Source organism: Noviherbaspirillum soli (assembly GCF_015352955.1).
GTDB lineage: Bacteria > Pseudomonadota > Gammaproteobacteria > Burkholderiales > Burkholderiaceae_D > Noviherbaspirillum_A > Noviherbaspirillum_A soli.
Genome location: NZ_JACYOX010000037.1, coordinates 1 through 51,774 on the forward strand (window position 1 = coordinate 1; position 51,774 = coordinate 51,774).

Here is a 51,774-nt window from a genome sequence, read left to right on the forward strand (position 1 = left end):
TGGCAGGTTCCGAAGAACCGTCGCTCACTCAAAATACTGACAGACCGATTCTTGCGAATCGTTCTACTTCTTTGTTGTGAGCACTTGCTTAATAGTTGAGCATCCGGCGTTGCCGCCGGCGCACTTCATCAAGTGCCCACACTTATCGGTTGTTGGTTGTTAAAGAACCGGGCAATTCAGTCTGCTGCCAGCCGTCCCGGAGGACTTGCCGGCTGCTGCGAAGCGTTGTGTTCGTCAGCAGCAGAGAGGCGAGATTATGTGGCTTTTGCTGTTTGGCGTCAACAGTTTTTTTTCGCTTCGCTTCAAAAAAACCGGACCAGCATGCTGCCTTTTTCCGCCCCCGCCGCGCTGTGCTGCAGCGGGAGGCGAACTATATCAAAGGTTGCGAAAATTCGGCAAGCGCTTTTCGACAAAAGCTTTCATGCCCTCTTTCTGGTCTTCCGTGGCGAATGTGCTGTGGAACAGGCGACGCTCGTATTGCACGCCTTCGGCAAGGGTGGACTCGTAGGCGCGGTTGATGGATTCCTTGATCATCATCACAACCGGGAGGGACATCGAGGCGATGGTGCTGGCGGCGGCCAGCGCTTCGTCGAGAAGCTTGTCAGCGGCGACCACGCGCGATACCAGTCCTGCGCGCTCGGCTTCGGCCGCATCCATCATGCGGGCAGTCAGGCACATGTCCATGGCCTTGGCTTTCGACACGGCGCGCGGCAGACGCTGGGTGCCTCCGGCGCCGGGGATGGTACCCAGCTTGACTTCCGGCTGGCCGAATTTGGCCGTGTCGGCGGCGATGATGAAGTCGCACATCATCGCCAGTTCACATCCGCCGCCCAGCGCATAACCAGCCACTGCAGCAATGACAGGCTTGCGCACCCGGCGCACGGTCTCCCAGTTTCTAGTGATGTACTCGCCCTTGAAGACATCCATATAGGTATAGCCTGCCATGGCACCGATGTCGGCGCCGGCGGCAAATGCCTTTTCGCTGCCGGTGATGACGATGCATCCGATATTGTCGTCGCCGTCGAATGACGTCAAGGCATGCCCAAGCTCATCCATCAACTGGTCGTTCAGCGCGTTGAGCGCCTTGGGTCGATTCAGGCGAATCAGCCCGACCTTGCCCTGCGTTTCCACAATGATATTTTCATATTGCATGGAGACCTCCACTGAAATGTGCCCGGATGGCCGGCGCATTGTATCTGCTTGCAGGATTCACAAGGATGCCAGCCTGCGCCTGAAGCCATGCGCACTGGCATCCCGGCATTCAAACGGTGCCTGGCTTGGGCAACAGCACCCACAGCATGCCGCGTTGCTTCATTTTCCCGGCCTTCTCGCCCGCTTCGGCTCCAAAGCCCCAGAAATAGTCCGCCCTGACTGCATTCTTGATCGCACCGCCTGTGTCCTGCGCCAGCATCATGCGCTGCAGCGGGGCATTGCTGCCGGGTTGCGTGGTCGACAGAAATACCGGCGCGCCCAGCGGGATGAAATTCGGATCGACCGCGACGGAACGTTGCGGCGTCAGCGGCACACCCAACGCACCCTTTGGACCCTTGCGCGGATCGGTCAGTTTTTCTTCCTTGAAGAAGACATAGCCGGGATTGGCATTGAGCAGTTCCTGCTGGCGCTTGGGGTTGGCTGCCAGCCAGGCCTTGATGCCTTGGGCAGATGCCTGGTCCATGGTCAACTCGCCCTTGTCGACCAGATAACGGCCAATCGAGCGGTAAGGATGGCCATTCTGGTCCGCATAGGCGACGCGCACCACTTCCTTGGTATCGGCAAACTGGACACGCCCAGAGCCCTGCACCTGAAGAAAGAAGGCATCGATCGGATTGTCCACCCACACCAGCTCATTGCCGGTCATTGCCGCCGACTGCGTCAATTCCGCGCGCGCCGGATAAGGAACAACCTTGTTGCCAACCAGCTTGCCGCGCAGGCGCATGTTCTTCAATTCCGGATAAACGCTGCCAAGGTCGATCGTCAGCAGGTCTTCCGGCGCGCGGTGCAGCGGGGTCTGGTACGGTCCGCCGCGCTTGCGGGCGCCGTTGAGCAGGGGCTCGTAGTAGCCGGTGACGAGGCCATTGTCCGTGCCGTCGGGGTTGAAGACCTGGTGCGGCACGAAGAAGGCCTCGAAGAACGTGCGGATCGCGCCGGCATTATTGGCGTCGACGGTGCGCGCCACGGTGCAGGGCTCCTTCCAGGCGGCACGCTTGACCAGCACGTCGCAGGACGTCAGGAAGGCGGGCCATGCCTCGCGCACGTCGTCACGGTCCCAGCCGGGCATGGCGTTGAAGGCGACGGGACGCAATACCGGGCCGGCCACCGGTGCCGGGCCTGTCGCCGGCGCCGGGGACGGCGTCCGCGCAGTCTCAACGGGCTTGGGCGGCGTGGTGCTGCAGGCGGAAAGAAGTGCTGTGATGACGATGGGGAGTGCGAGTAAACTGAAGCGCTTGGATAACATTGGAAGTCAATGGCATGTGGTTACTGATAATAGAAGCCTGCGTCGCATTTTTCCTGCTGGTATTCATCGTCTGGTGGACGATGTTTGCGGGCCGCAAACCGGACCAGCAAGTACGCCGGCCGCCACCTGACGATGACAAACCGGCGTGAACTGCGCGGCGTCAGTGTAGCGTGCGCGGCAAGGACAGCACAAACTCGGCAATCGGGGCCTCAAACCGGGTGCCGTCCTCGGCAACACAGAAATAGCTGCCCGACATGGTGCCGTGCGGCGTCTTCAGCGAGGTGCCGCTGGTGTACTCGAACTGCTGTCCGGGCTGCAGCAGCGGCTGGTGGCCGACCACGCCGAGCCCCTTCACCTCTTCCACCTTGTCATTGGCGTCCTTGATGACCCAGTGGCGGGAAATCAGCTGCGCCGCAACCTGTCCGGTATTGCGGATCGTGATGGAATAGGCGAACACGAAACTGCCGTGTTCGGGGTCGGACTGTTTCTCCAGGTACTGGGTTCTGACCGAGACGGTGAATTCATAAGCTGCCATTTGATTCCTTTGCCGGATTGATTTCTGCGCGACGATGACGGTGCCGCGATGCCATTTTGCCAGCCGGACCCGGCCGTGCGCGCCAAGGTAGAATAACGGATTGTTCCAACTGACGAATTCCATGGCTACTTATCGCATCGCTCCCAGCATACTCTCCGCCGATTTTGCCCGTCTTGGCGAAGAGGTCCGCAACGTGGTCGCCGCCGGCGCCGACATCATCCACTTCGACGTGATGGACAACCACTACGTCCCCAACCTGACGATAGGCCCGCTGGTATGCGAGGCGATCCGGCCGCATGTGCAGGTGCCGATCGATGTGCATCTGATGGTCAAGCCGGTGGACCGCATCATTCCGGATTTTGCCAAGGCCGGCGCCAACATCATCACCTTTCATCCGGAAGCGTCCGAGCATATCGACCGCACGCTGCAACTGATACGCGACAACGGCTGCAAGGCCGGCCTGGTGTTCAACCCCGCCACGCCGCTGCATTATCTCGACCACGTGGTGGACAAGCTCGACATCATTCTGCTGATGTCGGTCAATCCCGGCTTTGGCGGCCAATCCTTCATTCCCGAAGCGCTGAAGAAGATCGCGGACGTGCGCCAGCGCATCGATGCATCCGGGCGCGACATCATGCTGGAAGTCGATGGCGGCATCAAGGTCGACAACATCGCCGCCGCGGCGAAGGCCGGCGCCGACACCTTTGTTGCCGGTTCGGCCATCTTCGGCAAGCCCGATTACAAGGCCGTGATCGACGCGATGCGCGGCCAGCTGGCTGGCCTATGAACGCGCCTGACAGCCTGTTCGCCGGCATCCGCGCAGCCATCATCGACCTCGACGGCACGATGATGGATACGGCGCCGGACTTCCTGGTGGCGGTCAATGCGATGCGCGCCGAACTGCGGCTTGCGCCGGTCGGCATTGAGGTGATCACCCGCTTCGTCGGCAAGGGCACCGAGAACCTGGTGCGCAGCATCCTCGGCCTGGACTATGCGCCAGACCAGGCAGCCGCGCGCTACGAGCAGGCGCTGGATGCCTACATGCGCTCCTACAGCGCCATCAATGGCCGGCACGCGACGGTCTATCCGGGCGTAGCCGACGGCTTGCGCGACATGCAGCGGCAGGGGCTGCGCCTGGCCTGCGTGACCAACAAGCCGGTTGGCTTTGCGCTGCCGCTATTGGAAACCGCCGGCCTGCTGGATGCGTTCGAAGTGGTGTACGGCGGCGACTCGCTACCGCGCAAGAAGCCCGATCCGATGCCGCTCTTGCAGGTCTGCGCCGATTTCAGCCTGGCGCCGCGGCATGTAGTGGCCATCGGCGACTCGTCCAACGATGCCCAGGCGGCGCGCGCGGCCAGCTGCAGGGTGCTGACCGTGCCTTATGGCTACAATCATGGCCAGCCTATACAAGACGTTGATTCGGATGGTATAGTCGACACGCTTTTGGATGCAGCCCGACTGATCTCAGCAGCAAATCCCAACCAACATGTCTCTCAATAAAAAACGCAGCTTATCTGCGCCGGCCGTTCCTGAGGCCTGGCCCTGGCGACGCTGGCAATCCTGGACCTGGTAGTCCCCGATTGGCTGTCGAGTGCGCTCGCATGCGCGCTCGATCACGTTTTTAACTCAATGACCGCGCACCCATCCCTTACGCGGTCGGGAGAGAATCATGACCGAACTCGAATTCAAGTCGCTGGCCGCGCAAGGCTACAACCGTATCCCGCTGATCGCTGAAGCCTTCGCCGATCTCGAAACCCCGCTGTCCCTTTATCTGAAGCTGGCGCAGCAGCAGAACGGCGGCAAGAACACCTTTCTGCTCGAATCCGTCGTTGGCGGCGAGCGCTTCGGCCGCTATTCCTTCATCGGGCTGCCCGCTTCCACCCTGCTGCGCAGCTATGGCCGCCGGACCGAAGTTGTCACGAATGGCGCGGTGGTGGAAAGCGTGGACGGCAATCCGCTCGATTTCATCGCCGACTACCAGTCGCGCTTCAAGGTCGCGGTGCTGCCCGGCATGCCGCGCTTCTGCGGCGGCCTGGCGGGCTATTTCGGTTACGACACGGTGCGGCATATCGAGAAGCGCCTGGCCGAGACGGCGCCGAAGGACGATCTCGGCCTGCCCGACATCCAGCTGCTGCTGACCGAGGAACTGGCCGTCATCGACAACCTGTCGGGCAAGCTCTACCTGATCGTCTATGCCGATCCGACCCAGGCCGAAGCCTTCCCGCGCGCCCGGCGCCGCCTGCACGACCTGCGCGCGATGCTGCGCCGCGCGGTCGATGCGCCGGTGACGTCGGCCTCGGTGCGGACCGAGGCGGTGCGCGACTTCGACAAGGCGGCCTATCTGGATGCGGTTGCCAGGGCCAAGGAATACATCATGGCGGGCGACCTGATGCAGGTGCAGATCGGCCAGCGCATCAAGAAGCCCTATGTCGATTCGCCGCTGTCGCTATACCGGGCGCTGCGCTCGCTCAATCCCTCGCCCTACATGTACTTCTACAACTTCGGCGACATGCATATCGTCGGGGCATCGCCGGAAATCCTGGTGCGCAATGAAGGCACGCCGGATGGCGGCAAGAAGGTGACGATACGCCCGCTGGCCGGCACCCGGCCGCGCGGCAATACGCCGGAGCGGGATGCGGCGCTGGCAACCGAGCTGCTGGCCGACCCGAAGGAAATCGCCGAGCATGTGATGCTGATCGACCTGGCGCGCAATGATATCGGCCGCATCGCTCAGACCGGCAGCGTCAAGGTCACCGACAAGTTCGTGATCGAAAAGTATTCCCATGTGCAGCACATCGTCTCCAATGTGGAAGGCGCATTGAAGCCTGGCATGTCCAATCTCGACGTGCTGCGCGCCACCTTCCCGGCCGGCACCCTGTCCGGCGCGCCCAAGGTGCGGGCGATGGAGATCATCGACGAACTGGAGCCGACCAAGCGCGGCATCTACGGCGGCGCCTGCGGCTATCTGTCCTTTGGCGGCGAGATGGACCTGGCGATTGCGATCCGCACCGGCGTGATCAAGGATGGCATGCTGTATGTGCAGGCGGCGGCCGGCATCGTGGCCGACTCGGTGCCCGAGATGGAATGGCAGGAAACGGAAAACAAGGCGCGCGCGGTGCTGCGTGCCGCCGAGCAGGTGCAAGACGGCCTGGATGGAGGAATCTGACATGCTGCTGATGATCGACAACTACGATTCGTTCACCTACAACCTGGTGCAATACTTCGGCGAGCTGGGCGAGGACGTGCGCACCGTGCGCAATGATGAAGTCACCCTGGAAGAGATTATTGCGATGCAGCCGGAACGCATCTGCATCTCGCCCGGCCCCTGCACGCCGCATGAGGCCGGCGTCTCGGTGCCGGTGCTGCAGGAACTGGCTGGCAAGCTGCCCATTCTCGGCGTGTGCCTTGGCCACCAGGCCATCGGCGCGGCCTTCGGTGGCAAGGTGGTGCGGGCAAAGCAGGTCATGCATGGCAAGACCGACCTGCTGCACCACACCGGCGTGGGCGTGTTCAAGGGCCTGCCTGATCCGTACACCATCACCCGCTACCACTCGCTGGCCATCGAGCGCGCATCGCTGCCGGATTGCCTGGAAGTGACGGCCTGGACCTCGGACGGCGAGATCATGGGCGTGCGCCACAAGGCATTCGACATCGAGGGCGTGCAGTTCCATCCCGAGTCCATCCTGACCGAGCATGGCCATGAACTGCTGCAGAACTTCCTGAAACGTTAAGCGAGACCATCATGCCGATCACACCACAGGAAGCGCTGCTGCGCTGCATTGAACACCGCGAAATCTTCCACGACGAAATGCTGTCGCTGTTTCGCAGCATCATGTCGGGCGAGATGTCGCCAGTGATGATTGCCGCCCTGACCATGGGCTTGCGGGTGAAAAAGGAAACCATCGGCGAGATCACGGCGGCGGCGCAAGTGATGCGCGAATTCGCCACCAAGGTGCCGCTGCAAGACACCAGCGGCTTGCTCGACATCGTCGGCACCGGCGGCGACGGCGCCAATACCTTCAACATTTCCACCGCCTCGATGTTCGTGGCCGCCGCCGCCGGCGCCAGGGTTGCCAAGCATGGCGGACGCAGCGTGTCGTCCTCGTCGGGCAGCGCCGACGCATTGGAAGCGCTGGGCGCCAACATCAACCTGCAGCCGCAGCAGGTGGCCGACTGCATCGCCGAAACCGGCATCGGCTTCATGTACGCGCCCAACCACCATGCGGCAATGAAGCATGCGGCGCCGGTGCGGCGTGAATTGGGCGTGCGCACCATCTTCAACATCCTCGGGCCGCTGACCAACCCGGCCGGCGCGCCCAACATCCTGATGGGCGTGTTCCATTCCGACCTCGTCGGCATTCAGGTGCGGGTGCTGCAGCGCCTGGGCGCGCAGCGCGCAATGGTGGTCTGGGGCCGCGACAACATGGATGAAGTCTCCCTAGGCGCGGCCACCATGGTGGGCGAACTGGTGGACGGCCAGATCCGTGAATATGAAATCCATCCTGAAGACTTCGGCCTGCAGATGATCGCCAGCCGCAACCTGAAGGTCGGGAATGCGGCGGAGTCCAGGGAAAAGATCCTGGAAGCGCTCGACAACGTGCCGGGCGCGCCGCGCGACATCGTGGCGCTCAATGCAGGCACCGCGTTGTATGCCAACGGCATGGCGGCCGACATCAGTGCCGGCATGGAGTTGGCCATCGACACCATGGCATCAGGCGCGGCGCGCGCGAAGATGGAGCAGTTCGTCGCCGCCACCCGGAGAATCGGCGGCGCCTGACACGACGCATCGCCCAGCACAGAGAAAGCAGCAACATCATGTCCGACATACTCAACAAGATCCTGGCAGTGAAAGCCGATGAAGTGGCCGCGGCAATGCAGCAACAGAGCCTGGCCAGCCTGCGCAGTGAAGTCGAGAACGACCAGCAGCTGCGCGACGGCCTGCGCGGCTTCGAGGGCAGCCTGCGCGGCAAGATCGCCGCCGGCCGCGCCGGCGTGATCGCCGAGGTGAAGAAGGCCTCGCCGTCCAAGGGCGTGCTGCGCGCCGACTTCGATCCAGCCGCGATCGCCGCAAGCTATGAGGAACATGGCGCGGCCTGCCTGTCTGTGCTGACCGATGTGCAGTTCTTCCAGGGCGCGCCAGAGTACTTGCAGCAGGCCCGCGCCGCCTGCGAACTACCGGTGCTGCGCAAGGATTTCATGATCGACCCTTACCAGGTGTACCAGGCCCGTTCCTGGGGTGCGGATGCGATATTGCTGATCGTGGCCGCGCTGGACCATGGCCTGATGGCGGAGCTGGAATCCTGCGCCCATGAGCTCGGCATGGACGTGCTGGTGGAAGTGCACGATGGCGCCGAACTCGACGCTGCGCTGCGCCTCAAAACCCGGCTGCTGGGCATCAACAACCGCAACCTGCGCACCTTCGAGACTTCGTTGCAGAACACGCTGGACCTGCTGCCGCGCATCCCGAAGGACAAGCTGGTGGTTACCGAATCGGGCATCCTGAATCGGGATGACGTCAGCCGGATGCGCGCGGCCGACGTGCATGCCTTCCTGGTTGGCGAAGCGTTCATGCGGGCAGCCGATCCCGGCGAAGAGCTGGAACGCCTGTTTGGTTGAGGCTGGATAAGGCCGCGGGCGGTCTGGGCCTGACGCGCACGGCAAGCCGGCGCGCCAGGCCCAGACCGCCGTCTCCCTACTCCGCCAGCCAGGCCGCCCGCATGCGGGTTGCGGCCGCAGGTTTGGTTTCTGCCGTCAGTGTGAGCTGCGGCGCCTCATCGGCCATCAGCCTCACCGAAAACACCATCAGCTCGTCGCGCCGGAAGGCATGCACCGTCACCGTGTCGCCGACGCCATAACGTGACATCAGCGCATCGAGATTGCTCGCGTTGACCCGCAAGCCATCGATCGCCACCAGCAAATCGAGCGCAGACAGGCCGGCCCGATGCGCTGCGCCGCCTTCATATACATTGGCCAGCTTGCACTCATTGCCTTCCTTGACCGTGCGCGCGCCCAGCGACGGCTTGCCGCCATTGCGCTTGTCGGCAAGCGTGACGCCGAAAGGCGCCAGCAGCTTGTCCAGCGCGACGTCGTCGGTGCCATGGATATGGCGGTCGAAGAAGCGTTTCAGGCTCACGCCGCTGACTTCCTCGAACAGCGCCAGCGCATCGCCCTCCTCCAGGCCTCGGCCGCCGTTTTCGCCATCGCTGTAAAAGTCCCTGCCGTAGCGCTCCCACAGGGCGCGCATCACGCCGTCCAGCGATTTCTTGCCATTGGTGGCAGCGCGTATCGTGAGGTCCAGGCCCAGGCCGACCAGCGAGCCCTTGGTGTAGTAGCTGACGATGGCGTTCGGCGCGTTTTCATCCTGGCGGTAATACTTGACCCAGGCATCGAAGCTCGATTCGGCCACGCTCTGGCGCGTGCGCCCGCTGCCGCGCAATACGCCGCTGGCGGTCTTGGCCAGCAGCTTGAAATAGTCCGCCTCGCCGATCAGCCCGGCGCGCACCAGCATCAGGTCGTCGTAGTAGCTGGTGAAGCCTTCGAACAGCCATAGCAGCGAGGTATAGCCTTCGCTCTGCAGATCGTACGGCGCGAAGGCGGCCGGCTTGATGCGCTTGACGTTCCAGGTGTGGAAGTACTCGTGGCTGCACAGCCCCAGATAGGTGCGGTAGCCGTCGGTCATCTCCTTCTTGCCCTGCACCGGCAGGTCGGCGCGCGAGCAGATCAGGGCGGTCGATGCCCGATGCTCCAGGCCGCCGTAACCGTCGCCGACTGCCAGGGTCATGAAGACATAGCGCCGCATCGGCGCACGCCGGTTTCCGGGCTCGAACAGCCGGATCTGCGCTTCACAGACCTTCTTCAGGTCTGCGCACAGCCGGGTCAGGTCCAGGTTCGGCACCTGGCCGGTGATGACCACGTCATGCGGCACGCCATGCGCCCTGAAGGTCGCCAGCGCAAACGTGCCCAGCTCCACGGGATGGTCGATCAGCTCGTCATAATTGGCAGCCTGGTACAGGCCGAAACCATAGCGCTCGGCATCGAACTCCGGCAAGGCGGTGGCGACGCGCCAGTCGGCAAACGCCGCGCCCTCTGGACGACGGATGTCAACTTCATGCGGCGCCTGCTCCTGCCCGATCACCTGCAGGAAAACGCTGGTGCCGTTGAAGAAGGCATGGGTCTGGTCGAGGTGGGCGGTACGCACCGACAGGTCCCATGCATAGACTTCATAGGTCAGCACCAGCGGGCCGTCACAGCGGCCGGCCTGCCAGCTATGCTTGTCGGTCTTTTTCAGCGCGACCTTCCTGCCATTGGCCCTGGCTGCGATGCGCACGATATTGCGCGCGAATTCACGGATCATGTAGCTGCCCGGGATCCAGGCCGGCAGCATGAAGCGCTGGCCGGCCGGGTCGGGCGTGTCGACCGTGAGCACCACTTCGAACAGGTGAGCGGCCGGGTCCTTGGGAAGGATGCTGTAGCGTACGGGCTGGATCATGCGCGGCGGCCCTCAGGCATTGACGTTGACGACGAGACGGCCGCGCACCTTGCCGGCCAGGATCTCGGGCGCGCGGGCCAGCGCGTCGCCCAGCGTGATCTCGCTGGTGATGGCGTCGAGCTTGGCGGGATCGAGATCGCTTGCCAGTCGCTGCCAGGCAGCGATGCGCTTGGCGGCGGGGGCCATCACGCTGTCGATGCCGATCAGCCGCACGCCGCGCAGAATGAATGGCGCCACCGACGCCGGGAAGTCCAGTCCCTGGGCCAGGCCGCAGGCTGTGGCGACGCCGCCATAACGCACCTGCGCGATTGCATTGACCAGGGTATGCGAGCCAACCGAATCGACCACGCCGGCCCAGCGTTCCTTCTGCAGCGGCTTGCCGGGCGCGGACAGCGTGGCCCGGTCGATGACTTCCGCCGCGCCCAGCGCTTTCAGGTAATCGGCTTCATCGAGCTTGCCGGTGGACGCCACCACCTGGTAGCCCCAGCCCGACAGGATGGCAATGGCCACGCTGCCCACGCCGCCCGATGCGCCGGTCACCAGGATTTCGCCATCGCCTGGTTCCACGCCCTGCTCCCGCAGGGCCAGCGCCGACAGCATCGCAGTGTAGCCGGCGGTGCCGATCGCCATCGCGGTGCGCGACGACATGCCCTGCGGCCGGCGGATCAGCCAGTCGCCCTTCAGGCGGGCGCGCTGGGCCAGGCAGCCCATATGGGTTTCACCGACACCCCAGCCGTTGAGGATGAAGGCATCGCCCGGCTTCCAGTCCGGATGGCTCGATTCCAGCACCTGGCCGGCGCCGTCGATGCCGGGCACCATCGGCCACTTCCTGACTACCGGCGCCTTGCCGGTGATGGCCAGGCCATCCTTGTAATTGATGGTGGAATAATCGATGGCGACGGTGACGTCGCCGTCCGCCGGCAACTGGGCGTCATCGAGCTGAGTCAGTTGGGCGGCGGTGCTGCCGTCTTCTTTCCTGTTGAGCAGGATTGCATTGAACATGTCTTGTCTCCGTGTCGGGAGCAACGATTATAGTGCGCGGCCGCAGATGGCGTGCGGCATGGGAACGCTACAATCGCCCCATTTGAACCATGGAAGGAGGATGCGATGAGCTCCAATGCCAAGGCCGCTCAGGACATGATCTCGGCGCGCGAAGCGCTGCAGCGCCTGAAGGAAGGCAATCGCCGCTTTGTCGCCGACGAACGCGGCAACGACAGTTATTCGACCCAGGCCCACCGTGCCGATCTGGTGGCGGGCCAGGCGCCGTTCGCCGTGATACTCGGCTGTTCGGACTCAAGAGTGCCGGTGGAAATCATTTTCGATCAGGGACTCGGCGACCTGTTCGTGATACGGGTGGCGGGCAATATCGTTGCGCCATCGCAGGTCAGCAGCGTCGAATTCGCGGCCGAGCGTTTCGGCACGCGGCTGGTGGTCGTGCTGGGCCACAGCCGCTGCGGCGCGATCCAGGCCACGCTGGACACCTTGCGGCTGCCGCCGCAGCAGCGCTCGCGCGACCCGCATTCCATCGTCGACCGGGTGCGGCCCAGCATCGAAGGCCTGCTGGAGACCGAGCTGCGGTATGACCATGACGCACTGGTGCACCACGCCGTGCGCGCCAACATCCGCGCTTCCGCCAATCATCTGCGGCACGGCTCGCAGGTCATCGAGCAACTGGTGCAGAGCAACGGGCTGATGGTGGTGGGGGCCGAGTATTCGCTGGAAACCGGCATGGTCGACTTCTTCGATCATGCCGACCAGGACGATCAGGACGACCGGCAAAGCTGAAACCGCGCCGCCCTCGCCTTATTTGACGGAGGCCAGCTTGGCTTCCAGTCCCTTGGCGTCGATTGCGCCGGGAATGCGGGAGCCGTCGGTAAAGAAAATGGTGGGCGTGCCGGTCACGCGCAGCTTTTGTCCCAGCGCCTTGATCTTGTCATTCGGCGTGTTGCAGGATTCGGGCGCCGTGGCTGCCGCCTTGCCGTTGAGCATCCATTCATCCCAGGCCTTGTTGCGGTCGGCCGAGCACCAGACATTCTTGGACTTCACCGCCGAATCAGGCGACAGGATGTTGTAGAGGAAGGTATAGACCGTGACATTGTCGACGTCCTGCAGCGTCTGGCGGAAGCGCTTGCAGTAGCCGCAATTGGGATCTTCGAATACCGCGATCACCCGCTTGCCATTGCCCTTGACCGTCTTCAGCGCCGATTCCAGCGGCAGGTCGGAAAACTTGATCTTGCTGATCTCGTCGACCCTGGCCTTGGTGTAATCCTCGGTGGTATTGGCATCCAGGATACGGCCCACGAACAGGTACTTGGCCTGCGCATCGGTATAGAAGATGTCGCTGCCGACCCTGACTTCATACAGACCGCTGTAGGGTGTCTTGGTCACCGAATCGATGACGGCGCCCTCGCCCAGCTTGGGCTGGATCTGCTTCTTGATTGTCGCTTCCTGCGAGCTTTCCGCATGAGCGCAGGCGAAGGCCAGCATCAGGCCTGCAACCACGGACAACTTCAACGATTTCATCATTTCATCAACCTTTTTTTACGGAAGGCGCCAGCGGCTTGCCCATTGCATGGGACATCAGGCGTCGTTTTAGGACAGGGAGTTGGTCCAGCAGGTTCAACCCGACATTGCGCAGCACCCGTATCGGCTCGAAGTCGGTGGCAAACAGCCGCTCGAGGCCGTCGGTGGCGATCTGCATCAGCAGGATGTCCTCCTTGCGTTCGCGGGCGTAACGACGCAGCACGCGGCCATCACCACAATCGCGTTCGCCGCGCTCGGCCAGCACCTGCAGCAAAGTAGTCACGTCGGCAAAGCCCAGGTTCATGCCATGCCCAGCGAGGGGATGCACCACATGGGCCGCATCGCCCACCAGGGCCATGCGCTGGGCAATGATCTGATGCGGGCGCATCAGCGCAAGCGGGAATGCCCTGACGTTTTCGGGCTGCAGCGGCGCAAGCTTGCCAAAGGGCTGCCTGGGCAGGCCTGTCAGCCGGGCCGCCAGCTGGGACAAGGGTTCCTGCAACAGCGTGTCGGCCAGCGCGTCAGGCGCGGACCAGACCAGCGACACCTGGTTTCCCGGCAGTGGCAGGAGCGCAATGATGCCTTCCTCAGAGGTGAACCACTGATGCGCGGCGCCATGGTGCGGCAGCGCCGTGCTGAAATTGGCCACCACCGCGCGCTGGCCATACGGCCGGTAATCCAGGCCGATATCGCATTGCGCGCGCACCCACGACTGCGCGCCATCGGCGCCCACCACCAGCGCCGTGCGCAATGCCGTGCCATTGTCCAGATGGATGACGGCTTCCTCGGCCTGTTGCTCCAGTCGCAGTGCCCGCGCCGCCACCCGGTTCAGATTGGGCGCGAAGCGCAGCGCGGCGTCGAGCGCGGCATTGAGGTTGCTGTCCTCGACGATCCAGGCCAGCACGCCGGCCCGCGCGCCATAGGCATCGAACGAAAGCCGTCCGCCCGCCTGCGGACTGTCGCCATTGACCACCATCGCATCCACTGGCGCGATGCGCCCGGCATCCAGCGCATCCCATACCCGCAGCGAGGACAGCAGCGCATGCGCGACCTGGTTGAGCGCATAGACACGCACGTCCCAACTGCCGATTGGCGCAGCCGGCTGGCTTGCGGGCGGCGTCAGCAGGGTCACCGGAAACCCGGCCTGCGCCAGTCCCAGCGCGGCCACCTTGCCTATGATGCCGTTGCCAACAACGCAGATCGTGCTTGCGGTATTCATGGATGCGGATTTTCAAAGGAGTGGAAAAGAGTGCAGCCATTATAGCGGGTGCGATTGGCGAATATTGCCGGCAGCTCTTGCATATCGCGCGAAGTTTGTTATACTGCACCGCCTTGGCCTGGTAGCTCAGTCGGTAGAGCAGAGGATTGAAAATCCTTGTGTCGGTGGTTCGATTCCGCCCCGGGCCACCAAGAATGAAGGGCTCAGTTTCGACTGAGCCCTTTTGCGTTTCCGGATGCAGTCGTGCTCATTGAACCACTCAGGCTTTTCATGGCGGCTTCATCAGGTTTCTGCGCCGGTCCATCTTCAGGCTTACTCCCGCTTCACCTTAGCTGCCGAATTGGACGGATTGTTCAATTGGCCACCCGGAAGGAAATGAACGCCGTCCTTTCCTGGTCACTCTCAAGCAGTTGGGTATCGCTGCCAACCGCTTATTCTCGATGCATTACCAGGCCGGCACAGCGGCGGTAATAACGGCCACATTATTTTGGAAATCTCCCATGGAAATCAAAGTCAACTTTCTCGACAAGCTTCGTCTTGAAGCCAAGTTCGATGACTTCACGGTGGTGGCCGACCAGCCCATCCGCTACAAGGGCGACGGCTCCGCGCCCGGCCCCTTCGACTACTTCCTGGCCTCATCGGCCTTGTGCGCGGCCTACTTCGTCAAGCTGTACTGCAACACGCGCAACATCCCGACCGAGAATATCCGGCTGTCGCAGAATAATATTGTCGACCCGGAAAACCGTTACCAGCAAACTTTCAAGATCCAGGTCGAGCTTCCCGCCGATATCTCCGACTATGACCGCCAGGGCATCCTGCGTTCCATCGAGCGTTGCACGGTGAAGAAAGTGGTCCAGGCCGGACCCGAGTTCGTGATCGAAGAAGTGGAAAATCTGGATGCCGATGCCCAGTCCCTGCTGACGCTGAAGCCTGCCCCTGATGCCAGCACCTACATCACCGGCAAGGATCTGCCGCTGGAGCAGACCATTTCCAATATGTCGGGCGTCCTGGCGGACCTGGGCATCAAGATTGAAATCGCCTCGTGGCGCAATATCATCCCCAATGTATGGTCGCTGCATATCCGCGATGCGCATTCCCCGATGTGTTTCACCAATGGCAAGGGAGCGACCAAGGAAAGCGCACTGGCGTCGGCCTTGGGCGAATATATCGAGCGCCTGAATGCCAACCATTTCTACGCCGGCAGCTTCTGGGGCGAAGACATCGCCAATGCGCCGTTCGTCCATTATCCCAACGAGCGCTGGTTCAAGCCGGGGCCTGGCGATGCGCTGCCGGCTGACATTCTCGATCCATACTGCCTGTCCATTTACGACCCCGATGGCGAACTGCGCGGCTCTCACCTGTACGACACCAACTCGGGCAATGTCGAGCGCGGCATCTGCTCCTTGCCGTTTGCGCGCCAGTCAGACGGCGAAGTGGTGTATTTCCCGTCCAACCTGGTGGAAAACCTTTTCGTCAGCAATGGCATGAGCGCCGGCAATACGCTGGCTGAAGCGCAGGTGCAATGCCTGTCCGAGATTTTCGAGCGGGCAGTGAAGCGCGAAATCCTGGCGGGCGAAATGACGCTGCCGGATGTGCCCCAGGAAGTGCTGGCGAAATATCCCGGCATTCTGGCCGGCATCCAGGGACTGGAAGCGCAAGGCTTTCCGGTGCTGGTGAAGGATGCATCGCTGGGCGGCCTCTACCCCGTCATGTGCGTCACGTTGATGAACCCGCGCACCGGCGGCGTCTTTGCTTCCTTCGGCGCGCATCCAAGCTTCGAGGTGGCGCTGGAACGGAGCCTGACCGAACTGCTGCAGGGTCGCAGCTTCGAAGGCCTGAACGACCTGCCTCAGCCAAGCTTTGTCAGCAATGCCGTGACCGAGCCAAACAACTTCGTTGAACACTTCATTGATTCCAGCGGCGTGGTGTCCTGGCGCTTTTTCAGCGCCAAAGCCCATTTCGATTTTGTCGAATGGGATTTTTCGGGCCAGGGCAAGAACGCCAATGCCGAGGAAGCCGCCACCCTGCTCGGCATTCTTGAGGACATGGGCAAGGAAGTCTACATGGCTGTCTATGACCAGTTGGGCGCGATCGCCTGCCGGATTCTGGTGCCCGGCTACTCGGAAATCTATCCTGTCGAAGATCTGATCTGGGACAACACCAACAAGGCGCTGTCGTTCCGCGCGGACATCCTGAACTTGCATCGCCTGGATGATGCAAGCCTGGAAGCGCTGCTGGAGCGCCTGGATAACAGCGAACTCGATGAGTACTCCGATATCGCCACGTTAATCGGCGTCGAGTTTGACGAGAATACGGACTGGGGGCAGCTAACCGTGCTCGAACTCAAGCTGCTCATCCACCTCGCCCTGCAGGATTTCGAAGCGGCGCACGAACTGGTGGGCGCTTTCCTGCAGTACAACGACAACACAGTCGAGCGCGGATTGTTTTACCAGGCCTTGAACGTAGTGCTGGAGGTGGTACTCGATGAGGACATGGAACTCGACGATTACGTCGTCAATTTCCGCCGGATGTTCGGCAATCCACGGATGGACGCAGTGCTGGGTTCACTGGACGGCAGCGTGCGCTTCTTCGGCCTGACGCCAACCAGCATGCAACTGGAAGGCCTGGACAGGCATCATCGCCTGATCGACAGCTACAGGAAAATCCATGCGGCGCGAGGCCATGCAGTGGCTACGGCGCGCTAGCGTGAAACGCAGGGCGCTAGCCGACCATTGAAAACGGGCACCGCTGACTTCCAGTCAAGGTGCCCCGATGCTGGCTTACGCCGAGAAGGACGAACCGCAGCCGCAGGTCGTGGTGGCATTCGGATTCTTGATCACGAACTGGGCACCTTCCAGGTCGTCCTTGTAGTCGATCTCCGCGCCCACCAGATACTGATAGCTCATCGAGTCGATCAGCAACTGCACGCCGTTCTTGGACATGGTGGTGTCGTCTTCGTTGACGATTTCATCGAAGGTGAAACCGTACTGGAAACCGGAGCAGCCGCCACCCTGAACGAATACGCGCAGCTTCAGGTCGGGATTTCCTTCTTCTTCAATCAACTGGGCAACCTTGGAGGCTGCACTGTCGGTAAAAACAATCGGTGCTGGCATTTCTGCAATGGCGTTCATTTTGACTCCTGCTTATTAAAGCGAATAATGTTCGATTATAGAACTAATAGCGCACTCACACATTGGATGCCAGTTTTGGCGATGCCAGCTTGAGCACCTGCTCGCTGTCCTGCGGGTGACTGAGCTTGCCTGAAACCAACGCCCCGCCATGCATTTCCAGCGCCTTGTAATGTACATCCCCGGTTATGCGGGCCTTGGGCTGCAATTCAAGGAGCTCGGAACAAAAAACCGGGCCAGTGATCACCCCGTCCACAACGATATGTTCCGCCCTGACCTCGCCTTCCACGCTGGCCTGCTCTGAAATAACCAGCATGCTGCCATCGATCGGATCTGCAATCAGGCTGCCCTTTACATGCCCGTCCACCCGCAAGCCGCCACGGAAACGAATGTTTCCCTCAATTGTCGTCGACATGCCGATCAGGCTGTCTATCGTGTTCTTTGCCTTTTGCCCGAACATTAAGCCTCTCCTTCATCGTTCCAAATTGGCCGACTGCTGCGCACGCACCTTGCCATTTTCCAGCACGCGGGCCTGCACATTCCTGACCTGCATGCCTTCTGGCAGGGGAAGTATGCCTTCGATGCGCTGGTAGCGCTGGAATTCCAGCTGAAACGGCTCGGTTTTCTCATCTTTACCAGGAAAATTCAGCGTTGAAGCCTTGCCGGCCTGGGTAACAGTCAGCGACAGTGCAAGACTACCCTTGAAATCCTGCGGATTATTGCCGCGTCGCATCACAAGCAAGCGATACCGCAACTGGTTGGGCGGGACTAATTCCATCTTCAGTCGGCGGATCGAGATGCCTTCCGACACTGGCCCGGCTGGCACCAGGCTGTCAAAAAAAGCCAGATCTTCCTGCAGACGCGCATTTTCGGCAGTCAGTGACTGGACCTGTGAGGCAAGCTGCGTATGCGCCGCCCTTTCCATCGCAAGCTGATTTTCCAGCGTGCCAAGCGCACCGCTTGCCTGGTCCCGCTCGGCAAGCGCCCTGGCCGCCTGTGTCTTGAGCAACTGCGCCTGCTCGGCGCTGATGCCGGCACCGAGCACATTCATGCCACGGCCAAGCTCATAGGTCCACAGTGCCAGAGCGCCGATGATGAAAAACAGCAGCGCCATGCGCGACAGGCGCACCCGCCAGGAGACTTCCTTGCTGACGGTGAGCTTGGGCGCCGCCAGAGGCCGGCGACGCCGTGGCCAACGACCTATCCTCATTGCCAGAACAATCAGGGAAGAACAGGCACCTGCTTCAGGCCGGTGGTTTCATCAAGCCCGAACATGATGTTCATGCATTGCACACCCTGTCCGGCCGCGCCTTTGACCAGGTTGTCTTCCACTACCAGGATAACGAGCTGATCGCCGTTGTCCGGGCGGTGCACAGCAATCCTGAGCATGTTGGAAGCGCGTACGGACCGGGTTTCAGGATGGCTGCCGGCCGGCATCACGTCGATAAACGGCTCGTTCCGGTAATGATCTTCATAAAGCGCCTGGAAATCTACATCGCGTGCCTCGGGCAGGATGGTAGCGTACAGGGTGGAATGAATGCCCCGGATCATGGGCACAAGATGCGGCACGAAAGTGAGCCCTGCGGGGCGACCGGAGATCGCTTCCAGCCCCTGCCGGGTTTCCGGCAAATGCCGATGCCCTTTCACGCCGTATGCCTTGAAGTTGTCCGAAGCCTCCGCCAGCAGCGTTCCCACCTCGGCCTTGCGGCCGGCACCCGAAACGCCGGACTTGCAATCCGCGATCAACGCTGCTTCATTGACCAGAGGCTTGCCTTGCGACAGCAAGGGCGCAAAACCGAGCTGCATCGAGGTTGGATAGCAGCCCGCCAGGCCTACGACACGGGCTTTCCTGATCGCCTCACGGTTGACTTCAGCCAGGCCATAGACCGCCTCCTCCAGGATTTCGGGGCAGGAATGCGGCATGCCGTACCATTTTTCGAAAACCGCTGTGTCCTTCAGACGGAAATCTGCCGCCAGATCGATCACTTTCACACCAGCAGCCAGCAATTCAGGCGTCTGCGCCATGGCCACGCCATGCGGCGTGGCAAAGAAGACCACATCGCAGTCGGTCAGCCTGGCTTTTTCAGGAGCGGAAAAGGCGAGGGACACAAAGCCGCGCAGCGACGGAAACATGTCGGCAACCGGCATGCCGTCTTCCTTGCGCGAGGTAATGGCGGTCAGCTCCACCTGTGGATGCGTTGCCAACAAACGCAACAGCTCGACGCCGGTATAGCCGGTGCCGCCTACGATGCCTACTTTGATCATGATTTTTCCAAGCCGGATTGAAATAATGTCCTGAAATTCTAACAGCGTCGGCAAACGACCGTTTTGCTCGGGTCTGCCCATAATGACAAAAGCCGCCCGGCGAGCCGGGCGGCTTTTGCAGTGCCAAAAACGTGATTAACGCTTCGAGAACTGTTTTGCGCGACGTGCTTTACGCAGGCCGACTTTCTTACGCTCGACTTCACGTGCATCGCGGGTAACGAAGCCTGCCTTGGACAGTTCCGGCTTCAGCGTCGCATCGTAGTCGATCAGTGCACGGGTGATGCCGTGGCGCACTGCACCTGCCTGGCCGGACTCGCCGCCGCCGTTGACGTTGACCATGATGTCGAAACGCTCGACGTTGTTGGTCAGTTCCAGCGGCTGACGGATCACCATCAGGCCGGTTTCACGGGAAAAGTACTCGTTGGCCGGCTTGCCGTTGACCACGATCTGGCCTGAGCCGGATTTGATGAACACGCGAGCTACTGCGCTCTTGCGACGGCCGGTGCCGTAGTTGTAGTTACCGATCATGACTGTTCCTTACAGTTCGAGGGGCTGCGGCTGCTGCGCGGCGTGCGGGTGGCTGCCTTCCGCATAGACCTTCAGCTTCTTGATCATGGCGTAGCCGAGAGGACCCTTGGGCAGCATGCCCTTGACTGCCTTCTCCAGCGCGCGGCCCGGAAAACGCTGTTGCATTTTCAGGAAATTGGTTTCGTAGATGCCGCCCGGGTAACCGCTGTGGCGGTAGTACTTCTTCTCGGTGGACTTGGTGCCCGTCACGCGCAGCTTGTCTGCATTGACGACGATGATGAAATCGCCGGTATCAACGTGAGGGGTGAATTCTGGCTTGTGCTTGCCGCGCAACCGGAGTGCCACTTCGCTGGCAACACGTCCGAGGACTTTGTCCGTCGCGTCAATCACGAACCAGTCGCGCTGGACTTCGTGTCCTTTAGCGGAAAAGGTTTTCATGATGACTTCCTGATGAATTGAATCGCTCAAAATGGTGGTTCTGCGCCGCCCTGTTTCAGCACGTGCCGCAGACTCTGCCTTGTATCTTTCCCTTGAGCAAACAGGGAATCGGAAAGTATAGCCTTTTCAAGCACTTGCCGTCAAACAGAAAAGTGGATATTCAACAGTTACAATAGCGCACGTTCAATTTTTGCGAGGATGCGATGGAATGCACCGTACGCTGGACTGGTTTGTCCGGCATGACATTTACGGCCGAAACAGGCTCCGGCCATCTTGTAACGATGGATGGCGCGCCGGAAGGCGGCGGCCGCAACCTGGCGCCGCGCCCGATGGAAGTGGTACTTGCGGGCACCGGCGGCTGCACCGCCTATGACGTCGTGCTGATCCTGCGGAAAAGCGGCCAGGACATTCGCGGCTGCGACGTCACATTGAAATCAGAGCGGGCCGAGAAAGATCCAAAGGTCTTTACCAGCATCCACTTCCACTTCACGGTTCGCGGCCGCAATCTGAAGCCGAATCTGGTTGAACGCGCCATCAAGTTGTCGCATGAAAAATACTGCTCGGCTTCCATCATGCTGGAAAAGACAGCGGCAATGACGCATACCTTTGAAATCATCGACGACCTGGCCGAAACGCCGGCCAGCTGAAACAAGCACTTACCTCGGCCCTCCTTCGACTCGCTATAAGTAATAGGCAATGCCCGTCATCACCTTGGACATGGCGCGCATTGCCTGACGCACCGGCTGTGGCGTCTCTGCGGCGCCCAGCGCCTGGGCCGACGCGCCGTGGGCAATCTCGTCCTGTCTCATTTGTTCCACTATTGCGCGGGACTGATGGTCGCCTTGCGGCAACCTGTCCATATGACTGGCCAGATGCGCCTCCACTTGCCGTTCAGTTTCCACAACAAATCCGAGGCTACGGGCATCGCCCAGACGCGCTGCCGCCACACCCATTGCATAAGCGCCCGCATACCAGAGCGGATTCAACACGCTCGTATGGGAATTCAGTTCCTGCAGTCTTTGCGCTGTCCATGCGAGATGATCTTCCTCTTCGCGGGCCGCATTGCCGAACTGCGTACGTATATCAGGGCTCCGTGAAAAGCGGCCTTGCGCCTGGTACAAGGCCTGGGCGCAAACCTCACCGACGTGGTTTACCCGCATCAGGCCCGCGCTATGCCGGCGCTCGCTTTCAGTCAGTTCGGTATCGGCCGCTACGGCAGTTGGCGTCGCACGAGATGCCGAAGCCACCCCGGCAATTACCTTTAATGCCCGGTCGAATCCGATAATCAAGCCATCCATTAGTTTCCTTTTTACATTAACAGTGTTGCCAAAAAAACAAATAATCGTTGTTTCAAAGCCACATAAAGAATGATGATTGCACAGAAAAGCCAAAATTTCTTTGCCCTGTCATCGGTATTTTGATGAAATGACTACTAGCTTCTTGATCAACTGGTTTGGAAGTCTCGGCAGGGGGGCTCCCTACTGGTAGCCTTGCTGAATGCAGCGAAAAATTTTAGCACTACAACTTCTGGAGATTACTCAATGAAAAAATCGCTTCTCGCACTGGCAGTCCTGGGTGCATTTGCAGGCGTTGCACAAGCACAAACCAGCGTGACGATTTATGGTTCGTTTGACGCAGGCGTTCGCAACCAGCGCGACATCGACGCAGCTGGCCACAGCCGCACCACCATGAGCTCCACCGGCACCTACAATTCCAACCGTCTGGGTTTCAAGGGCGTTGAAGATCTGGGCGGCGGTCTGAATGCTCACTTCACCCTGGAATCCGGCTTCAATTCCGGCACCGGCGAACTGAACAACACCCAGAACCGTCTGTTCCAGCGTTCCGCATTCGTTGGTCTGGGCGGCCAATGGGGTTCCCTGGATCTGGGCCGTCAGTACACGGTTGCATTTAAGACCGTTGGCGCCTATGACCCGTTCAACTACAAGTTCACCGGCATCATCCCTCTGACCGGCGCGAGCGTTTCCGCTGGTACCCGTGTTGACAACGACATCCAGTACACCGGCACCTTTGGCCCGATCACCGCACGTGCTGAATATGCACTGGGCGAGCAAGTTGGCGGCGGCGGCAACAACAGCCACGCAGCAATCGGCGGTACTTACGCTAACGGCCCGCTGTCGTTCGGCGCTGCTTACACCGCTCGCAAGCCGAACGTTGCAACCGGCACCGCACCAGCTAACTTCCAAGACAACAAGAACTGGACCGTTGGCGGCGCCTTCACCTTCGGCCCGGCTCGTATCGCTGCTGGTTACCAGAACGAAAAGCAAGACCGTGCTACCGGCGGCGACGCTGGCCAGAAGAACGCCTGGGTTGGCGGCAGCTACGACATCACCCCGGCTCTGGGTCTGACCGCAGCTTACTACCACACCAAAGTTGACGCCAATGCAGTCGGCGTTGGCAACACCACCGCTGGCAAGCGTGGCCTGTTCATCGTCGGCGCTACTTATGCTCTGTCGAAGCGTACCAACTTCTACGCAGACATCGACTACGCTAAGTACAAAGATGGCCTGGAAACCCCATCCACCGGCACCAACACGATCCTGACCCAATCGTCGCTGCGTTCGGCTCCTGGCCAAGACAGCATGCTGGGCTTCTCGGTTGGTATCAACCACCTGTTCTAATAAAACAGACCTGATTGAAGCTGGCGCCACGGCGCTAGTTTCAATCCAAGTGGATTGCTGTGATGAATCCGCTGAACGTAAGAATTTCAGGCTCACTTCGGTGAGCCTGTTTTTTTTCTCAATTCATTGTGAAATTTCTCGCTTGCTCGGCTTTTTGCCTGATTCTTTTTGGCTGGTTTGACGTGGTGAACGGCGGCATGTCAGTTTAGGTACACGGCAGGGCAAGATCCTATCTTCTCTTTGCTGGCCGGAACACGCTGGTGTCGGCATAGAATGCTTCATCCTGCGCAGGCCACCAGCCGGGCACGCCAAGCACCGGCAAATGGGAAAAGTTAGACGTTTTCAAGCCCTCTTTCAGTTTGCCGGCAACTTCTCCGTCTATCCATTCACGTCTGGCGGGCTCTGGCAGTGCAAGAACGTCCTCAGAGGCTTCGATGATCCAGGTATGTCCGGTGATCGCCTTGTAGGGATCGATGAGCTTTTCCATTAACGCATGCCCGAATAAATACACTGCACAGCGTTCATTGAATTCCTGTCGCCTTTCAATGAATAGCTCTTTCCACTGATGCGCGCGCAGAGAGGCAGGAAAAGACGACTCTGATGCCAGAAACAGCACGGCGTTTTCGTCGAAGATCGTCGCCGCGTCTCTGGTTCCGCCCCGGGTCTGTCGTATTTGTTGCGTTCGCTGGACTGGCTCAACTATCAAAGCGCAACGCGTGATTTCGGTTGCCTGCAATTCATTCAGCATTACCTTGATCCGCGGGAAAGTCAGCCAAACCAGCGCATTGAAGAAGTCATGCAGGTTATCCCGCGTTGGCACGCATCCCGTTGCGCTGATAAAGCTTTCATAGGCCATGCCTTCGGGCAGGGCAGACTGCGGCACGAAGTGAATCGGCAGGGAGAGATGATTTTTGAGATGGCGGATTGTTGCCTGCTGATTCAGCCCGTCACGCCAGGTCGGCGCCTGCAGTACCCGTTCCGCCATCGGCTGCAAAGGCGCAAGCCAGGGGCGATGCCAGTCGATCCGCTTCAGGAAATCTTCCGGCATCGCTTCATTGTTTCATTGCCTGATACCTTGCCGCTCAGGCCATTGCCCAATCCATGGTGTCGCCTGCGTTCAGCGGGACGACCGTGGATTCTCCCATCGGCAGTTCGCCGGGCAGTGTCCATGACTGACGCACCAGTGTGATCGTGCCGCTATTGCGCGGCAGGCCATAGAAATCCGGGCCGTGCAGACTGGCGAAGCCTTCCAGTTTGTCGAGCGCGTTGGCCCGATCAAATGCCTGCGCATACAGCTCCATTGCATGCAGCGCGGTGTAGCAGCCGGCGCAGCCGCAGGCGTGCTCCTTGGTATTGCGCGCGTGGGGGGCTGAGTCCGTGCCAAGGAAAAATTTGCCGCTACCAGAGATCGCTGCCTGTACCAGTGCCTTGCGATGGGTTTCGCGCTTCAAGACGGGCAGGCAATAGTAGTGCGGCCGAATGCCTCCTTTGAAGATTTCGTTCCGGTTGTACAGCAAATGGTGGGCGGTAATGGTTGCTGCGGTATGTTGTCCGGCTTCCTGGACATACTCTGCCGCGTCCTGCGTGGTGATGTGTTCGAACACCACTTTCAATTCCGGCATGTCGCTACGCAAGGGCATCATCACGCGGTCGATGAACACGGCTTCCCGGTCGAAGATGTCGATTTCCTGATCGGTAACCTCGCCATGCACCAGCAACGGCATGCCAACCTGCTGCATTGCCTCCAGCGCGCGATAGCATTTGCGCAGGTCGGTGACGCCGGCGTCCGAGTTGGTGGTGGCGCCGGCGGGATACAGTTTGACGGCGTGGATCAGGCCGCTTTCCTTCGCGCGCATGATTTCTTCCGGCGCCGTGTTATCGGTCAGGTACAAGGTCATCAGCGGCTCGAAATCCATGTCCGACGGCAGCGCCGCCAGGATACGGTCACGGTAGGCCAAAGCCTGGGCAGTTGTCGTGACTGGCGGCTTCAGGTTGGGCATCACAATGGCGCGAGCGAACTGCCGCGCGGTATGCGGCAGCACGCTGGCCATGGTGGCGCCGTCGCGCAGGTGAAGATGCCAGTCGTCGGGACGAGTGATGGTGATGCTGTCGGATGATGTTTGCATGATGGGCGCCAAGAAAAGTGCGCCAATTTTACAGCACCAGAATCACTCGGTAATCGTTCACGTTGGTCAGCGTCGGCCCCGTAATGACCAGGTCGCCCAGGGCCGAAAAGTAGCTGTAGCCGTCGTTATTGGCCAGCATCTTGTGCGCGCTGATGCCCAGTTGCTCGGCGCGCGCCTTGCTGTCCGGGAGCATTACCGCACCGGCATTGTCCTCGGTGCCATCAATGCCATCGGTATCGGCGGCGATCGCGTAGACGTCGGGCATGCCGTCCATTTCAGCCGCCAGAGACGCCAGGAATTCGGCGCAGCGCCCTCCCCGTCCATTGCCGCGCACCGTGACAGTACATTCACCGCCCGAAATCAGCGCGACGGGCGGCTTGAACGGCTGCTGGTAAGCGCGGATTTCCCTTACGACCGCGGCATAGACCTTGGCAACTTCGGACGCTTCTCCCGTCACTGTGTCGCCCAGGATGACCGGCGTGATGTTCTGTGAGGCAAAGAATTCGGCGCCTGCCTGCAGGCTCTGGCGCGCGGTCGCAATCACTCTGTTGTCGACCCGTTCGAACAGCGGGTCGCCCGGCTTGGGCGTTTCGTCGATCTGGCCTGATGCGCCGCGCTCCAGATGCGCCAGTACGCTGTCCGGCGCCTCGACGCCGTAGCGCTGCAGGATCGCGATGGCGTCGGCATAGGTGCTTGCATCCGGACAGGTGGGGCCGGATGCGATCGCGCTGGGATCGTCGCCAGTGACGTCGCTGATGATCAGTGTGGTGACCGGAGCGCGGCAGGCGGCGGCCAGGCGGCCGCCCTGTATCCGGGACAAATGCTTGCGCACGATGTTCATGTCGGTGATCGGCGCGCCCGATTTCAGCAGGGACTTGGTGACCGACTTCAGGTCAGCCATCGGCACGCTGTCCACCGGCAGCGACAGCAGGCTGGAACCGCCGCCGGATACCAGTGCGATCAGGCGGTCATCCGGTCCAAGTGCGGCGACCCGCGCCAGGATGTCGGCAGCCGCCTTTTCGCCTTCATCGTCCGGCACAGGGTGGCTGGCTTCCACCACGGTGATGCGCTCGGTCGGGATCGCATGCGCATAGCGGGTGACCACGATGCCTTCCAGCGTCGCGTCCTGCGGCCAGGCCAGGTCCACCGCGCGCGCCATGCTGGCCGCGGCCTTGCCGGCGCCGACCACCAGCGTGCGCCCCCTGGGCGGCGGGGGAAGATGGGCGGCAATGATTTTCAAGGGATCCGCGGCAGCGACTGCCGCTTGAAAGCTGTCTATCAAGAGTGTTCGATAATCCATGAAATTCCTTATTGGCAGGCCGGGCGATGTGCGAAAAAAAACCGCCCCAGTTTGTCGCTGAAGCGGCTTGCGGTCAATCGCACAAAAGGCTTAATGGATGATTTTCGCCAGAAAATCGCGTGCTCGGTCGGAACGCGGGGTGCCGAAGAACTCGTCCTTGGTGCAATCCTCGACGATGAGGCCCTTGTCCATGAAGATCACGCGATTGGCGACCTTGCGGGCAAATCCCATTTCATGGGTCACGACCATCATGGTCATGCCTTCCTGCGCCAGGCCAACCATCACGTCCAGCACTTCATTGATCATTTCCGGGTCCAGTGCGGAAGTCGGCTCATCGAACAGCATGGCGATCGGGTCCATCGACAGGGCGCGGGCGATTGCCACGCGCTGCTGCTGGCCGCCCGACAACTGGCCAGGGAATTTATCCTTCTGGGCAATCAGGCCAACCCGGTCCAGGTATTTCAGGCCGCGCTCGGTGGCATCGGCAACGCTGCGGCCCAACACCTTGACCTGGCCGATGGTCAGGTTTTCACGGATGGACAGATGCGGAAACAGTTCGAAGTTCTGGAACACCATGCCGATGCGCGCCCGCAGCTTGGACAGGTTGGTCTTGGGGTCGCCGACGGAGACGCCGTCGACCGTGATCTCGCCCTTCTGGAAAGGCTCAAGTCCGTTCACGGTCTTGATCAGGGTCGACTTGCCGGAGCCGGACGGGCCGCAGACCACGACCACGTCGCCCTTGGCCACGCTGGTGGTGCAGTCAGTCAGTACCTGGAACTGGCCATACCACTTGCTGACATTTTTCAGTTCTATCATGTTTTCTCCTGGATTCTGAATTCACAAGGTCAGCGTATGATCGCCACCCGTTGCTGCAGTCGCTTGACCAGCAGGGACAAGCCGTAGCAAAGCACGAAATAGACAAGCGCGACAAACAGATACATTTCCACCAGCCGGCCATCGCGCTGCGCCACTTTGGATGCGGCACCGACGAAATCGGTGATCGACAGCACATAGACCAGCGACACATCCTGGAACAGCACGATCGTCTGCGTCAGCAGCACCGGAATCATGTTGCGGAATGCCTGCGGCAGCACCACGTTGCCCATGGTCTGCCAGTAGTTCATGCCCAGCGCATAGCCGGCCGAGACCTGGCCGCGCGGTATCGACTGGATGCCGGCGCGCATGATCTCGCAATAGTAAGCCGCTTCAAACAGGATGAAGGTGATCAGCGAGGAGGAAAAGGCGCCGACCATGATCGGTTCCTTTGCGCCGATGATCCATGCGCCGATATAGGGCACCAGGAAGTAGAACCAGAAGATCACCAGCACCAGGGGGATCGAGCGGATCAGGTTCACGTAGCCGGTGGCCACCATGGACAGGGAGCGGAACTTGGACAGCCGCATCATGGCCAGCAGCGTGCCCAGAACGATGCCGCCGACCATCGCCAGGCCGGTCAGTTCCAGCGTGAAGACCATGCCGGTCTTGAACAGGTAGACCCAGGAACGCTCGATGACGTCGAAGTCGAAATTGGAAAACATGTCAGTGACCTCCGCCGCCAGTGGAACTGCTGATGAAGCCGGGTACGGCAACCCGGCGCTCTATCCAGCGCATCAGGAAGACCACCACCACGTTGACCACGATGTAGATCAGTGTGGCGGCGGTGAATGCCTCGAATACCTGGAATGAAAACTCCTGCATGGAGCGGGCGCGCGCAGTGAGTTCCATCAGGCCGATGGTCAGCGCCACGGCGCTGTTCTTGATGATGTTGAGGAATTCGCTGGTCAGCGGCGGCACGATGATCCGAAAGGCCATGGGCAGCAGGATGTAGCGATACGTCTGCGGCAGGGTCAGGCCCAGCGCGGTGCCGGCCAGCTTCTGGCCGCGCGGCAGGGAATTGATGCCGGCGGAGACCTGGACTGCCACGCGTGACGAGGTGAAGAAACCGAGGCAGAGCACGGCGGTGATGAAAGGCGCGTTGGGCAGGGCTTTCAACCAGTTGCCCAGACCCTGAGGCACCAGTTCCGGCATCACGAAGTACCAGAGGAACATTTGCACCAGCAAGGGCACGTTCCGGAACAGTTCGACATAAGCATTGGCAAGACGAACCGCAAGCTTGTTCGGCGTGGTGCGGATGGTGCCGATGATTGCGCCAATGACGAGCGCCATTACCCAGGCGGTCAGCGCGGTGGCCAGTGTCCAGACCAGGCCTGACCACAGCGTATCCATGTAGGTGCCGGCACCGTCCGGGGAAGGCTCCCAGAAGATGCGCCAGTTCCAGTTGTAGTTCATAGGGGTTTCCTCATCCGGGTCGAGAAGCCGATTTTATAGTTGGGTCTGCAGGTGCAGGTTGGCGGCGACGGAAAACCGCGCAGCTTACAACAAAATATCTGGTTCAAGCGAGCAATTTTCATGCCCCAAATAAAAACGGGAGGCCAAAGCCTCCCGTCCTGTCAGCGGTGCTGAATTATTTCTTTTTCGCGCCGCCCTTTTGCGCGTCCGGCACGTCGGCATAGGCTGCCGGGTCACCCGAATCGGTCGGCTTGGCGATGACCATCTTCAACTGGTCGCTCATCGGAACGTTGAGGTTGATGTTCTTCGGCGGGATCGGCGACATGAACCATTTCGCATAGATCTTGTTAATTTCGCCCGACTTCATCACGTTTTCAATGGCGGTGTCGACTGCCTTCTTGAACTGCGGATCTTCGCGGCGCAGCATGATGCCGTATGGCTCCACCGACAGCGCTTCCTTGGTGATCGCATAGTCGTTGGGCGCCTTGGAGCTGGCCGCCAGCGAAGCCAGCAGGATGTCATCCATGGCGAAGGCGGTGGCGCGGCCGGTTTCCACCATCAGGAAGGCTTCCGCGTGGTCCTTGGCAGCCATGATGTTCATGCCGAGATTGCGCTCGCCATTCAGGGCGGTTACCTGCTTCAAATTCGAGGTGCCGGAAGTGGACACCAGGTTCTTGCCCTTCATGTCGTCCAGGCTATTGATGTTGGACGATTTCTTGGCGAGGAGACGGTTTGCAGTCACGAATGTTGTCGGCGCAAAGGCAACCTGCTTCTGGCGCTCGAGATTGTTCGTGGTCGAGCCGCATTCCAGATCCACCGTGCCGTTTGCCATCAGCGGAATCCGGGTGGCCGACGTCACCGGGTTCATCTTGACGTTCAGGGAGGTCAGCCCGAGCTGCTTCTGGACCGCCGTCACGACCTTCATGCACAGGTCGATCGAATAGCCCTGGTAGGACTGCTTGTCGTCCAGATAGGAGAAAGGAATGGAGGAGTCGCGTACACCAAGGGTGATAGTGCCGGTGTCTTTAATTTTCTTCAGCGTGCCGTTCAGTTCTTGTGAGTGTACGACACTCGTGATCAGGCTGGCACCGATCATCACGGTAAGTAGGGCATGCAGTTTCATGGATTCTCCTGTACACAAAATGGATAGGCAGCACGACAGTCAATATGTTGTCGTTATCAAAAAGCTTCTCTAGTGTATCAAACAGTATATTTGGGCGAAAAATGTTTGTTGATTATTTTATTTTCCCCGAAAACACTAACATTCATTAACGGCTTTTAATGAAAAGTAAGCTCGTTAAAAAGCCAGCCAGTGCCGCATGCATTTCGATATATAAAGAGAGTGATAGAGAGGCTGCATGCGCTAGACATCATTGATGGCCTTATAGAGGAACCGGGAAGGCTTGACCGGTTCAGTCTTGTTGGGGTTCTGCTTCGTGAGTCCGCATGCATGCATTAATTGGGCAAGCGCTGACATGGACGGTTAACAGCGATCTCGGCAAGGGGCGTCTGTCCAAGGCCTTGCCTGGACTTCGGGTGTTGCGTGACGGCTGCCAGCGAGCCCGGCATCGCATCGGCCTTGCATGACAAAGGGCCCGGTCGACTTTATTGTCGACCGGGCCCTTTGTCATGCAAGGATTTTGCCGCAGCGTTACGCAGTTTGCGCTGCACGAAAAGCAGCGCTCATCGTATTACATCTCGCAAAATCCTTCCATTGGATGCTTCCTGTAATGCGCTTGCCTGCTTATGCGCCGAAATACAGATCGTTTACGTCACCAGCATGGCGGGTTTGAGCGGCGCGGGCTGCTTCCTTCCTTACCTGTTCGCGGGTCTGGGTGCTGCCGGCGAACTGGGTATCCTGGCCGTCATGCTGGCGCTGAACGACGTCGCCCTGGGCATAGGCTTGTGCCAGTTCCTGGCGCACCTGAGCGCGGGTCAGGGTGGACTTGAAGCCGGCATCCGGCGCAACGAATTCGGTTTGCTGGGCAAAGGAAGAACCTGCGGCAGCGAGGATGGCGGTAGCGACGATGATGTTCTTGATGTTCATGGTTTTCTCCAATAAGTAGAGGCTGTCGACCAGGCGCTTCAGGTATTTACCCGGGTCGCCATCGGTCAGCCTGGCTGGATCGCGCAAACGGCGCTGATCGATGACAGGCATGTTACAGATCACTGCCCCGGCAATAAATGGCATACCAAGCAATGAACTATTGCCAAAATCGGTTCAATCCTTGCCTGGCGGCATGCGGTAAAAAAACACTTGAAATCGAATTATGTATCGCCATATCACGATACATAGTTTCAAATATCTCGATAAACACATTGGGTAAAAGCGAAATGAATATTGCCGGCGGTACGGACGGTACTCTTGAAATCGACGTGGATGCCATCCACAAGGCGCTGGCCAACCCTACCCGTCGCCAGATCCTGGCCTGGCTGAAGGATCCGTCGGCGCATTTCTCGATGCAGGAATATCCGCTGGAACTTGGCGTATGCGCCGGCCTGATCGATCAGCGTGCAGGACTTTCCCAGTCCACCGTCTCCGCACATCTGGCCACGCTGCAGCGCGCCGGCCTGATTACGTCCCGCAAGGTGGGCCAGTGGATCTTCTTCAAGCGCAATGAAGACCTGATCGGCCGCTTCATCGCGCAACTTGACGAGGCGCTCTGAGCCCTTCTGCCTTGCCGACATCGCTTCACCGCCTGATCCCGCTTTCCAATCCCGGCCTGAAATGCCGTTTTACAAAAGGAATCTTTCATGAGCAAACTCTTCGATCCCATCCGCGTCGGCGACCTTGAACTGCCCAACCGGGTCATCATGGCGCCGCTGACACGCTCCCGCGCCATTGGCGGCGGCCGCGTGCCGAACGCGCTGATGGCGCAATATTATGTGCAGCGCGCCTCGGCCGGCCTGATCCTGTCGGAAGCCACGGCAGTAACGCCGCAGGGCGTGGGCTATGCCGATACGCCGGGCATCTGGTCCGACGAGCAGGTGGCGGGCTGGAAAATGGTGACGGATGCGGTGCATGCGGCCGGTGGACGGATCTTCCTGCAGCTCTGGCATGTGGGCCGGATTTCCGACCCGGTCTTCCTGGATGACGCATTGCCGGTGGCGCCGAGCGCGATCGCTGCGCAAGGCCATGTCAGCCTGGTCCGTCCCAAGCGCGCCTATGTCACGCCGCGCGCCCTGGACACGGAAGAAATTCCGGGCATCGTCGCGGCTTTCCGCAAGGGCGCGGAAAACGCCAAGCGGGCCGGTTTCGATGGCGTGGAAATCCATGGCGCGAACGGCTACCTGCTCGACCAGTTCCTGCAGGACAAGACCAACAAGCGTACCGACGCCTACGGCGGTTCGGTGGAAAACCGGGCGCGCCTGCTGCTGGAAGTGACCGATGCCTGCATCGAGGTGTGGGGCGCGTCGCGCGTGGGCATGCACCTGGCGCCGCGCGGCGATGCGCATGACATGGGCGATTCCAACCCGGCCGAAACCTTTGGCTATGTGGCGACCGAACTGGGCAAGCGCGGCATCGCCTTCATCTGCGCACGCGAGGCGCTCGGTTCCAACCGGCTGGGTCCGCAGCTGAAGAAGGCGTTCGGCGGCGTGTATATCGCCAATGAAAAGATGACCCGCGACAGCGCCGAGCAGGTGATTGGGTCGGGCGAGGCAGATGCGGTGGCCTTTGGCCAGCTGTTCATCGCCAATCCGGATCTGCCGGAGCGCCTGAAGATCAATGCGCCGCTGAACCAGCCGCAGCCGGAAACCTTCTATCATCCTGGCGCGGAAGGCTATACCGACTATCCGGCGCTGGCCTGAGCAGGGGCGTTCAGCCTTCCGGCGCGGTGATGCGCACCTGGCCCTGGGTAAGGTCGCAGAGGGCCAGGCGCGCGGCTGCCAGTTCGGCTGCCGGCAGGCGTATCGCCAGTTCCACCAGCGCGCCGTGGCTGCCGCGCTCCAGCAGGTAGCCGTGCTGCGTAATCCAGCGCCGGATCCTGGCTTCGTCGGGATAAGCGATTTCCACGGTCAGCGTGGCCTGGGCCACGTACTCGATGCGCTGCGCGTCCTTCAGCGCGCTGGCAATCGCGTCGGTATAGGCGCGCACCAGGCCGCCGGCGCCCAGCTTGATGCCGCCGAAATAGCGCACCACCGCGCCCAGCACATTGTCCAGTTCGTGATGACGCAGCACTTCCATGATGGGGCGGCCGGCCGTGCCCGACGGCTCGCCGTCGTCGGACATGCCCGACTGGCCGCCGGCCAGCAGCGCCCAGCAGACATGGGTGGCGGCCGGATGCTCGGCCCGCAGTCGTGAAATCGCCAACTGTGCGGCGTCGCGGCCTTCGACCGGCATGGCGATGGCGATGAAGCGGCTCTTGCGGATGTCGATGTCGGCTTGCACCGCCTGCGCCAGGGTATAGACAGCCATGTTTTTCCTTTGACGGCCGCCAGCGCCGGTGCCTGTTATGGATCCCAGGGTCCGGGAGCGGCCACAACAGGCTCCGGCAGGCCGAACAGCGCTTATTATATCGGCCACTGCTTTCTCTCCTTTCCCCATGACGCCCGATACCCTGCAACTGCTGGTCAGCCGTGAAATGCCCTTTGGCAAATACAAGGGACGCGTGCTGGCAGACCTGCCCGGCCACTATCTGGCCTGGTTCGCCCGCGAGGGCTTCCCCAAGGGGGAACTGGGCAGCCTGCTGGCGCTGATGTACGAACTCGACCACAATGCGCTGCGCCATCTGCTGGCGCCCCTGCGCGACCGTGCCGGAGCCCTGCCATGACCCTGCATACCTGGTGGCTGTTCGTGATGATGAGCTTTGTCGTTTCCGGCACGCCCGGCCCCAACATGCTGCTGGTCATGAGCAGCAGCGCCCGCCACGGCGCCAGGCCGGCGCTGGCGGCCATGGCCGGCTGCATGACGGCGCTGATGCTGATGATGTGCCTGTCCGCGGCCGGCCTGGGCGCCCTGCTGCAGGCGTCGCCCGCCGTGTTCGATGTGCTGCGCTGGGCTGGCGCCGCCTACCTGGTTTATCTGGGCGTGAAGAGCTGGCGCGCGCCGACGGCAACCGGGGCGGACAATGCGCCCGCCCTGCCATCCGAGCGCGGCGCGGCGCTGTTCCGGCGCGGCTTCCTGGTGGCGGCCAGCAATCCCAAGGCCATCCTGTTTGCGGCCGCCTTCCTGCCGCAATTCATCACGATGTCGGCGCCCAGGCTGCCGCAGTTCGCGATCCTGCTGGTGACGTTTGCATTGATCGAAGGCGGCTGGTACATGGCCTATGCGGCCGGCGGCCAGCGCATTGCGGTCTACCTGCGCCGCACCCCGGTGCTGCGCCTGTTCAACCGGGTGACCGGCGGGGTTTTCGTCGGCTTCGGGGCACTGATGGCGGCGCTGCGGCACTAAGCGGTCCTTCATTGGAGAGCCTATGGACCAAGACCCATTTGAACTGCAACGCTTCGTCGACGCCCAGGAACCGCTGCGGCAGCGCGTCAAGGCGGAAATGCGCGCCGGCCGCAAGTCCAGCCACTGGATGTGGTTTTTCTTCCCGCAGCTGCGCGGACTGGGCAAGAGCGAAATGGCCCATCGATATGGCATTGCGTCCCTGGACGAAGCCCGTGCCTATCTGGCCCATCCGGTGCTGGGTCCGCGGCTGCGCGAAGCCTGCCAGATCATTCATGAAGTCAGGGGCCGCAGCGCCCATCAGATATTCGGAAACCCCGACGATGTGAAATTCCGCTCCTGCCTGACGCTGTTTGGCCGGGCCGCGCCGGATGAGCCCATTTTTTCAGCCTGCCTGCGCAAGTATTTCGCCGGCGTGGAAGACCAGGCTACGCTGGCGCTGATGCGCTGATGCGGTAGAGGCAATGCCGGCGCAGCGGATGGCCTTCCGGCAGCGCCGGATGATCAAACCCGTTTCCATCCTCGCGCATGCCCAGGCGCTCCATCACCGCTCGTGAACGCACATTGCCGACGGCGGTGAAGGCGACGATCTCTTCCAGTTGCAGCCTGTCGAATCCAAAACGCAGCGCCCCGCCCGCGGCTTCGCTGGCATAGCCGCGACCCCAGTATTGATGAGCCAGGCGCCAGCCGATTTCAACACACGGGGAAAACGGCAGCGCGTCCGGTCGCGCATGCAGGCCGACAAAGCCGATGAACGCCTGCGTTGCATTGCATTCCACTGCCCAGAAGCCCCAGCCCTGCGCCTCGATGAATTTCTGGAAGCGCTCGGCCAGCGCGTCGCTCTGGCTGGGAGACAAGAGAGAAGGGAAACATGCCATCACTCGCGGATCGGCATTGAGGGCGCGGAATGGCGGCTTGTCCTCTTCGCGCCAGGGCCGCAGGCGCAGACGCGCCGTCTGGATGACTGCCGGTTCCATCACTGGCCCTCCCGAAAAAGCCTGGACAGTCTCAGTCCGCAAGCTTCAGCATCGCCGTCACCCGCTGCGCAAAGATATCCAGGCTGAACGGCTTGGTCAGCACATCCATCGCCGGCTCCAGCATGCCGTTGCGGGTCGGCGCGTCTTCCGCATAGCCGGTGATGAACAGCACCTTCAGGCCGGGACGGCGCAGCCGCGCCGCTTCGGCCAGCTGGCGGCCGTTCATGCCGCCGGGCAGGCCGACGTCGGTGATGAGCAGGTCGGCATGCTGGCCGGCGTCGATCAGGCCGAGCGCGGCGGCGGCGTCGCCGCTCTGCACGACCCGGTAGTTCAGCATTTCCAGCATCTCGGCCAGCAGCTCGCGCAGATGGCCCTCGTCGTCCACCAGCAGCAGGGTGGCCTGGCTGACCGCCTGCATCGCATTCCCATTCCTGGCAATGTGGCTGTCGGGCAGCGCGTCGCCGCGATAGCGCGGCAGCTTGAGCCGGATCACGGTGCCTGCGCCCGGCGCGGTATCGATCACGATATGGCCGCCGGACTGCTTGGCGAAGCCATAGATCATCGACAGCCCGAGGCCGGTGCCCTGCCCCTGCGGCTTGGTCGTGAAGAAGGGATCGAAGGCGCGCGCGGCGACCTCGGGCGTCATGCCGGTGCCGTTGTCGGCCACCCGGATGGACACATAGTCGCCGGGCTGCACTTCGGCATGCCGGGCGGCGTAATCCGCGTCGAGCACGGTGTTGGCGGTTTCGATGGTCAGCAGGCCGCCGCCGGGCATGGCATCGCGGGCATTGATGGCGAGATTGAGCAGCGCGCTTTCGAGCTGGTTGGGGTCGCATTCGATAGGCCAGACATCGGCCGCCAGCCTGGCTTCCACCTGGACCGAGGGACCAACCGTGCGCCCGATCAGGTCGGTCATCGTCGCCACCAGCCGGTTCGGGTCCAGCGGCTTGGGCATCAGGGTCTGGCGGCGGGAAAAGGCCAGCAGCCTGTGCGTGAGCGCGGCGGCGCGGTTGGCCACCGCCATGGCGTCGTCGATATGGCGCGCCAGGCCGATGCCGCCGCTGCGCATCTTCACCTTCAGCAGTTCCAGGTTGCCCACCATGCCGGCCAGCAGGTTGTTGAAGTCATGCGCAATGCCGCCGGTCAGCTGGCCAACCGCTTCCATTTTCTGGGCCTGGCGCAGCGCTTCCTCGGTCTGGTGCAGGAGTTCGGCCTGGCGCCGTTCCGCGGTGATGTCGCGCGCCACGCCGTAGAGCACGTCGCCCTCGGGCACGATGGTCCAGGACAGCCAGCGGAAACCGCCGTCGCGGTGCAGGTCGCGCACCTCGTAGCGCACCAGCGCCTCGCCGCGCGCCAGCAATTCCACCTTGCTGCTCAAGTCCGCGCGATGGTCCGGATGGGTCATTTCGAGGAAGGGCATCGATACCGCTTCCTCCAGGCTCCAGCCGAGGATGGCGGTGAAAGCCGGATTCACATTCAGGAAGTAGCCGTTCAGCGAGGCAATCGCCATGATGTCCTGCGACATGCCCCAGAGCCGGTCACGCTCCAGCGTGCTCTGGCGGATGCCGATTTCGAGGCCGGCATTGAGCTGGCGCAGCGCGTCCTCGGTACGGCGCAGTTCGGTGATGTCGGTATGCACGCCCACCCATTCAATGATGTGGCCGCGCGCATCCATGGTGGGAACGGCGCGCACCGAATAATGGCGCCACTGGCCGTCGCGACGGCGCAGCCGGTGCTCGGCCACATAAGCGCGGCGCTCGGCTACGGCCTGGTGCCAGACGTCGATGCTCTGGCGCACATCGTCCGGATGCACCACGGCGGTCCAGCCAGAGTCCTGGTACTGCTCGTAGCTCTGGCCGGTGAGCATGGCCCATCCCGGCTGCTCGCCGCGCATGCGGCCGGTCGCATCGTTGGTCCAGAGCACGCCCTCGACCGCCTTGATCGCGGCCTGGAAGCGGGCATTGCTGGCCACCACGGCGGCTTCGGCCAGCTTGCGGTCGTGGATGTCGAGCACGGCGCCGACATAGCCGAGGTAGCTGCCGTCCTCGCCGAAGCGGGGCGCGGCGGCGTCGATGACCCAGCGGTAGACGCCATCATGCCGGCGCAGCCGGTACTCGGCACGGAAATGGGACTGGGCCTCGTTGGCCGTCAGGAAGGCTGTTTCGGCGGCGGGCCGGTCTTCGGCATGGGTGGCGTCCAGCCATCCCAGGCCCAGCCCGTCGTCCCGGGATTGGCCGGTGAACTGGTACCAGGCCGGATTGAGATAGGTGCAGTAGCCGCTCGCCTCGGTGATCCACATGATGATTTCGGTGTGGTCGGCGATGCTGCGGTAGGGCGGCGTGTCGTCATGCGGCGCGCTGGCCGTGGCGTCGACCCAGGTACAGCAAACGCCGACCGGCGCGCCCCCGGCATCGCGTACCGGCGCCAGGGAGTAGTCAAGCCAGGCCAGTTCGCGCAGGCCGCCGCACAGGCGGCTCAGCGGCTGGCGCCGGCGGTGCACCGGATCGCCCGCCATGCTCCGGGCAAACAGCGGCTGCAACTGCTGCCAGTCCCATGGCCAAGCCTCGTCCACCGGCCTGCCCAGCGCCGCCGGATGGCGGTCGCCCAGCAGCTGCGCAAAGGCGTCGTTGTACAGCAGCAGGCCTTCCGGCCCCCATGCGATGCAGGTGGCGAAGCCTGAATCGAGCGCCAGCGACAGCGCAGTGGCAAGCGCCTGCGGCCATTCATGGGGCTGGCCAAGGCCGCGCAGGCGGTCTGGCTGGCGCAACAGGCTGCGGACTTCGCCGGGCCCCTGGAGAAAATGAGGCTTGGGGTTCTGCATCAGGGGCCTATAGAAAGAGCGATGGGTGTATCGGAAATTGCCGGCAACATGGTATTGCACAGCGCAAGCCGGGGGCAATGTATTTCATGCGGTCCGCAGTCGTCATGTCGGCCGCTTTTCCTGATCGACCATTGGCGCAATGCCCCTGCGGGGTATTGTGCCCTACGAGAGTTGTTCGTCCACGGCGCAGGCTGGGTCAGTATTGTAGGGTGCAATACCCGAAGGGCATTGCACCATCGGTCGCCATCCGCGATCGTCATGTCGGCCGCTTTCCATGATCGACCAATGGCGCAATGCCCCTGCGGGGTATTGCGCCCTACGAGAGTTGCGGCCGGCGTGCGCTTAAGCCACCCAGTTTACCCGCTGGAACTTGCCCGAAAACGCGTCCGGCATCGGCACCACCTTGCGCGTCTTGTAATTGAAGAACACGAAACCCGACTTCGCCATTGCCACCAGCGCCTGGTCGCGCGGCCGGGTGATGCGGAAGGTGATGTCGCCGCCGTAGGTGTTGAAGTCCATCACGCCGACTTCGAACAGCAGCTGGTCGCGCGCATGGGCTTCATTGCGGTAGGTGGTGGCGAGGTCGGTGACGATGGTGCCGACATCCTGGTCCAGGGTGCCTTCCAGGCCGAAGTCGAACAGGAAGCGCGCCCGCGCTTCGGAAATCATCGAGATCATCGAATCGTTGCCAAGGTGGTTGGCGCCGTTGATGTCGGTCACGCGCACGGTGAGCTGGGTGGCATAGTAGTACTGGTCTTCAGGGAAATCGAGCTTCAGGCGGGCCATGATGTGCTGGTAAATGTTGCGGCGCAACGCGCGCCAGCCGGGATTGTACCGGTATCGACAAGCCAGTCAGGCCGAAAGCACTCTAGCGCCGCGAGGACAGCACGATGCCGCCGACGATGAGCAGGAAGGCAACCGCATGATAGAGATGCGGCAGTTCGCCCAGGAAGGCCGAGGACAGGATCGCTGCGAACAGCGGCGTGAGGTTGCTGAAAAAAGCGGCAATGCTGGGGCCGACCCGCTGCACGCCGGTGCCCCAGCAGCGCAAGGCGATCACCGCCGGACCGATGCCGACATAGACCAGCGCCGCCGCCAGCGGCCAGCTCCAGTGGATGCGGGCATCCGATACCAGCCACTCGCCGCCGGCGAAGAGCCCGGACCAGGCCAGGCCGAACACGACCTGCGCCATCAGGAAGGCAGACCAGTCCGGCCGCAGCTTCTGCGCCGCGCCAGGCAGGGGCAGCGTCAGCAGCCAGCTGTAGAAGGACCAGACGATGGTGGCGACGATCATCAGCAGGTCGCCGGCCACCAGCCGCAGGCCCAGCAGCTGGCGCCATTCGCCGCGCGACAGCACCACCAGCACGCCGAGGATGGACAGCACCGCGCCCACCATCTGGCGCGGCGACACCCGCACCTTGAAGAACAGCCAGCCGATGGCCAGCATCCAGACCGGCATGCTGGCGCCGACCAGGGTGACATTGATCGGCGTGGAGCTCTTCAGCGCCAGGTACTGCATCGCGTTGTACAGGCCCACGCCCAGGAGGCCCAGCAGCGCGAAGCGGCGCCATGCCGGCCACAGCACGCTGCCGCGCCGCAGCACCCAGCCGGCCAGCGGCAGCAGCACCATGAATGCCACCAGCCAGCGCACGAAATTCATCATCACCGGGGGCACCATGCCCTGCACCATGCGGCCCACCACCGCATTGCTGGCCCAGAGCAGCGGCGGAAGCAGCAGCATCACGATGGTGGACGGAGTGAGTCTGGCGGACATGAAATAGGGAAATGGTTGCCGGTTCGGGAGCCGGGATTGTAACGGTTAACCAGGCGGGAGATGAGCGCGCGATGGGTCGGCATGATGCAGCCGGCAAGGCGCGATCCGTTGAACGCCGGCGCACGGGCGCAGCAAGGCCCGAGTCATTCGACGAGCGCATCCGGCTGGCCGGGCAGGCATGCGGCATCCGTGCCGACGCGTCGCCGCCGGGCGTGCCGGCCCGGCGGCGGCTCAGGCGCCCAGGGCCTCGAGCTGCCTGGCCGTTTCCGGCGCGCCCATCGTCAGGGCCAGGTCCCGGGCGCTCAGGCCCTTGGCATTGCGCGCATGCGGATCGCCGCCGTGGGCCAGCATCAGTTCCAGCATCGCGGTGCGGTTGAACATGGCCGCCATCATCAGCGCGGTGCGGCCGTCCGGCGCGGCGCCGTCCACCTTGGCGCCGCTGGCCAGCAGCAGTTCGGCGATCTCGCGGTAATCCTTGAAGACTGCCGCCGCCAGGGGCAGCTGGCCATTGTCGTTGTAGATCTCGGTGTCGGCGCCATGCTGCAGCAGCACGCGGGCGGCCTCGAGATGGCCGTGATAGCAGGCCAGCATCAGCAGCGTGTCGCCCTTCTCGTTGCGCAGGTTGGCCGGCACGCCCAGGGCCAGCAAACGCGCCAGCGTGGCGGCGTCGCCGGAGCGGGCGTAGTCGAACATTTCCTTCAGGTGCTGGCGCAATTGGGCCTGGCGCTCGGCGTCGGGTTGCTGGTCTGACATGGGAATCCCGTGAGGTCGATGGCGCGCTGTGAGCGCGGCGGATCTGGATTAATATACCGTCTTGAAATTTCCCCTCCATGCATTTCCGCAATGACTGACACTTCCCCCGATTTGCCCGCGTCCGACGACGACGCCAAGATTGAAGAGCCGCGCCTGTGGCGCGACAACGGCTGGACCGCGCGCGTGATCAAGAACGAGGACGACGACGGCTGGGCGGTGGCCATGATCAAGGATGGCGAAGCCGAGCCGGCGCTGGTCGGCCCCTGGACCATGGGCCGCGACAAGAAAAACCCCAAGCCGCTCGATGCATCCGCCTTCGGCACCCTGGTCAAGACCGCGTCCGAGGTGCTGCGCCGGCATGAGCAGCAGCTGCACGCGATGCTGCACAAGAGCCTGTTCGTCAATGCCGAGGCCGGCCGCATCGAGGTCATCCTCGATATCGTGCCCGACGAGGACGACCCGTATGCGCTGCTGTCGGCGCGCGATGAATACGGCGAGCAGCTGGCCGAAGTGCGGGTGGCGCCCAACTTCAAGCTCAGCCCGTCCAGCGCCGCCGCCTGGATCGAAGGCGGCTTCCGCCGCCCGAACTAGATTCCACCGCACCTTCCCTGCCTGCCTTGAACGACCCGTCCACACCGCGCCGCTACACGGTGGCCGTGCGCGCGCTGTGCGAGTTCACCGCCAAGGCGGGCGACCTCGACCTGCGCTTCACGCCCTCGCCCACCGCGCTGGAAGGCATCGCCGGCCATGCGGTGGTGGCGTCGCGGCGGCCGGCGCCCTATGAAGCCGAGGTCAGCCTGTCGGGCCAGTTCGGCCAGCTGCTGGTGCGCGGCCGCGCCGACGGCTACGACCCGGCGGCGAACCGGGTGGACGAGGTCAAGACCTATCGCGGCGAACTGGCGGCCATGCCGGACAACCACCGGCATCTGCACTGGGCGCAGGTGCGCATCTATGGCTGGCTGCTGTGCCAGGAACGCGGGCTGGAGAGCATCGAACTGGCGCTGGTGTATTTCGACATCGGCAGCCAGCGCGAGACCGTGCTCGTCGAAACCCGCGACGCCGCCTGGCTGCGGGCGCATTTCGAAGACCACTGCCGGCGCTTCGAGGCCTGGGCAGAACAGGAACTGGCGCACCGCGCCGCACGCGACGCGGCGCTGTCGGCGCTCACATTTCCGCATGCCGAATTCCGCCCCGGCCAGCGCCACCTGGCGACCTCGGTCTACCGCACCGCCCGCGACGGTGGCTGCCTGATGGCGCAGGCGCCGACCGGCATCGGCAAGACGGTGGGCACGCTGTTCCCGCTGCTCAAGGCCTGTCCCGGCCAGGCGCTGGACAAGGTGTTCTTCCTGGCCGCCAAGACCTCGGGGCGGGCGCTGGCGCTGGACGCGCTGGAACAGATCGGCGCCGCCGCGCCCGCCGCCCGGCCGCTGCGCACACTCGAACTGGTGGCGCGCGACAAGGCCTGCGTGCATCCGGACAAGGCCTGCCACGGCGCGTCCTGCCCGCTGGCGCAGGGTTTCTACGACCGCCTGCCGGCCGCCCGCAGCGCCGCGCTCGAGGCCGGCACGCTGGACCAGGACCGCCTGCGCACGGCGGCGCTGGCGCACCAGGTATGCCCCTATTACCTCGGCATGGAACTGGCGCGCTGGGCCGACGTGGTGATCGGCGACTACAACTACTACTTCGACCTGTCGGCGATGCTGCACGGCCTGACGCTGGCCAACCAGTGGCGGGTGGCGGTGCTGGTGGACGAGGCGCACAACATGGTCGAGCGCTCGCGCAGGATGTATAGCGCCGAGCTGGACCAGCACAGCCTGGCCGCCATGCGCCGCGACGCGCCGGCGCTGCTGAAGAAGCCGCTGGACAAGCTCAACCGCCAGTGGAATGCGCTGTGGCGCGACCAGGAGGACAGCTACGCCGTGCACGAGACGCTGCCGGACGGCTTCGTCAATGCGCTGCAGCAGGCCACCAGCGCCATGACCGACTACCTGGCCGAGCACCCGACTGAAGTCCATGGCGCGCTGCAGGACTTCTATTTCGACGCGCTGCACTTCGGCCGCATTGCCGAACTGTTCGGGCCGCACTCGCTGTTCGACGTGACGCTGGACGCCGGCCGTGGACAAAAAACCGGCGCCCGCCTCTGCCTGCGCAACATCGTGCCGGCGCCTTTCGTGCGGCCGCGCCTGAAGCTGGCGCGCGCCACGGTGATGTTTTCCGCCACGCTCAATCCGCGGCCCTTCTATGCCGACATGCTCGGCCTGCCGGAAGAGACCGCCTGGATCGATGTCGAATCGCCGTTCGAGGCCAGCCAGCTGGCGGTGCGGGTGGCGAGCCACATCTCCACCCGCTACCGTCAGCGGGAACAGTCGCTGGCGCCGATCGCCGACCTGATCGCGGCGCAGTATGCGCGCCAGCCGGGCAACTACCTGGCCTTCTTCAGCAGCTTCGATTACCTGCGTCAGGTGGCGGCGCTGATGGCCGAACGGCATCCCGGCATTCCGTTCTGGGAGCAGTCGCGCGGCATGGAGGAAAGCGCGCGCACCGCTTTCCTGGGCCGCTTCACCGCCGATAGCGCCGGCGTCGGTTTCGCGGTGCTGGGCGGCGCCTTCGGCGAAGGCATCGACCTGCCGGGCCGGCGGCTGATCGGCGCCTTCATCGCCACCCTGGGCCTGCCGCAGATCAACCCGGTCAACGAGCAGATGCGCGAGCGCATGCAGCAGACCTTCGGCGCCGGCTACGACTACACCTACCTGTATCCCGGCCTGCAGAAGGTGGTGCAGGCGGCCGGCAGGGTGATACGCACCCGCGCCGATTCCGGCGTGGTGTACCTGATCGACGATCGCTACGCCAGGAACGAGGTGCGGCGCTTGCTGCCTGACTGGTGGGACGTGCGCCGCGCCACGTCCGCCTCATAGAAAGACATCATGCAAAACACTTCACTCACCGGCCGCGAGCTGCTGGCCGCCCTGGGCATCGTCGTCATCTGGGGCACCAACTTCATCGCGATGAAGGTCGGCCTGCGCAGCTTCACGCCGTTCCAGCTGGGCGCGGCGCGCTACCTGCTGGCGATACTGCCGCTGATCTTCCTGGTGCCGGCGCCGCGGGTGCACTGGAAATGGCTGCTGCTGTATGGCCTGTGCCAGGGCGTGGGCCAGTTCGGCCTGGTGTTCCTGTCGCTGAAGATCGGCATGACGGCGGCGCTGGCCTCGGTGCTGCTGCAGACCCAGCTGTTCTTTACCGCCTTGCTGAGCTTTTTCGTGCTGGCCGAAAAACCCGGCCGGCCGCTGCTGGCCGGCCTGGCGCTGGCGGCGCTGGGCCTGTGCTGCTTCGCGATGAATTACCTGCTGCCGGCGGCCGGCGCGGCGGCGGCCACCACGGCGCTGGGCTTTGCGCTGTGCCTGGGCGGCGCGTCGATGTGGGCCGCCTCCAACATCGTGGTGCGCCTGGCGCAGCGCGCCGCGCCTGGGTTTGCGCCGCTCAGTTTCCTGGTCTGGTGCAGCGCGGTGCCGGTGCTGCCCTTCATCGCGCTGTCGCTGCTGTTCGACGCGCCCGGCAGCCGCTGGCAGTGGACCGGCGCGCCCTGGCAGGGCTGGGTGGCGGTGGCCTACCTGGGCTGGGTGGCGACGATCTTCGCCTACAGCATGTGGACCGGCCTGATCCAGCGCCACGGCGCCAACCGGATCGCGCCATTCAGCCTGGGCGTGCCGGTGGTGGGCATCGCCAGCGGCATGCTGGTGCTGGGGGAAAGCGTGACGGCCTGGCAGTGGGCCGGCATTGCGCTGATCGTCGCCGCGCTGGCCTGCGTGCTGCTGGGCAGCCGGCCGCGCGCCGTGGCGGTTGCTAGCCAGCGGCGATGAAGCGCTCGCGCATCAGCTGGAGTTGACTGGCCGAGATCAGGTGGCCGTTGGCGGCGGCCCTGGCGAGCCACATCATGCCGAGGTTGTCGTCGCGCACCACGCCGTTGCCTTCCAGGTAGCAGCGGGCCAGCCAGTGCATCGCATCGGCATGGTCCTGCCGCGCCGCCAGTTCCAGCCAGGCGATCGCGCCGCGCGGCTTGCCATTGGCCAGGAAGATGAGCGCGAGGTCGTTCTGGGCGGCGGCGTCGCCGCGGTCTGCCAGCTTCAGCAGCGCGAAATCGCCGGCATCCAGCGGCATGGCGATATGCGGCTTGATGGAATCCAGGTGCACCATGGACTTGCCATTGCCGCCCTCCACTTCCTTCTTCACCGAGCCATCGGCAAACCGCCGCCAGAAGGTACGCTCGCTCCATTCGGTCAGGGTGATGGCTGCTGCAAGGCTGATCAGTTCCACGATGCTTCTTTCTCTCTGGCGCCAGGTCCTGGCGGGTAGACGGCCGGTGCCAGCAGCGGCTGGCAGAGCCCGCAACGGTGCCAAACCGGGTGGCACAGCGTTTCTGCCCGCCATTTTTTCATGCGCACCGTCCAAAAACCAAGGTTTTCCGAGTTTTCTCTAAAGAAACGTTGCTGGCACGCATGTTGCTCTACAGAAATCAGCTTCAACAGATTTCGGTAGTGTGTCGTTTTACTTCTTATTTCTTTCTTTTTTCGGGACGGACAACATGAAATTCGCTCAATACAAAAAGCAGGCTCAGCAAGGTTTTACCCTGATCGAACTGATGATCGTGGTTGCGATTATTGGTATTTTGGCGGCTGTGGCTATTCCGGCGTATCAAAACTACACGCTGAAAGCACGTTATTCGGAAGTGGTTGCTGCTACTAGCCCGTACAAAACTGCAATCGATCTTTGCTCGCAAAACGGAGATTGCGTAAGCGGTGCCAACTTTTCTTCGCTTGTTGTGACCGCTGGTGTTCCTGATGCTACGACCCTTACTGCTGGCATTCCAGGCATCGCATCTAGCGGCACTGTTTTCAACCCAGCTGGCGTTACCCTGGCAACTGCAACTAACGTTGCAACGCTGACTCTGGCACCGAACGCTGTAAGCGGTATTGCTGCTGCTGACACGTACATCCTGACTGGCACCCGTGGCGCAGATGGTAAAGTTATCTGGGCAGTGGCAAGCACCTCCGGCTGCCTGACCCGAAGCGGTGGAAAGATCTGCTAATAACCCTTTAGCTTAGTGCTTTCAATAAATGCCGCTTTTTAGACAAAAGCGGCATTTACAATTTTTAGGTCGGAGATAAAAAGCGCCTTCAAAAAGGCGCTTTTTATTTGATTATTTCGGATGGCTTTCATATTCGGGTTCAAATATCATCATTACACAAAGCGCGTTATGGCTAACTAGCCCATAAAGTGTTCAACCATCACATGCTACGCATGGTCTGTTCTGCTCAGCCTAGTAGCCTAGTAGGGTGGAATACCCCGAAGGGGCATTCCACCAATCGTCGATCACGACAAAGTTTGAACTGTACCCATTGTTCAGCCGCCCACGGTGCAATGCCCTGCGGGTATTGCACCCTACGACCGCATGCTGGTGACACGCTTCCCTGAAGAACTCGTAGCCTGGGTGGAGCGCAGCGCAACCCGGGCCATGCATCGCTGAAGCCAGCGACTGTGCCCGTCAAATGGAAAAGGCAAGGCCCGGGAATTGGCCGGGTAGGCGCGGGATCGGTGTCTTGTGCAATCGGTGCAATCCCGGGTTGCGCTGCGCTCCACCCAGGCTACGGCTTCTACGTCTTCCATAGCCCTGCCTTGGTCGACGAAAGGTGGAATGCTCCCTTAGAATATTCCACCATACCAATGCATGCCGGGTCACACGCTTTCTCAAAGACCAAATAAAAAGCGCCCTCAAGAGAGGGCGCTTCGCATGTCTGGCCAGCTGACTGCTTACCGCCGCCCGATCATCATCCCCAGCAATACGCCCACGCCCGCCGAGATCGCCACCGCGCGCCATGGGTTGTCCTTGACGAAGCTGTCGGCGGTGTCGACCACTTCCTTGCTGGTGTCCAGCGCGACCGACTGCAGGTCCTGCGCCTTGACCAGCGCAGTGTCCAGCAGTTCCAGGCCGCGCTCGCGCAGGTCGTCGGCCTTCATGCCGGTGGACGAGGTCGCCTCGCGGAACAGGTCCTGGGCGTCGCGCAGCAGCGAGCGCAGATCTGTCCTGACTGTCTTCAGATTGTTTTCCAACATGGTGGTACCCCCAAGGCTAGGTGAAGTATGCGCAGGCGGCTCTGACGGCGGTTTGACGCGGGCCGGCGGCCGCTGCGTAAGGCGTGCTGCAGGTTACAAAAAAGTGGCAATTTTTGCAAGTCTGCAAGGCCTTGCGGATGCACGGATGCATGGCGCATCCGGTGCTTCCTGAGCAAGAATAAGGCGGCTTGCGAAGAAAAGCGGTGCGCTATCGAACACTGCGCCGGGAGCGCAACCAGGGCAAACGCATCAGCGCATCAGCGAACCCGTGCGGCTGACCACGGTCAGGTCCACGAAACGGGAGCCGACATGGTTGGTCGGCGAGAAATTGAGCGGATAGCCGCCCAGATTGATCTGTCCCAGTCCTTCCAGCGCCTGCCGGACCGAGGCGCGGGTGGGCGAATTGCCGGCCTTCTTCAGCGCCATCACCAGCACCCGCGCATTCATATAGCCTTCCATCGTCGTATAGGAGTATGGCGTGCCCTTGGCATAGGCCTTCATCGCCGCCTGGTAATCGGCCACCAGCGGCAGCGTGGCGCTGTACGGGAACGGCATCACCTGGGAAATGCCCAGGCCCTGGAGCGCGGTCGGGCTCACCACCTTGGACAGGCCTTCCACATTCGCCGTGGACAGGCCGAACAGGTAGGCGCGGCCGCCGGCGGCGTGGAACTGCTTGATGAATTCCGCGGCCGGCGGTGTGATCGCCACCAGGATCACGGTGTCGGGCTGGCTTTCCACCACGTCCTTCACCGCATCGCGCACATCGGTGGTGTGCTGCTGATACGTCGCGCGCGCCACCAGCGCCAGGTTGCGTTTCTTGACCGCGTCTTCGGCGGCGCGCAGGCCCGCTTCGCCGAAGGGATTGTCTTCATACACCACGGCGATGCGCTTGGTGCCGAGCCCGGCAACATGGCGCACGATAGCGTCGACTTCCTCGATATAGCTGGCGCGAAGGTGGAAGATGCTGGGGTTCATCGGCTCGCGCAGCAGCTTGGCGCCGGTCGACACGCCGACGATGGACAGCGGCGTGTTGTCGAACAGGCCCTGCTTGAACAGTTCGGTGACATTGTCGGTGCCGTAAAAGCCGGTCAGCGCCACCACCCGCGGGTCGGCGATGAATTCCTTGGCGTTGCGCACCGTGCCTTCGATCTGGTAACCGTCGTCCTTCACCACATGGACGATCTTGTGGCCGTTGACGCCGCCCTCGGTGGCATTGACATGATCGAAATAGATCTTGGCGCCCAGCGCGAGGCCGCGACCGGCGCCGCCGGCTTCGCCTGTCAGCGGCGCCGACTGCGCCACCACGATGTCGGCATGCGCCTGTGAAGCCAGCGCAAAGGCAAGACCCAGCAACAGGGACGAACAGGCTTTTAATCGCACGGCGGCTCTCCTAGAACGCAACGGTGCGACTATTTAACCAGAGAGATTTATATTTATCCAGAGAAATTGTTTCTTTAGAGAACCACTTACAACGCCGATGGCGAAACCGCCTTGCCGCGGTAGGCGATCCGGTACCAGAAGCGGCCTATCCATTCATGCAGCGCATAGTGGCTGTCCCTCAGCGCGCCGGCATTCGGGATGAAATCGGCCGGATGCAGCGCGCCCTGTGCGATGTAATTGGTGGGCGCGGCTGTCACCTCCAGCCCTGCCTGTTCGAAGATTTGCTGCGAACGTGGCATGTGCAGCGCATCGGTCACCAGCAGCACGCGGGATATTCTTGCCTGTTGCAACAGCGCGGCCGAGAACCGGGCGTTCTGGGCGGTGTTATCCGATTCTTCTTCCATCCACCGCACACTGACCTGGAAATCCTCGCGCAGTACCCGCGCCATCAATGCGGCCTCGGATTCCACCGCGCCCTCCGGCCGGCCGCCGCTGACCAGCAGAGGCAGGCCCGTCTGGCGCTGCAGGCGGGCCGCATAGCGCAACCGAGCCAGCGCACTGGGGTACGGCACATCCTGGCCGCCATATTCGGGGGCATTGCGGCGGCGTCCGCCGCCCAGCACGACGATGGCCTGGGCATCGGCGGCTTGCGCCAGGTCCAGCGCCGGAATGCGATTTTCCAGGGGCCGTGCCAGCAGGCGCACGCCGGCATGGGTCGACAGCCCGACCAGCAACGCCAGCGACAGCAGCGCCACCCCGCCTCCCAGCCGCGGCCAGCGCCGGCGCAGCAGCACGCCCACCGCGCACAGCAGCAGCAGGTTCAGGGGCGGCAGCAGCAATGCGCTGACCGCGTTGACCAGCAGCCAGGCGCTGCTCATTCGTTCATCTGGACCAGGGCGATCGAACGCAGCTGGAAGCGGCCATCGTTGTTGAACAGCCAGGACTCATGCATTTCCACCCTGCCGTTGCGCAGCAGGTGCGGCGCCGGCTTGGGGAATGGCGCACTGTTGCGCAGCGACGCCAGCGCCGTGGCCTCGGTGGCGCGGTCGTGGTTGCTGCGGGCGATCTCGCTGCGCACCAGGTTGCCGCCGGCGTCCACCGCATATTTCAGCACCACCACCGAGCGCAGCAGCGCCTGCGGACGCGTGGTGTAGACGCGGGTGGAATTGACCTGATAGATACGCTGCGCCAGGTCGGCCTTGTAGCTGTCGATGGTGGCGGCGGTGGACATGCCGTCGCGGGTGGTATCCACCGGCTCGACGCCATGGCGCAGCATGCCGGCCGTTTCCGCAGGCGGGCTATGGGCGCAGCCGGCCATCATGGCGGCAGCCAGCAGGAAGGAAAATCGGATAGCCATGATGAAAGTCTCCACGCAAGCCTGATTGATAATCGGCCAACGACCATTCTGGCTGAATCGCATGGGCGATGCAGCAGCAGACTGCGCGATCAACGATTTTTTTCAAAAATTTTTGCCTGGCACTGGTTTTTCAAAAAGACTTCCTGTAGACTTCGCCCCGCTTCAGACACAAGGCAACACGTCTGAATTCGATGCAGGATGCAAGCACCGGGGTGCTTAGCTCAGTTGGTAGAGCGGCGCCCTTACAAGGCGTAGGTCGGGAGTTCGAGCCTCTCAGCACCCACCAGGTTCAGCAGGCGGCATGCGAAGATTTCAGCAGTTTAGGAGTGGTAGTTCAGTTGGTTAGAATACCGGCCTGTCACGCCGGGGGTCGCGGGTTCGAGCCCCGTCCACTCCGCCAGTAGTACCAAATGCCCGCGCAAGCGGGCGTTTGCTTTTGTGCCGCCGGGCGTGGAAGTGCAAATAGCCGCCTTGGCGGTAAAGAATGCATGTTTCCCGTGAAACATCCACCTCCACTCGCCTGTGCGGCAGTATCAGCGAGCCATCAGTTGCCTGCAAGCCGCGTCGAAGCGACGGCGCGCGCCGCGGCCGGCTGGAGTGCGGCTGCCAGGCAGTCGCCTTCCATCACGTTCAACACCCGCCTGGGTATGCGCACGCCGCACCTGTCGATGGACAGCGTGGGCCGGGATAGCAGCGGACGTGTGTCGCCACTCATAGCGCCGGCTTGCTCCATGGAACGGATCTCATTCAGGGCGGCGACGGTGGCCCCCGTCAGCGATCCGCCGGGCTGGTTGGCGGGTTGTACTGCGGGCGCTTCGATGGTCAGCTTACCGTCCACGTAGACGATGGCGTAATTCTGGCTGGCATAGCCCCCGGGCAGGATGCGGTAGCTGCCCATTTCCACGGCGCCCTGGGCATTCCCGCCATAGCCAAGCTGGCCGCCCAGTACACCGACGTTCTCGCCGGCGACGAAGCCGGAGAAACTGACGCCGTTGCCGCCGCGGTATGCCTTGCCGTCGAATGTCTTGCTGTCGGGATTGGCGGCGACGGTCAGCGGCGCCCTGCCGATGCTGGCGGTCGTGACGACATTGCTGTCGGCCATGTAATTGCCGGCGTCGACGCCCGAAGCCGCAATGCCCGCGACAGTGACGGGCTTGCCGCTGCCCGCATTGCTGTCGGCGAAGCTGGCTTTGGCATAGCGCAGATCGAGCCTGTCGCCTTCGATGCGGTTGTCGCCGAGGGTGATGCTTGCATTGGTATTGCCGTCATAGACCTTGTCCACGCCTTGCGCACGAACGGCGAGCGGGCGCGGCCGGATGCTGGCGGTGGTCTTCACCGTCCCGGCAATGGTGTAGTTCGCCGCATCGTCGCCGGCCAGCGCCACGCCGCTCACCGTCACTTCCTTGTTCGTGGCCGCGGCCTTGTCGGCGAATGCCGCGCCCGACGCGCTTGCCGTCACCTTGTCGCCGGCCACCGTCCTGTTGAGCGTGCCGATGCCGTTGAGCGTGGCATCCTTGGTGCCGTCATATTCCCTGTCGTCCACCTTCGTGTCCGACAGCGTCAGCGCGCGCCTGGCGATGCTGGCGGTGGTCTTCACTGTCCCGGCGATGGTGTAGTTCGCCGCATCATCGCCGGCCAGTACCACGCCGCTCACCGTCACCTCCTTGTTCGTGGCCGCGGTTTTGTCGGCAAATGCCGCACCCGACGCGCTTGCCGTTACCTTGTCGCCGGCCACCGTCCTGTTGAGCGTGCCGATGCCATTGAGCGCGGCATTTGATGTGCCGTCATATTCCCTGTCGTCCACCTTCGTGTCCGACAGCGTCAGCGCGCGCCTGGTGATGCTGGCGGTGGTCTTGACCGTCCCGGCGATGGTGTAGTTCGCCGCATCGTCGCCGGCCAGCGCCACGCCGCTCACCGTCACCTCCTTGTTCGTGGCCGCGGCCTTGTCGGCGAATGCCGCGCCCGACGCGCTTGCCGTCACCTTGTCACCGGCCACCGTCCTGTTGAGCGTGCCGATGCCGTTGAGCGTGGCATCCTTGGTGCCGTCATATTCCCTGTCGTCCACCTTCGTGTCCGACAGCGTCAGCGCGCGCCTGGCGATGCTGGCGGTGGTCTTCACTGTCCCGGCGATGGTGTAGTTCGCCGCATCATCGCCGGCCAGTACCACGCCGCTCACCGTCACCTCCTTGTTCGTGGCCGCGGTTTTGTCGGCAAATGCCGCACCCGACGCGCTTGCCGTTACCTTGTCGCCGGCCACCGTCCTGTTGAGCGTGCCGATGCC

At 62.3% G+C, this 51,774-nt stretch carries 54 protein-coding genes and 3 tRNA genes; 22 read left to right on the forward strand and 35 right to left on the reverse strand.

From position 1 onward, the window contains the following. Nucleotides 1-375 precede the first annotated feature (375 nt). The 3 genes from IGW04_RS20840 to apaG form a co-directional block, all read right to left on the reverse strand. The gene (locus IGW04_RS20840; protein WP_194715030.1) at nucleotides 376-1,152 is read right to left on the reverse strand and encodes an enoyl-CoA hydratase; all 777 of its coding nucleotides are present in this window, start codon (nucleotides 1,150-1,152) and stop codon (nucleotides 376-378) included. Nucleotides 1,153-1,261: 109 nt separating this feature from the next. Next, nucleotides 1,262-2,455, reverse strand: coding sequence for a murein transglycosylase A (gene mltA, locus IGW04_RS20845; protein ID WP_194715031.1), 1,194 nt, complete (start codon nucleotides 2,453-2,455; stop codon nucleotides 1,262-1,264). A 160-nt stretch (nucleotides 2,456-2,615) separates the two neighbouring features. Beyond that, nucleotides 2,616-2,990, reverse strand: coding sequence for a Co2+/Mg2+ efflux protein ApaG (gene apaG / locus IGW04_RS20850; RefSeq protein WP_194715032.1), 375 nt, complete (start codon nucleotides 2,988-2,990; stop codon nucleotides 2,616-2,618). Nucleotides 2,991-3,111: 121 nt separating this feature from the next. Here apaG and rpe point away from each other — a divergent pair, with 121 nt between their 5' ends. The 6 genes from rpe to trpC all read left to right on the forward strand — a co-directional run bounded on the left by rpe (nucleotide 3,112) and on the right by trpC (nucleotide 8,606). Beyond that, entirely contained in the window at nucleotides 3,112-3,777 is a 666-nt protein-coding gene (rpe, locus tag IGW04_RS20855) for a ribulose-phosphate 3-epimerase (RefSeq protein WP_194715033.1), read from the forward strand. Then, nucleotides 3,774-4,490: a phosphoglycolate phosphatase gene (locus IGW04_RS20860; protein ID WP_194715034.1), complete on the forward strand. Its 717-nt coding sequence runs from the start codon at nucleotides 3,774-3,776 to the stop codon at nucleotides 4,488-4,490. Before rpe ends, IGW04_RS20860 begins: the two co-directional genes overlap by 4 nt. A gap of 169 nt (nucleotides 4,491-4,659) precedes the next feature. Continuing rightward, on the forward strand, nucleotides 4,660-6,156 hold the full coding sequence (gene trpE / locus IGW04_RS20865; RefSeq protein ID WP_194715035.1) for an anthranilate synthase component I: 1,497 nt from the start codon (nucleotides 4,660-4,662) through the stop codon (nucleotides 6,154-6,156). A 1-nt stretch (nucleotide 6,157) separates the two neighbouring features. Then, complete coding sequence (locus IGW04_RS20870; protein ID WP_194715036.1) at nucleotides 6,158-6,721, forward strand: aminodeoxychorismate/anthranilate synthase component II; 564 nt, start codon at nucleotides 6,158-6,160, stop codon at nucleotides 6,719-6,721. Nucleotides 6,722-6,732: 11 nt separating this feature from the next. Further along, nucleotides 6,733-7,767, forward strand: a complete 1,035-nt coding sequence (trpD, locus tag IGW04_RS20875; RefSeq protein WP_194715037.1) for an anthranilate phosphoribosyltransferase — start codon at nucleotides 6,733-6,735, stop codon at nucleotides 7,765-7,767. Nucleotides 7,768-7,805: 38 nt separating this feature from the next. Then, complete coding sequence (gene trpC / locus IGW04_RS20880) at nucleotides 7,806-8,606, forward strand: indole-3-glycerol phosphate synthase TrpC (protein ID WP_194715038.1); 801 nt, start codon at nucleotides 7,806-7,808, stop codon at nucleotides 8,604-8,606. A 76-nt stretch (nucleotides 8,607-8,682) separates the two neighbouring features. Here trpC and IGW04_RS20885 read toward each other — a convergent pair whose 3' ends face one another. Together IGW04_RS20885 and acuI are read right to left on the reverse strand one after the other, a co-directional pair. After that, a complete protein-coding gene (locus IGW04_RS20885; RefSeq protein ID WP_194715039.1) occupies nucleotides 8,683-10,479 on the reverse strand; it encodes a M61 family metallopeptidase in 1,797 nt (598 codons plus the stop codon). A 12-nt stretch (nucleotides 10,480-10,491) separates the two neighbouring features. Then, nucleotides 10,492-11,481 carry an acrylyl-CoA reductase (NADPH) gene (acuI, locus tag IGW04_RS20890; RefSeq protein WP_194715040.1) on the reverse strand — a complete coding sequence of 330 codons (990 nt, stop codon included), beginning with the start codon at nucleotides 11,479-11,481 and terminating at the stop codon, nucleotides 10,492-10,494. 105 nt (nucleotides 11,482-11,586) lie between these two features. Here acuI and IGW04_RS20895 point away from each other — a divergent pair, with 105 nt between their 5' ends. After that, a complete protein-coding gene (locus tag IGW04_RS20895) occupies nucleotides 11,587-12,264 on the forward strand; it encodes a carbonic anhydrase (protein WP_228527285.1) in 678 nt (225 codons plus the stop codon). Between the two features lie 18 nt (nucleotides 12,265-12,282). Here IGW04_RS20895 and IGW04_RS20900 read toward each other — a convergent pair whose 3' ends face one another. Both IGW04_RS20900 and IGW04_RS20905 read right to left on the reverse strand, forming a co-directional pair. Further along, the gene (locus IGW04_RS20900) at nucleotides 12,283-13,002 is read right to left on the reverse strand and encodes a DsbC family protein (protein WP_407672157.1); all 720 of its coding nucleotides are present in this window, start codon (nucleotides 13,000-13,002) and stop codon (nucleotides 12,283-12,285) included. A 7-nt stretch (nucleotides 13,003-13,009) separates the two neighbouring features. After that, nucleotides 13,010-14,221: an FAD-dependent monooxygenase gene (locus tag IGW04_RS20905; protein WP_194715042.1), complete on the reverse strand. Its 1,212-nt coding sequence runs from the start codon at nucleotides 14,219-14,221 to the stop codon at nucleotides 13,010-13,012. 115 nt (nucleotides 14,222-14,336) lie between these two features. Between IGW04_RS20905 and IGW04_RS20910 the strand changes: the two genes are divergently transcribed. Together IGW04_RS20910 and IGW04_RS20915 are read left to right on the forward strand one after the other, a co-directional pair. Continuing rightward, nucleotides 14,337-14,412: transfer RNA gene (locus IGW04_RS20910), tRNA-Phe, on the forward strand. Between the two features lie 309 nt (nucleotides 14,413-14,721). Continuing rightward, a complete protein-coding gene (locus IGW04_RS20915) occupies nucleotides 14,722-16,926 on the forward strand; it encodes an OsmC domain/YcaO domain-containing protein (protein WP_194715043.1) in 2,205 nt (734 codons plus the stop codon). 75 nt (nucleotides 16,927-17,001) lie between these two features. On the opposite strand, the gene erpA is transcribed toward IGW04_RS20915, so the two are convergent. From erpA to rplM, 6 genes are all read right to left on the reverse strand, one after another. Beyond that, nucleotides 17,002-17,352 carry an iron-sulfur cluster insertion protein ErpA gene (gene erpA / locus IGW04_RS20920; protein WP_194715044.1) on the reverse strand — a complete coding sequence of 117 codons (351 nt, stop codon included), beginning with the start codon at nucleotides 17,350-17,352 and terminating at the stop codon, nucleotides 17,002-17,004. A 55-nt stretch (nucleotides 17,353-17,407) separates the two neighbouring features. Further along, nucleotides 17,408-17,809, reverse strand: a complete 402-nt coding sequence (locus IGW04_RS20925) for a bactofilin family protein (RefSeq protein WP_194715045.1) — start codon at nucleotides 17,807-17,809, stop codon at nucleotides 17,408-17,410. A gap of 12 nt (nucleotides 17,810-17,821) precedes the next feature. Continuing rightward, nucleotides 17,822-18,463, reverse strand: coding sequence for a DUF6776 family protein (locus IGW04_RS20930; protein WP_194715046.1), 642 nt, complete (start codon nucleotides 18,461-18,463; stop codon nucleotides 17,822-17,824). A gap of 107 nt (nucleotides 18,464-18,570) precedes the next feature. Further along, on the reverse strand, nucleotides 18,571-19,614 hold the full coding sequence (gene argC, locus IGW04_RS20935; protein ID WP_194715079.1) for an N-acetyl-gamma-glutamyl-phosphate reductase: 1,044 nt from the start codon (nucleotides 19,612-19,614) through the stop codon (nucleotides 18,571-18,573). Between the two features lie 135 nt (nucleotides 19,615-19,749). Beyond that, the gene (gene rpsI / locus IGW04_RS20940; RefSeq protein ID WP_194715047.1) at nucleotides 19,750-20,142 is read right to left on the reverse strand and encodes a 30S ribosomal protein S9; all 393 of its coding nucleotides are present in this window, start codon (nucleotides 20,140-20,142) and stop codon (nucleotides 19,750-19,752) included. Nucleotides 20,143-20,151: 9 nt separating this feature from the next. Next, nucleotides 20,152-20,580: a 50S ribosomal protein L13 gene (gene rplM / locus IGW04_RS20945; RefSeq protein ID WP_194715048.1), complete on the reverse strand. Its 429-nt coding sequence runs from the start codon at nucleotides 20,578-20,580 to the stop codon at nucleotides 20,152-20,154. Between the two features lie 203 nt (nucleotides 20,581-20,783). On the opposite strand from rplM, the gene IGW04_RS20950 reads away from it, so the two are divergent. Beyond that, the gene (locus tag IGW04_RS20950; RefSeq protein WP_194715049.1) at nucleotides 20,784-21,227 is read left to right on the forward strand and encodes an OsmC family protein; all 444 of its coding nucleotides are present in this window, start codon (nucleotides 20,784-20,786) and stop codon (nucleotides 21,225-21,227) included. Between the two features lie 33 nt (nucleotides 21,228-21,260). On the opposite strand, the gene coq7 is transcribed toward IGW04_RS20950, so the two are convergent. Then, a complete protein-coding gene (coq7, locus tag IGW04_RS20955) occupies nucleotides 21,261-21,878 on the reverse strand; it encodes a 2-polyprenyl-3-methyl-6-methoxy-1,4-benzoquinone monooxygenase (protein WP_194715080.1) in 618 nt (205 codons plus the stop codon). Between the two features lie 243 nt (nucleotides 21,879-22,121). Here coq7 and IGW04_RS20960 point away from each other — a divergent pair, with 243 nt between their 5' ends. Continuing rightward, nucleotides 22,122-23,219, forward strand: a complete 1,098-nt coding sequence (locus IGW04_RS20960; protein WP_194715050.1) for a porin — start codon at nucleotides 22,122-22,124, stop codon at nucleotides 23,217-23,219. 229 nt (nucleotides 23,220-23,448) lie between these two features. Here IGW04_RS20960 and IGW04_RS20965 read toward each other — a convergent pair whose 3' ends face one another. The 8 genes from IGW04_RS20965 to IGW04_RS21000 all read right to left on the reverse strand — a co-directional run bounded on the left by IGW04_RS20965 (nucleotide 23,449) and on the right by IGW04_RS21000 (nucleotide 31,092). After that, nucleotides 23,449-24,267, reverse strand: coding sequence for a DUF3025 domain-containing protein (locus tag IGW04_RS20965; protein WP_194715051.1), 819 nt, complete (start codon nucleotides 24,265-24,267; stop codon nucleotides 23,449-23,451). A 34-nt stretch (nucleotides 24,268-24,301) separates the two neighbouring features. Then, complete coding sequence (gene pyrC / locus IGW04_RS20970; RefSeq protein ID WP_194715052.1) at nucleotides 24,302-25,345, reverse strand: dihydroorotase; 1,044 nt, start codon at nucleotides 25,343-25,345, stop codon at nucleotides 24,302-24,304. Nucleotides 25,346-25,373: 28 nt separating this feature from the next. After that, a complete protein-coding gene (locus IGW04_RS20975; RefSeq protein ID WP_194715053.1) occupies nucleotides 25,374-26,645 on the reverse strand; it encodes a glycerate kinase type-2 family protein in 1,272 nt (423 codons plus the stop codon). A gap of 90 nt (nucleotides 26,646-26,735) precedes the next feature. After that, complete coding sequence (locus tag IGW04_RS20980) at nucleotides 26,736-27,461, reverse strand: amino acid ABC transporter ATP-binding protein (protein WP_194715054.1); 726 nt, start codon at nucleotides 27,459-27,461, stop codon at nucleotides 26,736-26,738. A gap of 29 nt (nucleotides 27,462-27,490) precedes the next feature. Then, the gene (locus IGW04_RS20985) at nucleotides 27,491-28,183 is read right to left on the reverse strand and encodes an amino acid ABC transporter permease (protein ID WP_194715055.1); all 693 of its coding nucleotides are present in this window, start codon (nucleotides 28,181-28,183) and stop codon (nucleotides 27,491-27,493) included. 1 nt (nucleotide 28,184) lies between these two features. Beyond that, nucleotides 28,185-28,934, reverse strand: a complete 750-nt coding sequence (locus IGW04_RS20990; protein ID WP_194715056.1) for an amino acid ABC transporter permease — start codon at nucleotides 28,932-28,934, stop codon at nucleotides 28,185-28,187. 175 nt (nucleotides 28,935-29,109) lie between these two features. After that, nucleotides 29,110-30,057: an amino acid ABC transporter substrate-binding protein gene (locus tag IGW04_RS20995; protein ID WP_194715057.1), complete on the reverse strand. Its 948-nt coding sequence runs from the start codon at nucleotides 30,055-30,057 to the stop codon at nucleotides 29,110-29,112. Between the two features lie 621 nt (nucleotides 30,058-30,678). Further along, the gene (locus IGW04_RS21000; protein ID WP_194715058.1) at nucleotides 30,679-31,092 is read right to left on the reverse strand and encodes a DUF4148 domain-containing protein; all 414 of its coding nucleotides are present in this window, start codon (nucleotides 31,090-31,092) and stop codon (nucleotides 30,679-30,681) included. Nucleotides 31,093-31,268: 176 nt separating this feature from the next. On the opposite strand from IGW04_RS21000, the gene IGW04_RS21005 reads away from it, so the two are divergent. Both IGW04_RS21005 and IGW04_RS21010 read left to right on the forward strand, forming a co-directional pair. Then, the gene (locus IGW04_RS21005) at nucleotides 31,269-31,601 is read left to right on the forward strand and encodes an ArsR/SmtB family transcription factor (RefSeq protein WP_194715059.1); all 333 of its coding nucleotides are present in this window, start codon (nucleotides 31,269-31,271) and stop codon (nucleotides 31,599-31,601) included. Between the two features lie 87 nt (nucleotides 31,602-31,688). Further along, nucleotides 31,689-32,744 carry an alkene reductase gene (locus tag IGW04_RS21010; protein ID WP_194715060.1) on the forward strand — a complete coding sequence of 352 codons (1,056 nt, stop codon included), beginning with the start codon at nucleotides 31,689-31,691 and terminating at the stop codon, nucleotides 32,742-32,744. A 10-nt stretch (nucleotides 32,745-32,754) separates the two neighbouring features. On the opposite strand, the gene IGW04_RS21015 is transcribed toward IGW04_RS21010, so the two are convergent. Beyond that, complete coding sequence (locus IGW04_RS21015; RefSeq protein ID WP_194715061.1) at nucleotides 32,755-33,351, reverse strand: IMPACT family protein; 597 nt, start codon at nucleotides 33,349-33,351, stop codon at nucleotides 32,755-32,757. A gap of 127 nt (nucleotides 33,352-33,478) precedes the next feature. Between IGW04_RS21015 and IGW04_RS21020 the strand changes: the two genes are divergently transcribed. The 3 genes from IGW04_RS21020 to IGW04_RS21030 are packed head-to-tail and all read left to right on the forward strand — an operon-like array spanning nucleotide 33,479 to nucleotide 34,774. After that, entirely contained in the window at nucleotides 33,479-33,706 is a 228-nt protein-coding gene (locus IGW04_RS21020; protein WP_194715062.1) for a DUF3820 family protein, read from the forward strand. Further along, entirely contained in the window at nucleotides 33,703-34,326 is a 624-nt protein-coding gene (locus IGW04_RS21025) for a LysE family translocator (RefSeq protein WP_194715063.1), read from the forward strand. Before IGW04_RS21020 ends, IGW04_RS21025 begins: the two co-directional genes overlap by 4 nt. Nucleotides 34,327-34,348: 22 nt before the next feature. Continuing rightward, complete coding sequence (locus IGW04_RS21030) at nucleotides 34,349-34,774, forward strand: DUF1810 domain-containing protein (protein WP_194715064.1); 426 nt, start codon at nucleotides 34,349-34,351, stop codon at nucleotides 34,772-34,774. On the opposite strand, the gene IGW04_RS21035 is transcribed toward IGW04_RS21030, so the two are convergent. The 5 genes from IGW04_RS21035 to IGW04_RS21055 all read right to left on the reverse strand — a co-directional run bounded on the left by IGW04_RS21035 (nucleotide 34,752) and on the right by IGW04_RS21055 (nucleotide 40,648). Next, nucleotides 34,752-35,300 (reverse strand): GNAT family N-acetyltransferase, encoded by a 549-nt coding sequence (locus IGW04_RS21035; protein WP_194715065.1) that lies wholly within the window; start codon nucleotides 35,298-35,300, stop codon nucleotides 34,752-34,754. The genes IGW04_RS21030 and IGW04_RS21035 overlap by 23 nt on opposite strands. A 31-nt stretch (nucleotides 35,301-35,331) precedes the next feature. Beyond that, nucleotides 35,332-38,121 (reverse strand): PAS domain-containing hybrid sensor histidine kinase/response regulator, encoded by a 2,790-nt coding sequence (locus IGW04_RS21040; protein ID WP_194715066.1) that lies wholly within the window; start codon nucleotides 38,119-38,121, stop codon nucleotides 35,332-35,334. A 342-nt stretch (nucleotides 38,122-38,463) separates the two neighbouring features. Next, nucleotides 38,464-38,907, reverse strand: a complete 444-nt coding sequence (locus IGW04_RS21045) for a thioesterase family protein (RefSeq protein WP_194715081.1) — start codon at nucleotides 38,905-38,907, stop codon at nucleotides 38,464-38,466. Between the two features lie 82 nt (nucleotides 38,908-38,989). After that, nucleotides 38,990-39,895 carry a DMT family transporter gene (locus tag IGW04_RS21050; RefSeq protein WP_194715067.1) on the reverse strand — a complete coding sequence of 302 codons (906 nt, stop codon included), beginning with the start codon at nucleotides 39,893-39,895 and terminating at the stop codon, nucleotides 38,990-38,992. A 231-nt stretch (nucleotides 39,896-40,126) separates the two neighbouring features. Continuing rightward, nucleotides 40,127-40,648 carry an ankyrin repeat domain-containing protein gene (locus IGW04_RS21055; RefSeq protein WP_194715068.1) on the reverse strand — a complete coding sequence of 174 codons (522 nt, stop codon included), beginning with the start codon at nucleotides 40,646-40,648 and terminating at the stop codon, nucleotides 40,127-40,129. Nucleotides 40,649-40,738: 90 nt separating this feature from the next. Between IGW04_RS21055 and IGW04_RS21060 the strand changes: the two genes are divergently transcribed. The 3 genes from IGW04_RS21060 to IGW04_RS21070 are packed head-to-tail and all read left to right on the forward strand — an operon-like array spanning nucleotide 40,739 to nucleotide 44,505. Beyond that, the gene (locus IGW04_RS21060; protein WP_194715069.1) at nucleotides 40,739-41,239 is read left to right on the forward strand and encodes a hypothetical protein; all 501 of its coding nucleotides are present in this window, start codon (nucleotides 40,739-40,741) and stop codon (nucleotides 41,237-41,239) included. Between the two features lie 26 nt (nucleotides 41,240-41,265). Further along, nucleotides 41,266-43,563 carry an ATP-dependent DNA helicase gene (locus IGW04_RS21065; protein ID WP_194715070.1) on the forward strand — a complete coding sequence of 766 codons (2,298 nt, stop codon included), beginning with the start codon at nucleotides 41,266-41,268 and terminating at the stop codon, nucleotides 43,561-43,563. Nucleotides 43,564-43,572: 9 nt separating this feature from the next. Continuing rightward, a complete protein-coding gene (locus IGW04_RS21070) occupies nucleotides 43,573-44,505 on the forward strand; it encodes an EamA family transporter (protein WP_194715071.1) in 933 nt (310 codons plus the stop codon). On the opposite strand, the gene IGW04_RS21075 is transcribed toward IGW04_RS21070, so the two are convergent. Both IGW04_RS21075 and IGW04_RS25895 read right to left on the reverse strand, forming a co-directional pair. Continuing rightward, entirely contained in the window at nucleotides 44,489-44,959 is a 471-nt protein-coding gene (locus IGW04_RS21075; protein ID WP_323744889.1) for a tetratricopeptide repeat protein, read from the reverse strand. The two genes, IGW04_RS21070 and IGW04_RS21075, sit on opposite strands and share 17 nt — an antisense overlap. Further along, nucleotides 44,950-45,168: a hypothetical protein gene (locus IGW04_RS25895; RefSeq protein WP_228527286.1), complete on the reverse strand. Its 219-nt coding sequence runs from the start codon at nucleotides 45,166-45,168 to the stop codon at nucleotides 44,950-44,952. The genes IGW04_RS21075 and IGW04_RS25895 overlap by 10 nt, the downstream gene beginning before the upstream one ends. Nucleotides 45,169-45,227: 59 nt before the next feature. Here IGW04_RS25895 and IGW04_RS21080 point away from each other — a divergent pair, with 59 nt between their 5' ends. Then, nucleotides 45,228-45,731: a pilin gene (locus IGW04_RS21080; RefSeq protein WP_194715073.1), complete on the forward strand. Its 504-nt coding sequence runs from the start codon at nucleotides 45,228-45,230 to the stop codon at nucleotides 45,729-45,731. A gap of 722 nt (nucleotides 45,732-46,453) precedes the next feature. Here IGW04_RS21080 and IGW04_RS21085 read toward each other — a convergent pair. The 4 genes from IGW04_RS21085 to IGW04_RS21100 all read right to left on the reverse strand — a co-directional run bounded on the left by IGW04_RS21085 (nucleotide 46,454) and on the right by IGW04_RS21100 (nucleotide 49,493). Then, nucleotides 46,454-46,756 (reverse strand): DUF883 family protein, encoded by a 303-nt coding sequence (locus tag IGW04_RS21085; RefSeq protein WP_194715074.1) that lies wholly within the window; start codon nucleotides 46,754-46,756, stop codon nucleotides 46,454-46,456. Between the two features lie 249 nt (nucleotides 46,757-47,005). Further along, nucleotides 47,006-48,136: an ABC transporter substrate-binding protein gene (locus IGW04_RS21090; protein WP_194715075.1), complete on the reverse strand. Its 1,131-nt coding sequence runs from the start codon at nucleotides 48,134-48,136 to the stop codon at nucleotides 47,006-47,008. Between the two features lie 86 nt (nucleotides 48,137-48,222). Continuing rightward, entirely contained in the window at nucleotides 48,223-49,014 is a 792-nt protein-coding gene (locus IGW04_RS21095) for a YdcF family protein (RefSeq protein WP_194715076.1), read from the reverse strand. Beyond that, the gene (locus IGW04_RS21100; protein WP_194715077.1) at nucleotides 49,011-49,493 is read right to left on the reverse strand and encodes an energy transducer TonB family protein; all 483 of its coding nucleotides are present in this window, start codon (nucleotides 49,491-49,493) and stop codon (nucleotides 49,011-49,013) included. Before IGW04_RS21100 ends, IGW04_RS21095 begins: the two co-directional genes overlap by 4 nt. 210 nt (nucleotides 49,494-49,703) lie before the next feature. Here IGW04_RS21100 and IGW04_RS21105 point away from each other — a divergent pair. Both IGW04_RS21105 and IGW04_RS21110 read left to right on the forward strand, forming a co-directional pair. Then, nucleotides 49,704-49,779: transfer RNA gene (locus tag IGW04_RS21105), tRNA-Val, on the forward strand. A gap of 37 nt (nucleotides 49,780-49,816) precedes the next feature. Next, nucleotides 49,817-49,893, forward strand: a tRNA-Asp gene (locus IGW04_RS21110). A 144-nt stretch (nucleotides 49,894-50,037) separates the two neighbouring features. Here IGW04_RS21110 and IGW04_RS21115 read toward each other — a convergent pair. Then, the coding region (locus IGW04_RS21115) for a YDG domain-containing protein (RefSeq protein ID WP_228527287.1) at nucleotides 50,038-51,774 on the reverse strand (1,737 nt) is incomplete at its 5' end.

Bases quoted from the DNA above. Each gene is read 5' to 3' on its own strand.
- IGW04_RS20840 (WP_194715030.1), bottom strand. From the start codon at position 1,152: ATGCAATATGAAAATATCATTGTGGAAACGCAGGGCAAGGTCGGGCTG.
- mltA (WP_194715031.1), bottom strand. From the start codon at position 2,455: ATGTTATCCAAGCGCTTCAGTTTACTCGCACTCCCCATCGTCATCACA.
- apaG (WP_194715032.1), bottom strand. From the start codon at position 2,990: ATGGCAGCTTATGAATTCACCGTCTCGGTCAGAACCCAGTACCTGGAG.
- rpe (WP_194715033.1), top strand. From the start codon at position 3,112: ATGGCTACTTATCGCATCGCTCCCAGCATACTCTCCGCCGATTTTGCC.
- IGW04_RS20860 (WP_194715034.1), top strand. From the start codon at position 3,774: ATGAACGCGCCTGACAGCCTGTTCGCCGGCATCCGCGCAGCCATCATC.
- trpE (WP_194715035.1), top strand. From the start codon at position 4,660: ATGACCGAACTCGAATTCAAGTCGCTGGCCGCGCAAGGCTACAACCGT.
- IGW04_RS20870 (WP_194715036.1), top strand. From the start codon at position 6,158: ATGCTGCTGATGATCGACAACTACGATTCGTTCACCTACAACCTGGTG.
- trpD (WP_194715037.1), top strand. From the start codon at position 6,733: ATGCCGATCACACCACAGGAAGCGCTGCTGCGCTGCATTGAACACCGC.
- trpC (WP_194715038.1), top strand. From the start codon at position 7,806: ATGTCCGACATACTCAACAAGATCCTGGCAGTGAAAGCCGATGAAGTG.
- IGW04_RS20885 (WP_194715039.1), bottom strand. From the start codon at position 10,479: ATGATCCAGCCCGTACGCTACAGCATCCTTCCCAAGGACCCGGCCGCT.
- acuI (WP_194715040.1), bottom strand. From the start codon at position 11,481: ATGTTCAATGCAATCCTGCTCAACAGGAAAGAAGACGGCAGCACCGCC.
- IGW04_RS20895 (WP_228527285.1), top strand. From the start codon at position 11,587: ATGAGCTCCAATGCCAAGGCCGCTCAGGACATGATCTCGGCGCGCGAA.
- IGW04_RS20900 (WP_407672157.1), bottom strand. From the start codon at position 13,002: ATGAAATCGTTGAAGTTGTCCGTGGTTGCAGGCCTGATGCTGGCCTTC.
- IGW04_RS20905 (WP_194715042.1), bottom strand. From the start codon at position 14,221: ATGAATACCGCAAGCACGATCTGCGTTGTTGGCAACGGCATCATAGGC.
- IGW04_RS20915 (WP_194715043.1), top strand. From the start codon at position 14,722: ATGGAAATCAAAGTCAACTTTCTCGACAAGCTTCGTCTTGAAGCCAAG.
- erpA (WP_194715044.1), bottom strand. From the start codon at position 17,352: ATGAACGCCATTGCAGAAATGCCAGCACCGATTGTTTTTACCGACAGT.
- IGW04_RS20925 (WP_194715045.1), bottom strand. From the start codon at position 17,809: ATGTTCGGGCAAAAGGCAAAGAACACGATAGACAGCCTGATCGGCATG.
- IGW04_RS20930 (WP_194715046.1), bottom strand. From the start codon at position 18,463: ATGGCGCTGCTGTTTTTCATCATCGGCGCTCTGGCACTGTGGACCTAT.
- argC (WP_194715079.1), bottom strand. From the start codon at position 19,614: ATGATCAAAGTAGGCATCGTAGGCGGCACCGGCTATACCGGCGTCGAG.
- rpsI (WP_194715047.1), bottom strand. From the start codon at position 20,142: ATGATCGGTAACTACAACTACGGCACCGGCCGTCGCAAGAGCGCAGTA.
- rplM (WP_194715048.1), bottom strand. From the start codon at position 20,580: ATGAAAACCTTTTCCGCTAAAGGACACGAAGTCCAGCGCGACTGGTTC.
- IGW04_RS20950 (WP_194715049.1), top strand. From the start codon at position 20,784: ATGGAATGCACCGTACGCTGGACTGGTTTGTCCGGCATGACATTTACG.
- coq7 (WP_194715080.1), bottom strand. From the start codon at position 21,878: ATGGATGGCTTGATTATCGGATTCGACCGGGCATTAAAGGTAATTGCC.
- IGW04_RS20960 (WP_194715050.1), top strand. From the start codon at position 22,122: ATGAAAAAATCGCTTCTCGCACTGGCAGTCCTGGGTGCATTTGCAGGC.
- IGW04_RS20965 (WP_194715051.1), bottom strand. From the start codon at position 24,267: ATGCCGGAAGATTTCCTGAAGCGGATCGACTGGCATCGCCCCTGGCTT.
- pyrC (WP_194715052.1), bottom strand. From the start codon at position 25,345: ATGCAAACATCATCCGACAGCATCACCATCACTCGTCCCGACGACTGG.
- IGW04_RS20975 (WP_194715053.1), bottom strand. From the start codon at position 26,645: ATGGATTATCGAACACTCTTGATAGACAGCTTTCAAGCGGCAGTCGCT.
- IGW04_RS20980 (WP_194715054.1), bottom strand. From the start codon at position 27,461: ATGATAGAACTGAAAAATGTCAGCAAGTGGTATGGCCAGTTCCAGGTA.
- IGW04_RS20985 (WP_194715055.1), bottom strand. From the start codon at position 28,183: ATGTTTTCCAATTTCGACTTCGACGTCATCGAGCGTTCCTGGGTCTAC.
- IGW04_RS20990 (WP_194715056.1), bottom strand. From the start codon at position 28,934: ATGAACTACAACTGGAACTGGCGCATCTTCTGGGAGCCTTCCCCGGAC.
- IGW04_RS20995 (WP_194715057.1), bottom strand. From the start codon at position 30,057: ATGAAACTGCATGCCCTACTTACCGTGATGATCGGTGCCAGCCTGATC.
- IGW04_RS21000 (WP_194715058.1), bottom strand. From the start codon at position 31,092: ATGCCTGTCATCGATCAGCGCCGTTTGCGCGATCCAGCCAGGCTGACC.
- IGW04_RS21005 (WP_194715059.1), top strand. From the start codon at position 31,269: ATGAATATTGCCGGCGGTACGGACGGTACTCTTGAAATCGACGTGGAT.
- IGW04_RS21010 (WP_194715060.1), top strand. From the start codon at position 31,689: ATGAGCAAACTCTTCGATCCCATCCGCGTCGGCGACCTTGAACTGCCC.
- IGW04_RS21015 (WP_194715061.1), bottom strand. From the start codon at position 33,351: ATGGCTGTCTATACCCTGGCGCAGGCGGTGCAAGCCGACATCGACATC.
- IGW04_RS21020 (WP_194715062.1), top strand. From the start codon at position 33,479: ATGACGCCCGATACCCTGCAACTGCTGGTCAGCCGTGAAATGCCCTTT.
- IGW04_RS21025 (WP_194715063.1), top strand. From the start codon at position 33,703: ATGACCCTGCATACCTGGTGGCTGTTCGTGATGATGAGCTTTGTCGTT.
- IGW04_RS21030 (WP_194715064.1), top strand. From the start codon at position 34,349: ATGGACCAAGACCCATTTGAACTGCAACGCTTCGTCGACGCCCAGGAA.
- IGW04_RS21035 (WP_194715065.1), bottom strand. From the start codon at position 35,300: ATGGAACCGGCAGTCATCCAGACGGCGCGTCTGCGCCTGCGGCCCTGG.
- IGW04_RS21040 (WP_194715066.1), bottom strand. From the start codon at position 38,121: ATGCAGAACCCCAAGCCTCATTTTCTCCAGGGGCCCGGCGAAGTCCGC.
- IGW04_RS21045 (WP_194715081.1), bottom strand. From the start codon at position 38,907: ATGGCCCGCCTGAAGCTCGATTTCCCTGAAGACCAGTACTACTATGCC.
- IGW04_RS21050 (WP_194715067.1), bottom strand. From the start codon at position 39,895: ATGTCCGCCAGACTCACTCCGTCCACCATCGTGATGCTGCTGCTTCCG.
- IGW04_RS21055 (WP_194715068.1), bottom strand. From the start codon at position 40,648: ATGTCAGACCAGCAACCCGACGCCGAGCGCCAGGCCCAATTGCGCCAG.
- IGW04_RS21060 (WP_194715069.1), top strand. From the start codon at position 40,739: ATGACTGACACTTCCCCCGATTTGCCCGCGTCCGACGACGACGCCAAG.
- IGW04_RS21070 (WP_194715071.1), top strand. From the start codon at position 43,573: ATGCAAAACACTTCACTCACCGGCCGCGAGCTGCTGGCCGCCCTGGGC.
- IGW04_RS21080 (WP_194715073.1), top strand. From the start codon at position 45,228: ATGAAATTCGCTCAATACAAAAAGCAGGCTCAGCAAGGTTTTACCCTG.
- IGW04_RS21085 (WP_194715074.1), bottom strand. From the start codon at position 46,756: ATGTTGGAAAACAATCTGAAGACAGTCAGGACAGATCTGCGCTCGCTG.
- IGW04_RS21095 (WP_194715076.1), bottom strand. From the start codon at position 49,014: ATGAGCAGCGCCTGGCTGCTGGTCAACGCGGTCAGCGCATTGCTGCTG.
- IGW04_RS21100 (WP_194715077.1), bottom strand. From the start codon at position 49,493: ATGGCTATCCGATTTTCCTTCCTGCTGGCTGCCGCCATGATGGCCGGC.